38 protein-coding genes, 1 tRNA gene and 2 pseudogenes are annotated in these 54,683 nt (G+C 54.8%); 15 read left to right on the top strand and 26 right to left on the bottom strand.

All coding sequences use genetic code 11. From position 1 onward, the window contains the following. Positions 1-241 precede the first annotated feature (241 nt). A complete protein-coding gene (locus tag DKK75_RS07425) occupies positions 242-586 on the bottom strand; it encodes a helix-turn-helix domain-containing protein (protein ID WP_110452774.1) in 345 nt (114 codons plus the stop codon). Between DKK75_RS07425 and DKK75_RS08075 the strand changes: the two genes are divergently transcribed. Next, on the top strand, positions 585-1,163 hold the full coding sequence (locus tag DKK75_RS08075) for a hypothetical protein (RefSeq protein ID WP_146208637.1): 579 nt from the start codon (positions 585-587) through the stop codon (positions 1,161-1,163). The two genes, DKK75_RS07425 and DKK75_RS08075, sit on opposite strands and share 2 nt — an antisense overlap. 343 nt (positions 1,164-1,506) lie before the next feature. On the opposite strand, the gene DKK75_RS07440 is transcribed toward DKK75_RS08075, so the two are convergent. From DKK75_RS07440 to DKK75_RS07470, 7 genes are all read right to left on the bottom strand, one after another. Further along, entirely contained in the window at positions 1,507-2,238 is a 732-nt protein-coding gene (locus tag DKK75_RS07440) for an ABC transporter permease (RefSeq protein WP_110452777.1), read from the bottom strand. Continuing rightward, positions 2,235-3,143 (bottom strand): ABC transporter ATP-binding protein, encoded by a 909-nt coding sequence (locus tag DKK75_RS07445; RefSeq protein ID WP_110452778.1) that lies wholly within the window; start codon positions 3,141-3,143, stop codon positions 2,235-2,237. The genes DKK75_RS07440 and DKK75_RS07445 overlap by 4 nt, the downstream gene beginning before the upstream one ends. Before the next feature lie 980 nt (positions 3,144-4,123). Beyond that, positions 4,124-4,687: a GNAT family N-acetyltransferase gene (locus DKK75_RS07450; protein ID WP_110452779.1), complete on the bottom strand. Its 564-nt coding sequence runs from the start codon at positions 4,685-4,687 to the stop codon at positions 4,124-4,126. 297 nt (positions 4,688-4,984) lie between these two features. Continuing rightward, the gene (locus DKK75_RS07455; protein ID WP_110452780.1) at positions 4,985-5,659 is read right to left on the bottom strand and encodes a response regulator; all 675 of its coding nucleotides are present in this window, start codon (positions 5,657-5,659) and stop codon (positions 4,985-4,987) included. After that, positions 5,652-6,917 (bottom strand): sensor histidine kinase, encoded by a 1,266-nt coding sequence (locus tag DKK75_RS07460; protein WP_110452781.1) that lies wholly within the window; start codon positions 6,915-6,917, stop codon positions 5,652-5,654. The genes DKK75_RS07455 and DKK75_RS07460 overlap by 8 nt, the downstream gene beginning before the upstream one ends. 37 nt (positions 6,918-6,954) lie before the next feature. Next, complete coding sequence (locus DKK75_RS07465) at positions 6,955-8,376, bottom strand: FtsX-like permease family protein (RefSeq protein ID WP_110452782.1); 1,422 nt, start codon at positions 8,374-8,376, stop codon at positions 6,955-6,957. Beyond that, the gene (locus DKK75_RS07470; protein ID WP_110452783.1) at positions 8,376-9,113 is read right to left on the bottom strand and encodes an ABC transporter ATP-binding protein; all 738 of its coding nucleotides are present in this window, start codon (positions 9,111-9,113) and stop codon (positions 8,376-8,378) included. The genes DKK75_RS07465 and DKK75_RS07470 overlap by 1 nt, the downstream gene beginning before the upstream one ends. A 497-nt stretch (positions 9,114-9,610) precedes the next feature. Between DKK75_RS07470 and DKK75_RS07475 the strand changes: the two genes are divergently transcribed. The 4 genes from DKK75_RS07475 (at position 9,611) to DKK75_RS08085 (ending at position 17,176) form a co-directional block, all read left to right on the top strand. Further along, positions 9,611-9,683 (top strand) — tRNA-Lys (locus DKK75_RS07475). A gap of 1,413 nt (positions 9,684-11,096) precedes the next feature. Then, positions 11,097-12,065, top strand: a complete 969-nt coding sequence (locus tag DKK75_RS07480) for an SIR2 family protein (RefSeq protein WP_181414503.1) — start codon at positions 11,097-11,099, stop codon at positions 12,063-12,065. Between the two features lie 2 nt (positions 12,066-12,067). Further along, a complete protein-coding gene (locus tag DKK75_RS07485) occupies positions 12,068-14,035 on the top strand; it encodes an ATP-binding protein (protein WP_110452785.1) in 1,968 nt (655 codons plus the stop codon). 1,788 nt (positions 14,036-15,823) lie between these two features. Continuing rightward, positions 15,824-17,176, top strand: coding sequence for a hypothetical protein (locus DKK75_RS08085; RefSeq protein ID WP_181414504.1), 1,353 nt, complete (start codon positions 15,824-15,826; stop codon positions 17,174-17,176). Here DKK75_RS08085 and DKK75_RS07510 read toward each other — a convergent pair. From DKK75_RS07510 to DKK75_RS07545, 8 genes are all read right to left on the bottom strand, one after another. Continuing rightward, entirely contained in the window at positions 17,168-18,022 is an 855-nt protein-coding gene (locus DKK75_RS07510; RefSeq protein WP_110452790.1) for a hypothetical protein, read from the bottom strand. The two genes, DKK75_RS08085 and DKK75_RS07510, sit on opposite strands and share 9 nt — an antisense overlap. 76 nt (positions 18,023-18,098) lie before the next feature. Beyond that, complete coding sequence (locus DKK75_RS07515) at positions 18,099-21,935, bottom strand: DEAD/DEAH box helicase (protein ID WP_110452791.1); 3,837 nt, start codon at positions 21,933-21,935, stop codon at positions 18,099-18,101. A gap of 122 nt (positions 21,936-22,057) precedes the next feature. After that, positions 22,058-25,186, bottom strand: coding sequence for a cation-translocating P-type ATPase (locus DKK75_RS07520; RefSeq protein WP_110452792.1), 3,129 nt, complete (start codon positions 25,184-25,186; stop codon positions 22,058-22,060). 574 nt (positions 25,187-25,760) lie between these two features. Then, positions 25,761-27,248 carry a sensor histidine kinase gene (locus DKK75_RS07525; protein ID WP_181414505.1) on the bottom strand — a complete coding sequence of 496 codons (1,488 nt, stop codon included), beginning with the start codon at positions 27,246-27,248 and terminating at the stop codon, positions 25,761-25,763. Between the two features lie 8 nt (positions 27,249-27,256). Then, positions 27,257-27,979, bottom strand: a complete 723-nt coding sequence (locus DKK75_RS07530) for a response regulator transcription factor (RefSeq protein WP_258333205.1) — start codon at positions 27,977-27,979, stop codon at positions 27,257-27,259. Positions 27,980-28,119: 140 nt separating this feature from the next. Beyond that, a complete protein-coding gene (locus tag DKK75_RS07535) occupies positions 28,120-28,944 on the bottom strand; it encodes an ABC transporter permease (protein WP_110452795.1) in 825 nt (274 codons plus the stop codon). Between the two features lies 1 nt (position 28,945). Further along, positions 28,946-29,782, bottom strand: coding sequence for a hypothetical protein (locus tag DKK75_RS07540; RefSeq protein WP_110452796.1), 837 nt, complete (start codon positions 29,780-29,782; stop codon positions 28,946-28,948). Beyond that, the gene (locus tag DKK75_RS07545; protein ID WP_110452797.1) at positions 29,779-30,474 is read right to left on the bottom strand and encodes a lantibiotic protection ABC transporter ATP-binding protein; all 696 of its coding nucleotides are present in this window, start codon (positions 30,472-30,474) and stop codon (positions 29,779-29,781) included. The genes DKK75_RS07540 and DKK75_RS07545 overlap by 4 nt, the downstream gene beginning before the upstream one ends. Before the next feature lie 264 nt (positions 30,475-30,738). Between DKK75_RS07545 and DKK75_RS07550 the strand changes: the two genes are divergently transcribed. From DKK75_RS07550 to DKK75_RS07585, 9 genes are all read left to right on the top strand, one after another. Further along, a complete protein-coding gene (locus DKK75_RS07550; RefSeq protein WP_110452798.1) occupies positions 30,739-32,301 on the top strand; it encodes a type I restriction-modification system subunit M in 1,563 nt (520 codons plus the stop codon). Positions 32,302-32,365: 64 nt separating this feature from the next. Further along, positions 32,366-33,172, top strand: coding sequence for a hypothetical protein (locus tag DKK75_RS08090; protein ID WP_146208640.1), 807 nt, complete (start codon positions 32,366-32,368; stop codon positions 33,170-33,172). After that, positions 33,135-34,265: a restriction endonuclease subunit S gene (locus DKK75_RS07555; RefSeq protein WP_219997325.1), complete on the top strand. Its 1,131-nt coding sequence runs from the start codon at positions 33,135-33,137 to the stop codon at positions 34,263-34,265. The genes DKK75_RS08090 and DKK75_RS07555 overlap by 38 nt, the downstream gene beginning before the upstream one ends. Continuing rightward, positions 34,262-37,369 (top strand): type I restriction endonuclease subunit R, encoded by a 3,108-nt coding sequence (locus DKK75_RS07560; RefSeq protein ID WP_110452800.1) that lies wholly within the window; start codon positions 34,262-34,264, stop codon positions 37,367-37,369. Before DKK75_RS07555 ends, DKK75_RS07560 begins: the two co-directional genes overlap by 4 nt. A gap of 367 nt (positions 37,370-37,736) precedes the next feature. Then, positions 37,737-38,807: an iron-siderophore ABC transporter substrate-binding protein gene (locus DKK75_RS07565; RefSeq protein WP_181414506.1), complete on the top strand. Its 1,071-nt coding sequence runs from the start codon at positions 37,737-37,739 to the stop codon at positions 38,805-38,807. Between the two features lie 44 nt (positions 38,808-38,851). Further along, positions 38,852-39,901: a FecCD family ABC transporter permease gene (locus tag DKK75_RS07570; protein WP_110452802.1), complete on the top strand. Its 1,050-nt coding sequence runs from the start codon at positions 38,852-38,854 to the stop codon at positions 39,899-39,901. Positions 39,902-39,945: 44 nt separating this feature from the next. After that, the gene (locus DKK75_RS07575; RefSeq protein ID WP_181414507.1) at positions 39,946-40,962 is read left to right on the top strand and encodes a FecCD family ABC transporter permease; all 1,017 of its coding nucleotides are present in this window, start codon (positions 39,946-39,948) and stop codon (positions 40,960-40,962) included. 5 nt (positions 40,963-40,967) lie between these two features. After that, on the top strand, positions 40,968-41,867 hold the full coding sequence (locus DKK75_RS07580) for an ABC transporter ATP-binding protein (RefSeq protein WP_110452804.1): 900 nt from the start codon (positions 40,968-40,970) through the stop codon (positions 41,865-41,867). 178 nt (positions 41,868-42,045) lie between these two features. Continuing rightward, positions 42,046-43,017: a siderophore-interacting protein gene (locus DKK75_RS07585; RefSeq protein WP_110452805.1), complete on the top strand. Its 972-nt coding sequence runs from the start codon at positions 42,046-42,048 to the stop codon at positions 43,015-43,017. A gap of 209 nt (positions 43,018-43,226) precedes the next feature. On the opposite strand, the gene DKK75_RS07590 is transcribed toward DKK75_RS07585, so the two are convergent. The 8 genes and pseudogenes from DKK75_RS07590 to DKK75_RS07625 all read right to left on the bottom strand — a co-directional run. Continuing rightward, positions 43,227-43,817, bottom strand: a complete 591-nt coding sequence (locus DKK75_RS07590; protein ID WP_110452806.1) for an anthranilate synthase component II — start codon at positions 43,815-43,817, stop codon at positions 43,227-43,229. Next, positions 43,798-45,435: an anthranilate synthase component I family protein gene (locus DKK75_RS07595; protein ID WP_110452807.1), complete on the bottom strand. Its 1,638-nt coding sequence runs from the start codon at positions 45,433-45,435 to the stop codon at positions 43,798-43,800. The genes DKK75_RS07590 and DKK75_RS07595 overlap by 20 nt, the downstream gene beginning before the upstream one ends. Positions 45,436-45,885: 450 nt before the next feature. Then, a complete protein-coding gene (locus tag DKK75_RS07600) occupies positions 45,886-47,334 on the bottom strand; it encodes an MFS transporter (RefSeq protein WP_110452808.1) in 1,449 nt (482 codons plus the stop codon). 40 nt (positions 47,335-47,374) lie between these two features. Continuing rightward, positions 47,375-48,298, bottom strand: a complete 924-nt coding sequence (locus tag DKK75_RS07605) for a nucleoside hydrolase (protein ID WP_110452809.1) — start codon at positions 48,296-48,298, stop codon at positions 47,375-47,377. Further along, positions 48,295-49,152 carry an energy-coupling factor ABC transporter ATP-binding protein gene (locus DKK75_RS07610; protein WP_110452810.1) on the bottom strand — a complete coding sequence of 286 codons (858 nt, stop codon included), beginning with the start codon at positions 49,150-49,152 and terminating at the stop codon, positions 48,295-48,297. The genes DKK75_RS07605 and DKK75_RS07610 overlap by 4 nt, the downstream gene beginning before the upstream one ends. Then, positions 49,149-49,997, bottom strand: coding sequence for an energy-coupling factor ABC transporter ATP-binding protein (locus DKK75_RS07615; protein WP_110452811.1), 849 nt, complete (start codon positions 49,995-49,997; stop codon positions 49,149-49,151). Before DKK75_RS07615 ends, DKK75_RS07610 begins: the two co-directional genes overlap by 4 nt. After that, on the bottom strand, positions 49,994-50,812 hold the full coding sequence (locus tag DKK75_RS07620; protein WP_110452812.1) for an energy-coupling factor transporter transmembrane component T: 819 nt from the start codon (positions 50,810-50,812) through the stop codon (positions 49,994-49,996). The genes DKK75_RS07615 and DKK75_RS07620 overlap by 4 nt, the downstream gene beginning before the upstream one ends. A 146-nt stretch (positions 50,813-50,958) precedes the next feature. Then, a pseudogene (locus DKK75_RS07625) lies at positions 50,959-51,609 on the bottom strand (ECF transporter S component); the annotation flags it as partial. 250 nt (positions 51,610-51,859) lie between these two features. Between DKK75_RS07625 and DKK75_RS07630 the strand changes: the two are divergent. Beyond that, the gene (locus DKK75_RS07630; RefSeq protein ID WP_110452814.1) at positions 51,860-53,731 is read left to right on the top strand and encodes a PfkB family carbohydrate kinase; all 1,872 of its coding nucleotides are present in this window, start codon (positions 51,860-51,862) and stop codon (positions 53,729-53,731) included. A gap of 76 nt (positions 53,732-53,807) precedes the next feature. Here the strand turns inward: DKK75_RS07630 and DKK75_RS08175 are convergent, their stop codons facing one another. After that, the gene (locus DKK75_RS08175) at positions 53,808-54,152 is read right to left on the bottom strand and encodes a hypothetical protein (protein ID WP_181414508.1); all 345 of its coding nucleotides are present in this window, start codon (positions 54,150-54,152) and stop codon (positions 53,808-53,810) included. A 415-nt stretch (positions 54,153-54,567) separates the two neighbouring features. Continuing rightward, positions 54,568-54,683, bottom strand: a pseudogene (locus DKK75_RS07645) (carbohydrate ABC transporter permease); the annotation flags it as partial.

Genomic DNA, 54,683 nt, shown 5'->3' on the forward strand with positions numbered 1-54,683 from the left:
ACTTCACACCCGGTAACCGCCGCTTCATAACCTTGTCGGTCCTGCCCATGCGAAACCGTACAAATTGACACCCTTGATCCATGTCATATCCATCAAGGCCACCAATCAAACACAAATCTGCCGTCACCATATGGCGGCACAAGGCACTATAGGCAATCTGGACGCATCAGGCAAGTGGAGCGATACCACGAACGAAGGAAACCCGAGCCCAACCAGTGGCGGCTGCGCACATCCAGGTCGCTCATCTCCTGGTCTGCCTGGCGCATGACTCGGAACCGACCGTCTCGCTGATTTCCTCATTCGAAAAGTCGGTGCTGTTCATCATCTTCTGCGCCTCGATCAGCCTGCGCCCATCCAACGACTCCTGGAAACCCTCACCTGTGGCCTTCCTCAGTTTGTTGCTCAGGTAGTCGGGATTGCACCCGAACCGATCAGCCATCGAGACCAGACTCACCGAGGCATAGGGCTGGCTGATGCACGAGATGATAGGCGCCAACTGCTCGGCCTGGATATTGTCAAAATCGATGACGCTCTTAGAAATCAGCGCCTTCAGCTCGATGACCAGGGCTGAAAGCACCAGCTCCATGGCACGGTTGCGGCCTGACAGAACGGCGTTCGGCCAACCCCTGCTCGGTGATGAGCGCTTCGACCAGATTCGTAGGCACGGCATGGCCCTCGAGGCCGAAGACAATGAGGTTGTATCAGCGTGGGGCGTTGCCCACGTTGGCGATAAGCTGGAAGATGACATTGAGCGACTCGGGGACCATGGTGAGCATGGAGGCGATGTCCGCATTTTCCTGAACGAGGTTGTTCACCAGGATATCGTCCTCATCGGTATAGAAGATCCTGCGCGGCACCGCCTTGCCGAGCATGACCAGGCTGCCCTGATGCAGCTCGACCAGCTCGTTGTCGATGTATTGCGTGCACCGTCCGGACTACATGTACTTCATCTCGATGGAGCTGTAGGTGTACTCGGGCACGCAGGAAAAACGGTTGCTTTTGGTGACGGCGATGCCGCCGTCCTTGAAGAAGATCCGCTCAGGCATCCACGGCACGGCATCCACGGAAAAACCCAGGTTCATGTGATTGAAGTTGCTGACGGTGCTGAGCCGGCGGCGTTCAACATTGTTGTGCTCATGCAGAATGCGATCAAGCCGCTGTGAAAACATGCCCCCGGAATCCGCCATACGGAATCAGTCGATTGGCCCAATATCCGACCTTATGTCTGAGCAGATAATACCGGATAAACAAGAACCTGCAATTCTCAGATGCCATCTTTCTTCTGCTCGTACTCCTGTAGCACTGAGACGAGAGCTCTCCTTATCTCGTCAGCAAGAGGAATATGGTTTCGGTCTATTCGTCGAACGTTCTGCTGGAGTATTCTCACCAGAAAATCAGGCCGAGTCCGCAGCCATCGCTCACGTAAATCAATCTCTCTTACCGCCAACCCCGAAATCAGAAAACCTCCTGGGACGGCAGTGACACGAACACCCTCATCAGACATAATCATTTCCAGCGGAAACCATATATGGAAACAAGACCTAGGGTTATGCAGCCCACGGCCAGGTATAGGATCCCGAGCCAGGCATGAGGCCAGGTGCCCGATCCGATCAGCATCATCGATAAGGCCTCTCTCATGTGATATAGGGGCGTATACGGTGCAATGGCCTGCATCCAGGACGGCAACATATTGACAGGCATCATGGCTCCGCCGATGAAGCCCAAGGGCAGAATAATGATGTTCGCAAGGATGGATACCCCTGCGATGGAGTAAATTAGCATGGCGATAATGACACCCAGGAAAAAGAACAAGAGGTAGCCAAGGATCAGGGGAAGCAGTCCTGACAAAAACGTCGGTTTCAGCGACATCCCCATGATCATCCCCAGAATGACAAGCACTACAGCCTGTGCCAGGAGGACGACAATGCCTACTACAGTCTGGGAAAGGATAATCACATTCGAGGATAGAGGAAAATTGCGAACCGTCTGAAGCATGCCATTCTCACGCCAGAGAGCAAGGTGCGAAGCGCCTGCAAAAATACCCACGTAGGCCGCGCCGAATGCAATGACGTTGGCGCTGATTTGACTGGCAATATCAACTCCAGGAACCAAGCTCTTAAAAGACAGGACCAGGGCCAATAACAAGGCTATCGGGAAGAGAAAGGTGAAAACCAGAGTGGACCAGTCACGAATATCGTAATGGAGCATCAACTTGAATAGAGTTTTGAAGCTGTTCATTTGACGTTCCCCTTTTCGAGAAGGCGCAGGTAGACATCCTCAAGACGCCCATCCTTGACTTGCGCCTGGCTGGTATTGATCCCGGAATCAACCAATTTCGCAAAGGTAACTCCAGTATTTTGAGTGCGCACTGTCAGACCGTCGGACGTGGCTTTCACGTAGTCAGCTCCCACGAGATGGGCTACTTGATCGGCCTGATCCAAGGCATTTGGAAGAAGAATGGTCGATTCCATCTCTGCTTGCGCAATAAGCTTGCTGGGACTGGCTGTTACGAGAATATGCTTATCCGCCAAGATCGAGACTACGCTGCACAACCGCTCCGCCTCATCCAGATGGTGGGTGGTATAAAGAACCGTGGCGGCCAATTGCTGACTCGACTTGAGCAGGCTCACAAGGTCATGGCGTGACTCAGGGTCGAGGGCGGCAGTGGGCTCATCCAGAAAGAGCAGGCGAGGATGATGGACGACAGCCGTGGCGATAGCCAGTCTCTGCTGTTCACCGCCGGACAATGATTCAACCTTGTTGGATGCCACATGTTCCAGTTTCAGCGCATCAATCAGATCGCCCACACGTGACCGGGGCACCTGGTAGATGTCCGCCACTGCAGTAAGGTGCTCAAGGAGCGTCGTTTTGGGGAAGAAGGACGACTGCTGGGGCTGGATGCCTATTTGGCGGAGCAAGGCCAGGTTTCGCGGATAGGGCGCCTTGCCCAGAACAGATACCGTTCCCTCAGTCGGTTTTTGCAGTCCCTGCAAAACGGTGAACAGCGTTGTCTTTCCTGCGCCATTTGGCCCGATGACCCCATGAAAGGCCCCTTCTTCAACCTCCAGTGAGAGATGGGAGAGAATCGTTTTATTCTTTATTCGAACAGTAAGATTCGATACGCTCGCTTCAATATTGCCCATTCCAGAGCCTTTCAGCGTCAATACTCATGGGGTAAAGCACAGACAGTGCCGTCTATTGTTGCCTGTCTCTTCATAACTATTTGCATTTGCTGGATCGGAGCAGATAGAAGACATGAATCCAAATGCCGACCCACTATATTCCAGGTAATTTTCGACTCCGACGGTCTTAGCCATGAGACCATCTGCTTCAACTGCATTAGACGATTAATTCATATTCTTTCCTCACACATGAGCCCAGAATTCAGGCATTTCTTTAATAAAGTACAAGCCGGATCGGACATAAAACTGCTACCGTCCTACAAATTATGGCATACAAGAACAGGAACTGACAAACACTGATTCCACTCAGAAGTTACCAACAGCCGGAACAGCTGTAGTCTCCATTTATCAAGCAAGGGGCAGCCAGGGGCATCTACTTGGTTTCAATTGGCACTTTGACAAGAGAAGCCATACCTGTATCAGCCAACAAAAGATATTGAGAAAGTGGGTGATTGCCCCCTAGCTCATGCTCACTAACCGAGAGATCGCTGGAACCTACTAATTCACCCCCTTTCGCATATTAGCTATCTCAAATCATGCCGGTCTTTTTCGTACGCAGTCAGTGTCTTATCACCATGAAGATAATCATTATCAGCCAAGCTGCTGGGTACGTGCATAAACCCCAGAACTGCGAACCGGTGACAAACGATATGACATGCGCACGAATTAACACCAATGCGAAAAACTGTCAGCAATGACTAGTGGCTTATCGAATGGTTTCCATGTCGAAGCTGTATATCTCATGGCGGTTCCTTTGCCGTCGTACATAATGCACGGAATGCGCACAAAAACAAAATATACACTAACCGGCATTCGCTCAAAATAAACTTAAAATAAGTTCGCATTCTGGATGCACATATACGTCTTAGCCAAAAAATCAATGCAGAGAGCCTAGCCAGGAAGCAATTACATGAAAGCTGCTTTTGCATCCAAGATTGCGTTTACCGATCTGTTCGTTCCGTAGGCAAATCAATCCAATACCGTTCTACTGGCTGACCAGATCTGCGAGGGAGCACATTCTCCAGTTGCCCGCCCCGCGAGAGGATGGTCTGGCGACTGGCCAGATTCGACGGGGAACAAGTAATCAGGACCCTGCTCATGCCCAGAGTGGCAGCCCGTCGAAGACATTCATCCAGCATCAGCCCGGCATAGCCCCGCCGGCGACAATCCGGACGAACTGAATAGCCGATGTTGCCGCCCATGCGCAGAAGCGCCTCCGTAAGTCGTAGCCTCAGCTGGATCATTCCCACCAGTTTGCCGCTGGGCGCAAGGGCGGCGAACTGCAGGGCGGGCACAAATCCCGACGGCAGATCATCGCCACGCGCCTGACGAGCCACCTCGGGCAGACCTGACCGACGAACTTCATCCAGGCTGTGGCAGTCCTCCAGGGGGCCGAGACCAGCCGCTTCATCCTGAGGCTGAGAACGGCAGGCCTGCAGATATTCCCAGATCATTTCGGCATCGACTGCCCCCGGCTGGTCCACCCTCACCAGACGGATTCCCATGATCCACCTCTTCTGTCGAGTGCTTGGCCACCCCTTTGTGCTTCAGCTTACAAGAGCAGCATTCAACGGAACTGGGGTTTCCAAAGTGAACAAGCGCCACAGGGACATCGCGCGCATGGGCGAATAGTCGGAACTCAATACAGCAAGAATCACAATGTTCAATAAGGTTCTTCCAAACTTAAGTTCTGGTCTTTAGTTCCCAGCTTCAGCTTCATCAGGTCAACGAAGGCGTCACTCCGAAATCTATCGTTCTTCTGCTTTTCTTCTCGCGATGCCCCGAATGGCTGGTCAGGACCGTCAGTCAGACATTCCGGCTTGGAACCATATGATGACAATTTGTGTACGGTCCCGCAGTCCAGTCTTGTCAAGTATGCGGCTTACGTAGCGCCGGACGGAGGTAGTTTCGAGAGTGAGGCGCTGGGCTATTTCCTGGTTAGAGAGCCCTTGAGCGATGAGCCCGGCTATCTCGTACTCCCTTGGGGTCAGCTTGTCCAGCTGCTGCTTGGCCTGCGGATCATTGACCTCATGCCGGGCATAGGCTCTGTCGCGGTTGATGAGCTCTGCTGTGACACGGGGGGTGAGCACCGCGTCCCCATCGGCCACTGCGTGAATGGCTCGGTGCAGGTCTCTCGTGGATACGTCCTTGAGAAGAAAACCATAAGCTCCTGCATGCAGTCCCGTGAAGGCATAATCGTCTTCGTCATAGGTGGTCAGGATCAGCGTGCGAATGTCGGGGAACTCCTTGGCGATGACCACGGTGGCGCTGATGCCGTCCATCACCGGCATGCGAACGTCCATCAGGATCACCCGAGGCAACTGCTGGGCGGCTGCTTGCATCTCTCGCAGCATGGTCACTGCCTCCTGACCGTTGGAGGCTTGTCTGACGACCTGTAGATCGTGGTCGGCCTCGATCATACGCACCAACCCCTTGCGGAGGAGCGCAAGGTCGTCGACCAGCATCAGGTCAATCATCGGCATTGCCCTCTTTCTCGCTGGTGCCAGGCAAGACGGCTTCTACAGCCCATCCCCCATTCTTGCCCGGTCCGCAACTCAGACTCCCTCCCATCAGTTGGCATTGCTTGCCAATCTGCTTGAGGCCCACTCCTTGATGATCATGAATAGCCGGTTGCTGATCGCCCAAGGCTGGCCCATGCCCATGCCCATGCCCATCGTCGTGGATGCTGATGCGGAGGGTTCCGTCCTGCTCATAATCACGAGAGATGACGATGGTGCTCGGGGCTGAGGCGTGCCGGAGCGTGTTGGTGATGGCCTCCCTGCTGATGATGAAGCAGAGGTTGTCCTGTCTGGGATCGTGCCGCTGATGCCCTGTTTCGGTAGACACGACAGCCAGACCAGCTGCGCGGGCATGGGCGATTACGGTGTCGAGTTCGTCGAGCGTGTGCAGCCTGGAACCAAACCTGCGCCCATCATCATCGGACTCTTGAGGGAGCGACTCATGTTCTTGGACAAGGGTATGGACGGCTTGTCGGGTGTCGGCCAATCCATCCCTGGCCACCTGATTGATGTCCTTAAGCACCTCTTGCAGCTCTTCGATCTCAACCGAGTCAGCAAATCCCTGGGTCAGGGCGATGATCGTGGTGAGGTCGTGGCCCACGCTGTCGTGCAACTCCCCTGCCACCTGGGCGCGCGATATAGCCTGATCCCTTTGCCTGGCAAGCATCTCAGAGCGGATGCGCTCCTGCTCCTCACGCTGCTGCGTCTCGCGCCGAATCCGGTAGGACCTCACAGCTATGGCAGCGGCCGCGACCGCCATGATGACAGCCATCCGGGCAGTCCATTCCAGAAAGAGCATGCGCCCGGCGTGCATGCTGACAGTGACCAGACTGACGGCCGCGACTGCCTCACCTACGCCTGCCGCAATCCTGGGTGCTGACGATAAACAGACGCAGAAATAGAGAGCGCCTACCAGGGGTATTAGGAAGCTATCGTCCGAGGTGGCAAATGACAGGCTGAGGTATAGCAGGGTCTCCATGGTCGTGATGAGCAGGGGAAATTGTCTGCTCCAGTACAGCAGGCAGGAACACAGGAGTCCGATCAGACCGATGGCCGTCTTCCAAACGCGCAAAGGAATGTTCTCGGCCCAGATTGGAGGGAACGTGGGGGCGCTGACATAGAGAAGCGTATAAATCAGGCTCAGCAGAGGCATGACGAATCTGGTCAAGCGTTGATTGCTCAGCAGCTCGAATAGGTTGGTTGCCATGCCCTTCATCGCGCCCCCTCACGCCGCATGCCCAGGATCCCCAGGTTCATTCGCCAGTGTACTGTGCTATCACACCGGCAGGGGAACGACCTGCTGATTTGCGCACCGTGACCCACGAAGCCAGTGATGCCGCCGAGGTCAGAAGCAGGTAGACCAGCGCCCAGTGAGCCCAAGGTATGCCGATGCTGGCAGCGCCAAAGACCTTGCGGAATCCGACAGCGTAGGCCATGACGGGCAGGATGCTGGAGGTGAAGGATATCAATACGGCGGTAGTCGCCATGATGAACCCCTCGAGAGCGGACATGATTTCAAGTTGGTTCGGATCCGCGCCAGCGATAGAGATGAGGGACAGATCCAGGCTTCGACCGTGGGCTGAGATCAGGTATCCGGCGCATACTCCAGCCAGCGTAACGACAAGTGCGGGGCCCAAGAGCGTAATGAACATGGAGAAATCAGAGCTGCTGACATCCAGGTTGGGAGGCAGCAGGCGACTGGAATCGGCGCTGGTCTGATAGAAGGAATCAGTCATCATCAGCAATGAAACCCCCACAATAAGAGGTATGACCGTGGAGCTGAGACTGCGCATGCGGGCACTGGCTTGCCGACAAGCAACCAGCCATGAAGGCTGGCGAAGAGCGATAAGCCTGGTCCAGCCGCTGGTGACCGTGCCCAGCAGAGAGGGACCCGCCAAGCAGATTGCGGCCAGCAGGAGCATGAAACCGAAAGTGCTGCCCATGGCGATAGGCAGGATGGGTGCCGCGGTGTGCAAACGGACCAGTTGCTCATCAGGAATGGTCCGCGCTTGCATAATCGGCATCAGCATGATTGCCAATGCTGCCAGCAGAAACAAGGCAGCGGCGATACGACGAGCCAAACCTGCTGTTTTTGGAGGAATGTTTGCAGCACGCAGAGATTCCACCGGACTGATTCTGCTGATGGTCCGGATGGTCAGCAGCGTGCCGATCAAGGCCACCACTACTCCGCATGAGGTTCCTGCTGTCCAGGAAGCCAGCTGGTGGCTGGCGATAAAAGGCTGCCTGCCGATCAGGAACTGTGAGGTCTCCCAGGCGTAGAGGGGACGGGCCAGCAGCAAAGAAGCCGCCAGCGAGACTACACTGGCCGCGAGCGCCAAGATGAACACCCGCAGACAGGTCAGTGAGGTCAACTGCCAGGGCGTGGCACCTTGCAGGGCTAGGAGGGCGAGGTTGTGTCTGCGCTGGTTGATCACCGACGAAACTACTTGCAGAACGATCAATACTGCGGCAACGAGAAGTGCTGCGAAGGGGATCATCAAGTTTTGGTAGGCAGTGCGACCTTGCTCGGTCATGCCGGGAAGATCGCCCAGGGCCTTGGCTGAAGAGAGCATCATGGCAAGCAGGCCGACCATGGTTTGCGAGGCGATCAGTACGAGCACTACGCCAGACCAGGCCAAGGGGGCATCCTTGAAATCTCGCAGAAGAAGTCGCATCAGATGCCCGCTTTCGGCACAGGAACCTTGTCGGCTGTGGCTATACGACCGTCGCACAGATGCACGAGAGTATTGCAGCGGGAGGCGACTTCAGGACTGTGGGTGACCATGATCACTGCGTGGCCCGGTCGATCGGCGAAGGCGGCGAACTCATTGACGACCGCATTGCCAGTCTCCTGGTCAAGGGCGCCAGTAGGCTCATCGGCGAAGATGATATCGGGATCTGAAAGCAGCACGCGGGCCAGAGCCACACGCTGCTGCTCGCCCCCTGACAGGAGGCTCACATTGGCCTTGAGCAGCCCCCTGATGCCCAATCTGTCCAGCAGCTTGGCCGCCCGATCCTCCGGCCAGCGGGTCTTGCGCAGAATAAAGGGCAGCTTGAGGTTGTCCTCCACACTCATCGAAGGCACCAGATTATAGGACTGGAAAACGAAGCCCAGGTGCACACGCCGGAATCGCGCTGACGCCGCAGGACCCATGGCAGAGATGCGCCGACCCAGGACTTCCACCTGGCCCGAGCTGACTGGTTCGAGACCTGCCAGACAGTAAAGCAGAGTTGACTTGCCGCTACCCGATGGCCCTACAATTCCGGTCATAGCTCTCCAAGATGCAGTGAATTCCACGTTGTCCAGGAGAGTGATGGTCTCCCCCTTCCTAGGCGAAACCTGCTTGCACAGGCCGGATGCATGGATGGGGAAGGGCTCGTCCAGGCCGGAAGGATTGGCCGTATGCTTCATAGCAGTATCCAGCGCTCACAAACGGGTGAATACCGGTATGAGCCTGTGACGCTCTGCACACGCGGCGATGCGTATTGAGCCGGATGTTTCATCGGAGCTCCCTCCCTCAGCGCACTTGCGAGGACAAAAGATCGCCTCGCAGAGATGATTCTTTCAATCCGAGTACGGGGAATCAACGTCGGCCGCCAGTTCGCCATCTGTAGATGACAAAACAACGACCAGCCAACGCCTAACGGGGAGGAATGCCTCTCAACAGCCTTGGCAGAAGCTCTGGCATACAGGTTCGTTTATTGTCCGGCAGGGATCCCGTCGCACAAGTTCAGTGCTTGACCACCACCCGCCCTCCACGCATCTCAACCTTCCTAAGCGGGCGGAAGGATAACATTTCATGCTGAGATTCTTCATCGATCTGTACAGGTTTTCAGTGAGGCTTCGCCTGAGAACCGGCTTGCCGCGAACTGGAAAAATCCAAAACAAACATGTAGTGTTGAGCTGTTGCCCCTCTGGCTCAATGGTTAGAGCAGCGTCCTTTTAAGTCGTGGGTTGTGGGTTCGAGTCCCACGGGGGGCACTTTTTCTGCTGGCTTGCATTTGGTGGCTCAGCGATAGGTAGGAACTATCAGCACAAGCATGGTTCAGAGCTGTTCTTGGGAGCAGACTCTATGAAATAAGAGAAGCTCTGTTCCGTGACCAGTAAGATAATCCCGAGCGTTATAAAGATCCTGGAATTTTGGCAACACAATGTTTGATAGATGCTGAGATTGTAGATAAAACATATACAGCGGCAAAATTCAATGAGCCAGCTCAAATTCTGCAGACTCATAATAACAATGCTCAGGGCACTCTTCAAGAAATTTTCGGCTTCCCTGTAGCAGGTAAGCAAGTATCACAGGCGCGGTATTCGTCTTTCTTTGGAGGCCAGTCCATTATCATAAGTGATGGGGCCGATAATCCATGAAAAATCTTTTATATTTCAAAAAATCACGTGGTAGGCTCATCTCTGCGCTCTTATTGTTATCTGCTGTCATTGTTCTAATAGTAAGGCGTTGACGGCGATCGCATTGTCGGGTCTAGTCGTGGACGTGTCAGTCGGCCCCGCCGGTGCAAGGAAGATTACGGCCATGAACGCGCTGCGCCGCGCATAGGAGACAGAGCACGGCAGAGGCTCAGTGGCCAGGCTCAACCCCTCAGCGGCCGCGACGCAGGTGCTCGCCAAACGGCAAACTCTCATTGAGCAACGCGCCGCCACGCTCCTGACAAGGCCATCGCAAATCGTGAGCCTTGAACTACCCAACTCGGTCCCAAACCCACCGAGACAAAACGGCAAGCAACATGGCTCAAAGCTGCACATACCATCGTCGCCTACCGCGATCGCTACCACATCATCGACAGCCAGCACCCCCTCGGACCAGAGTCAAAAGACTGGGCCATAAAGCAAAAGATCAATGCAGCGCGCATACGAACAGTGCTGGATACAACACGAAGCAATGTGCTGGTTACAAATTCCATTCCGCATGTTCGTAGGGATACCCAGACTATGACGCGCACAGGCAGAAACCTGTGATAGGAAGAAGGGTATTGACCAATATTCAAAACCCCAAAACACAGGTCAACGAGAACTGTTAGACCTGTTGCGAACACGCAGCTGTCTAAGTATGGTACCTAAGTTCCAGAATCGAGAAGATCAATGGCAACTTAGCAAGCAACTAAGAAAGAAGCAACGTGTTTCTCGACTTCGAACATTGGCTACTTTTATCCCACTTGCGGCTCTATCTTTAGCATCTGATATCGAAGTAAAATAACCGTATCATCGAGTTTTAAAATCTTGCATGCGAGAGAAGAGCAAATGTCTGGCAATAATACATCCAACGATGGTGAGTATCCCGCCCCGCACCTAGATATCCGACAGCTACGAAAGCTATGTTATAGCAAACGACTGAACTTCCTTCTTGGAGCAGGGGCGTCACAACCAGCCATACCAACCTTGACAGATGGGCAGGAGCCAAAAGAACTTATCGACCAAATACGCCAAGTCTCTTGTAATCTTGCCGCCGGGTCGGTCTCGGCTGGTGAGGAAATGGACACTCTAGGGGCATACGTCAGGTTCATATCAATGATCATTTCCATTCTCAGTATGTCCAATTCGAGGGCTGTGCCAAGATCCGCGAACATCTTTACTACGAACTACGACCTTTTCATTGAAGCTGCCATGGACCAAGTTATGCAGGAGAACTATGGTGTCATTTTCAACGATGGTGCGAACGGCTATTTTAGGCGGTATATCAACACTTTCAACTACGACCGATCCACGGCACTCAGGGGTCAGTTCGACAATTACAATCACGAAACCCCGACGATCAGACTCATCAAACCACATGGATCCATTAATTGGAGACAATCCAAAGCGGACAAAGATCAAGAGCTCATCGAGGTGCTCAGCCAGCCCGTAGAGAATCCTTTTCTTGTTCTGCCTGATGCAAATGAGTCGGAGCATACGATGGAGAGCCGCCACTTCTTCGAGATGCTTCGGTTGTTCAACATCGAATTGGATAAACCGCAGTCGATACTGTTCGTCATAGGCTTCTCCTTCCAAGACAAGCACATCAAGGGCATGGTACAGAGGGCTTTGCAAAATCCTGGACTTCAGGTGTGCATCTTCGCCTACTCTGATGAGACATCTAAACCGGACACTGGCAATGCGAGAAAAGACATCCTAAACAATCTCGGAACGATATCGAATTCGAACCTGTTGATTCTCTCACCTAAAGACGTGGCCAATTGTGTGATCAATCTTGGAAAGCATGACCCGCCTCACGCAGACTCCAAGGCTACAGAAAACAAGTCGGATGGCATACGACTAAACCTAAAGACCGTGACAAGACTGCTCATGCCCAACAATGCCGACAGCTTTCCCATACTGGCACAAGCAGACAGTGGGATAGGGAGCAAATAGATATGAGTGAGGCGAACTATGCCATTGGTGTTGTCATATCTGTTGACGGAGACCAGACACTGATAGGCACGTATGATCTCATCAATGACGATGAGATCATCCACAACGGTCAAATCCTCTACGGACCGCGACTCGGAGCGTACGTCACGGTCAGGCAGAACGACGTCAAACTCATTGCGAAGATCACCTCGGAAAAGGTCATTGATCAGCAGAACACCATCAGAAGCAACGAATTCGACAATAGATACAGCAAGAACTCCATCAATCGTCTCATCAGCGTCAAAATGCTTGGAGCGATCGAGGATAATCAATTCATCGTCACCAGCTCATACGCCCCGATGGTAGGCAACGAAGCCTACATCACCACCCAGGCGGAGCTGTCCGCGATCTATGCCATCGGACGAAATACAGACAGCATCGCCATCGGCACAGCCTTGCTCGAACGCTCCAAAGTGCTTATCCCCATCAATGCGTTCTTCGCCGGACACATCGGCATATTCGGCAACACCGGCAGCGGCAAATCAAATACTCTGCACGCGCTCTATTATAAGCTGCTGCACAGCAAATATCGCGAAGGCATTCTGAAAAAGAGCAGGTTCACCGTCATCGATTTCAACGGCGAATACCGGAGCGAAGGCATCTTCGGATTCCCTAAGAATCATATAGAACGCTACGACGTGGACACGCGATCACAAGAAGGAATGGCCAAGAAGGTCGAAGTCTCCGAGGATTACATCATCAACCCAGATGTACTTATCATGCTGTTCGAAGCGAAACCAGGAGTGCAAGCGCCTTTTATTAGACGATCTCTGAACGTGTTCGAAGAAGTGAAGGAACCAGAGCCCTTCATGAAACTTTGTATGGGACTGCTGCAAAAGATAATCTTAACGGGCAACGCCCCCAATGATGATGCACTAGGTGATTGGGTGGAAGTCACAGAAAACTATTGCGGTGCCGGCTGCCTTTCCCAGCTCAGAGAATTGAGACACTACACTAACGGCAGCTCAACAATACAAGATTCCTCTGGCCGCAGTATATGGTTCAACTCCCAAGATCAGACAATCAGCGACGAAGGCAAGAAGCTGCTGGGCTGGGAGGGGATAAGCTCTGCTATTCAAAACACATATAAAAGCTTGAGCATTCTTGATAAATTGCACATGTTCTTCCGCTACCAGAGAGTGTATTCCACTGCTTGGAATGGCACCGATCCACAATATTTGGGTCCCATGTTTTCACGGATCAAGACCAGACTTGAATCATTGAATAAAGTAGTTGACATTGTTCCAGCCGCTCAGATGGGGAATGCATACCAAAGTGGGAAGTCTTTGACGATCTATTCCTTTGTCCATGCAAATCAAGAGATCAAGCGCATCCTCCCCATGCTGATCGCGAACATGATTTATGACGAACAAAAAAAGGAACAGTCAGACACCGAGTCGATCACCAAAACATCGCATCTCATTATCGATGAGGCGCACAACATACTTAGTGACATCCAACGTGATGATGGCGACAACTGGCAGAACCACCGATTGGATTCCTTCGAGGAAATCATCAAAGAAGGCCGAAAATTCGGCTTCTACCTCACTATCGCATCACAACGTCCAGCTGACATATCATCAACCATTCTTTCCCAAATACATAACTACATCATCCATCGACTGGTCAATGACAGAGATTTAAGGTCGCTGGAAAACACTATGCCGACGCTCGATCACTCCTCCCTCATGACCATTCCCTCATTGGGCAAAGGCCAAGCCGTGCTGACCGGAACAGCATTCCCAGTACCGCGCTTCACCCAAGTTGACAGGATTATCAAAGTAGCCCCGGCAAGCGATGACGCCGAGCTCACACGGTTGTGGCGGTCACATGAGAACGATGCCAAACCGGATTCAGTTGCTTCGACGATCACGGTTTCAGGCAGTGATGGTGCTGATCACGTACCGGATGACTCTGACACCAGATTTTAAGAACATGATAAGTCAAAACAAAACGATGAATGGGTACGGTAAGGACAGAGCATTAGCTCTCTTTCAGTCAGAACTCGGCATCATTTTCTCTAAGCGGTCGTCGTCCACTAGTGAGAGAGACAAGGAAAAGTACTGATGAATGAATGCAAGACTGTCTCAACTTGCCTAATCGATTCCCAAAGTCAATATGCCGTAACTGAGTATTAAATTTCTTCCTCAGTCGATCGTCCGGCGAAAACGTTGATTGGGACAAAAATACCGTTATCCCAATCGACGTGATTCCATAGTTTCTTCGTGTTACTCAATCAATAACCGCTATTTTCAAACTGTCCTGGCCGACTGTATCGCGTAAAGTCCTATGAAGCATTGAATTCTATACACATAAGTTAAGACCCTTTGATGCCTAACATATTTTCAAGTGCGTGTGACTGAACATAGAATGTTAGTGATCCGTCCGTTAAAAAGAGTCTTGAACACAAACATTTTCAACAGGCACTGGATGACCCCCGCGGTGCAAGTGAATACGGACGCATAACGGCGGGTCAGGTATTCGACGAGATTGTCGAGGCCGAGGAGAGCCCGGATTTCATCATGAAGATGTCTACCCTTATCGGTGTCAAGCATCCTCACACGGACCCGAGTGGGCATGGGTACAGCAACCAGAGCAGACGCAGCAAACCACCGACCCACTAGTTCGAGCTTAAAAGAGTCAGGAGAGTGCAGGATACGCTCCAGGAGGATGGCAGGCAGATCGACTGGGATGAATCACGAGCAGATTTCCTGAATCGTGGAAAGGCGCAACAAAATCATCTCGGACGATGTGTAAATCCTGTCTGAATCCGATGCACCCCGTCAAATAGGGATCTCAACTTTTTCTCTTCAACACTATCTGAAGAACACGGAATCATATCGAAACAATGTTCTGAATTGCGGTAGCCGCATGTCGCCACGGCATGAGTATGGGGGTCTCGTCTTTTACATCGATATGCAATGCGACTATTCCTTTTTCACCATCAACCAGCCAGGCCGGGTGCCCCGCAAATGCTGTCAGGGCGAACTACCCTATTACTCGAAATCATTCGCTTGATACGTGAAGCGGCCAAGAACGATGTGAGATGGATACTCATCAGTACCTCGATGATGATCACCCACGACATGACCGATCTTCTATTCGACACCACGGATATAGAAACGAGTATGGGCCAGTAGGGATTGAACCAGTGCCTGTGGTTCATCTGCCAGATGCAAAGGGGGAAGTGAACAACGACAATGAAATCGACTTCATCCTCAACAGGAAACAGTATGCCGGCACAAGACGCCGACTACAACGACTCGGCAAAGTGGAGGCATGCAAGGCCATCGACGCAATGGAACACAACCAGACCTTCATCACTTCGCCAGCTGCGCAACTCATGATTAATAGGCATGGAGCCAATCTACTGAAATGCAAATAACCAAGAGTGACTCTCAAACCTAGTGTGATCGACAGGCCAATAGGGCTCATAAGGCACTGAGTGCAGTAAAAGTACCCAGAGATCGATGAAGCCTCTTTCCAAAGCAGAAAATCTTAGAAAGTCCGGGAAGAGCACGGATAAAATCAACCTGAGCCGCCTAGAACGACACCACGGCCGATAGAATATATTGAAAAACATGAGCTCTGAACATGAGGATGGGCAGGATTCCATCCTTCCTCGGTAGAAGGGGCATAAAACAGATTCAGCTCACATAACTGTTTGTGCTAGCAATAGCGCGAATGAGAACAATAGCCCTATCCGATTGGAGATCATTGTGGCCGAACAAAACCTGCTGAATGAGAAGCAGCTGGCTGTTTTGCGGTGGGTCGGTGAAGGGCGACCGAAAGGAGTGTATGAGCATGGGTTCGATCATCGGGTGACGGCGCGCGCATTGGATCGACGTGGGTTGCTATCCGTACAGGGGCATGGTAGATCCTGGCGTGCAAGCCTTACTGATGAAGGACGTTACTACTTGGAACATGGCTCATATCCAACATCCGAAGATTCCGACACTACTGAAACGAAACTGGCTACATCCCTCCCTGCCTACGAGCCACCATACAAGCCTGTTGATGATCTTCTTGATCGTCTTGAGTCTGCGGGCGGCGTACTTCGTTTCGACGCACCAAGTGATGCGGAGCGAATCGGTTATGTTCGTACCGTCAGACAGCTGCGTTTTTCAGGATGTTTGAGCCCTCAACACCTATTCAAAGTGACCGGGACTAAGCGGGGACCGTTGACCATTAAACTCATACGATCTTCAACGCAGGCAGAGATACCGCCCCAGATTCCCGTGCCGGTTGAAGCTGATCGCAATCGACCCGAAATACAAGCGCTCATTGAGCACGCTTCACATCTCATGGTTAATGAGACAACCCGTCCGCGAGCATTGGCACTCGTACAAGGCATTAGTGAAGAATGCGTTCGGCGTGGATGGACGCTGAGTGTGGACAAGAAACCGAGCTTTCTTATCACGGTTGGCCAAGATCACTATCGCTGCAAACTCAGTGAAGAGAGGGTAAAACGCGATGTCTACACGGACGAGGATATGGCTGAATGCAGGTATGAATGGCAACGAGTCAGCCCGACGCGGAAGGAAGTCTGGTCAGGCCGCCTCAAATTGGAGCTCAATCCTGGCTATGATTCCCGATCGTGGGCAGATCGCCAGCGATGGACTCTCGTCTCCAAACTTCCCGAGTTCTTCGACATCATCGAAGAATGGAGCCACGCCGCACAAGATAGACGAAAGAAACTTGAAGCCTATCATGCCAAGCAGGTCAAGGAATGGGAGGAAGCCATTCCCAAGGCCCGCGAGGCCTATTTACTCAAGCTCAATGCTGATCGTGCGAGGCAGCAAGCTGAACAATGGGAGAACGCGGCACGGCTGCGCTCCTATAGTCAAGCGATTCGGCGTCATGCGGAGGAATTCGACGAGCAAGCACAAGAACACGCGCTAGAGTGGGCGACCTGGATCAATGAACATGCAGATCATATCGATCCCCTCAATGACAAATCCCAACTGACCATGAGTGGGTGCATCAAGTTAGGAGCAAAAGAACTGGATGCGTACATGCCTCATGGATGGAGTGTTGAGAACCCTCCCGAACCAAGCACCTGGCTACCGTGATTTGCGAGCTTGCATAATCGGAACGCCGAACCGACGCTGAATATCATCAGCCTGTGTCGTGAGTTTCGCGGTACGTAGAACACGGATCGCGTGAGTCACTAGCTCATCCAGTCGCACTACCTCTTGTCGTAACGCTTTGAGCTCGTCCTGACGCGCGACAGCCTCGGCGCCACACCATTGACGCAACAAGTCACGGCACCGTTTACCATCCGGCTCTTCGAAGTCGCTGGATGCAACTTCTTCCGGTGTAACAAAAATATTTTCGTCTTTATTAAAGTAACTCTTATACCATCGCCCATGCGTTGATTCCAATTGAACTTCTGATTCCTGCTTTTCGACCTCATGCAGCATCTTGTCAGAGAAGAGAGTGCAGGCAGTTCTCACGATAAGCTCAGTGGTCGCCCAGGGCACAATCCACCCATCTTCGTCATCAAACGATTCGGGAGCATCTCTCAGCAAAGACTCATCAAGTTGCAAATATCCAGCGAGACCAGCAACATCCTTTACAGCAGTCACTCCGGTATAGCGATACGCGGGAATAGCCAACTCTTCGTTAATTAGCGTTCTAAAGACTTCATCGATCGCAAACTCTATTGGCCCGCCTTCCAAACCAGGATGAGTATCGACTCTATCCCAGCGAGCCTCTCGAGCCTCGAACTCCACAGCATCTTTCCAGATCACCTTCAAACGAGTAGGTGGAATCCACTCCTGTCTACCCTCAAATTGTTCATCGATAAACCGGACAAGCGTCCGCGGTGGTTTCTGCGTCCCAATCTTGAGAACTTCGACCTCAACCAAGGAGTCAATGTTATGCGCCCGATAACCCCAACGCTCACCAATCTTCATAGACAGCATTATCCCAGACGAGGGATGATGACGTGCTGTATCTAAAGGAATTCTGGCCGCACCTTCCCAGCTCCACTCAGTTTTCTGCGCTCGCCTCCACCGGCAGGTCCTTAGCGATCCTGGACGTATAGGTTCCATTCTTCCAATCAGCGAGGTTGCCGACCACGTAGACACGGCGCTTGGCTCGAGACACAGCGACGTTGAGCAGGTTGGGTGAACCATTAACCCATAAACGAGAGCCTTCTCCACGCCTGCCGGCTCTACTGCCAAGGACGATGAAGACCACATCGGCTTCCCGCCCCTGGGAGGTGTGTACGGTTCCAGCCTGGCTTGATGCCAGCCGATCTGCCTCGCGTCTGTTGCAACCAGTGCATTGCTGCAATGCATCCGCAAAGGTGTCACGCACCCCGTTAGCCACAGCCCTGAACGGAGCGATGACCAGAATATTGGTGGGGTCGATCCCACCCTGGAAGAGCCCGCACAGACGCTTTTGAAGTTCGCGGCCTTCCTGCGGCCTCCATTGCGTTCTCCCGGTTTCGCCGGAATTCGGCGGCACATCGTACCAGCAGGAGGCCGGCAGCTCATCGCCCGCATGAGGCCCGGAAGGATAGGCACATGGCTGATGCTCCGGCCCTACGCGAACCATCCTGCCGGAGTAGGCCATATCGTTGCATATGGAGAACATAGGCTCATCACAGCGCCGGTGTACCACCAGAGGCATCCCCAGCCAGTGGTCATTCGTCTCGTCCAACAGGCCGCAAGGAGTCTGATAATCGACCAAGGCCTGCATGTTTTCGGATTCCAGTCCCAGACGCTGGAGGTGATGGGTGCTCGCCAGAAGTTCACGCATCGGCTTGGGCATGGTATCCACGGGCTGAAGCTGCATAGGATCTCCAACTGCAACCGCATGTTTCACGCGCTGCAGCAGACCGGCAGCAGCCTGGGGCAGGGCCTGTCCGGCCTCATCCACAATCGCCCAGCCGAGCGCCTCCTTGCCTATCCCCGAAAACATTCTGGATATTGATGCAAAGGACGAGGAAACGACCGGGATCACCAGGAAGAAAGTCTGCCAAGCCACCAGCCTCTCGTCATCCGTAAAACCATTCGACTGCATCACAGCGCAAGCCAAGGAAAGATTGCACATGAACTGGTGGGCAGCACCCGTGACGGCCTGCTGATGAAGAGCCAGCGCCTTGATGTAGACCTCCGTCCGCGCCTTGCTCCATTCCGGGTCCATCCACGCAACATGGTCATCGCCAATGTCGGGCCTAGGCCACTGAATCTGCTTGGCCTCAGCAATTTGCCTTTCTACCGTAGTTAGCTGATCGAACAGGTCTGTAGCTTGTTTTTCGCAATTCTCTAAATCTTGTCTCGCATCATCAAGGCTATCCTGCAAAAAAGATAACTCCTGACTGGCAGCATCAACTTCGGCGTCGCAATAACCCCTTTTCTTCCACGCCTTTTCCAGAGTAGTGCGTTTCTTGCGCTCATCCTGTTGTTGTTCTTTCGTTTTTTGGAAAAAATGTTTCAAAGGATGTTCCCGACAAGATGATAGATGATCCTCATAGGCAGTTTCGGCTTGCTCCTGGGCAGCGCATGCAACATCGGCAGCTTGCTTGGCTTTTGACAGCCGCTCTTTTACGGCTGTGATCTGTCTCTCGTACTGCATCTGCTCGACTTTCAAGTCGTGCCACATTATCTTTAATTCATCAAGCTTGGCCGAAAGAGCGGATCGTTGATCACACAGGTCTGAATAAGAACGAACGAGGTTATACTCATACACTTTTTGAGCACGAATGCGCTCTTCTTTCTTCAGAGCATCATTGAATCCTCTTTTGGCTTCTTCCCATCCGTCAATTACACTTGTTCTAGTAGATAAATTCTTCAAAAAATTATATACAAACTCATCCTTGAAAGAGCCCAAGAACCGCTTTTTATTGCGCCTATTACCCAAAACTGCAGATATCAGAGCCCAGGATGAATGGGTATTGGAGGGTTTACTCCCATTATGCTTATCCTGACTGTTGAAGATTAATGTAGCAATGTCCCGGAAGTCGAACCCACGAGGTGCCTGTTTCCACATGCTCTCGATATAGGATTCCCACTCACTGTCTATAGCATCGGCTCTAGGCAGATCTTGGCTGACGTTCTCAACAGCCTTGTTGTTGCTCGAAGCCACAACAATCTCAAAACCAGTCACCGACGGATCAAGCGTCCAATATTCATAACTCTTGCGCCGATCGAAAATATTCGTGGCATAACGTTGCTGTTTGAAAATATCGTCAGGCTGCTGTAATTTCGCCAATCGTTTAGCTCGTGCCACGATAATTTCGGCTACTACATCCTTCAAAAGGGTAGTCTTACCAGTACCGGGGGGCCCATTGACACCCAATAGCGGTGAGCCACAGATTCCTTCTGCAACTGCACGTATTTGATTAATGGCAAACTGCTGCCCAACGGACTGGAACTGATTGGAAGCACTAGGCCATCTTCCAATCGGCATGTTGGAAGGTTTCACAGCACCATCAACGAGAAGACCCTTTGAATCCTCAGCCAAATTGAATCGTCGAGGATGGCTCATCGACAGATAACTCCTGACCGGACGAGAAAAATTGTTTGGTCCGTCGTTGTGGAGCTTTTCCAAATCGTCTAAGAAGAAGGAGTCGATTAACCCGCCATTGAGATATTCCGAATTAGCTTCTAAATGACAATTGACATAATTGTGCATCAGAGGCGATCCGTCTTGCGGGGAGAAAAGAGGAGAACAACTTATACTATGGTCGTCAAGCCTCATCAAGTTTGTCGTCCTACGAATAAGCTCTCTTATGTCATCTTTGGTAACTGGGCGTTTCTCGTGCTTTATCCGCCCCTGTACATCTTTGAGTTCCTTGCACACCGAAGTGTTGAAATACGATTCGATTTCGTTCTCTGCCCCATTGAGTTCGGTAATATCAGGCCACCCAGTCGGACAATCGGGCCAACCTCGATGATTGAACAAGCAAGAAACCGCTTTAGCATATTGAGAGATAGCCAGCGATCCTAAGACCAATCTGCCGTCATCCCCTATGCAAAACTCCATAAGAGAAGCCATGACACCAAGACCGCCTCCGCGCTTGTACTGGCGATGAGCAAGTTCCAGCATTGTCTCGTTTTGAGCTATCTCTTCTACAGATGACAGATTTCGGACAAGCGTAGCTGCAGTCATCAACGCATTCGTGACCACATCCTGGCGGAGTCCGACAGCTATCCGGAAACGTTCATGATGAAGCCACGGGCAATCTATATACGTCTCTAATGTTTTCCGGTTTCGTTTCAGCTTCACCGCCCGCAGGACAGGGGAAGAGACAAACCGGGGGTCATAGTCCTTACAGTAAACAGCGCAGACTACGCCGCGCCGCCGGACTTTTATTGCCAGCTCTCTCACTACCCTCAGAAGACACAAAACCATGGAATCCGTCAGCTTGGTACCTACCGGCAGAGGTTCGTGCTGATCCACTATTCCACGCCATAGCTGATTTGTTTCTTCAAGAAGACCAGTTATGGCCTGTTCGTCGAGTCCCGATTTGAACGCCTGGGACCGTAACCAGCTCTCAGTATCTCCTGCGAATGAGAAGGGTTTGGTCAGCCGGGCGTTCATGTCTGTCTGCAGCCGGTATATTTTCCTGCTCTGCAGGTCGTTATAGAGGTTTGTATATGAACGATGCTCATTGTTAACCGGCCCGATGAGAAGATCAGCATGAATGCCATCCCATGGAAGTCGCTCCTGCTCAGAAACGCTTACCCTTTGGCCGACGTTGCGGGAGGAGGATAAAGCAATGAGCTGGTTATCCCTCCAATTTTGTGGTGAGAACAGTTCAACCGCGCACCAATATGACAAAACATCTATTGCATGCTGTTGCTCATCGTTCCCCATATTTGCCAGTATGCGGATAAGCGGGGACAGGTGCAGGAACAGGTTCGAGCCTCAACTGAGACCATAGGAGGCAATCCCGATGCGGCATTGTCCAGTCCAATCGCCGCATCAGGAAGAAACGATCATGCCCGCAGCCGTCTGACTGCCCAGTTGAACAGCTTGCGCAGTTCTGAAGCGACTAGGACCAGGGAGGCCAGGGCGATGCACTCCAGCCAGGCCTGGGGTTGGAGGGGGACAGTGCCAAAAGCCTCGCCCAGGAAGGGCACGTAGATCACCAGGAGCTGGAGCAGGATGGAAATCCCTATGGCGCCCCAGAGCCAGGGATTGCTGAAGAGCCCCTGGAAGGCCGACTTGCGGGAGGAGCGAGAGGCTAGCGCATTGAAGAGCTGGGCGAAGACCAGGATGGTGAAGCCCATGGTCCGCGCCTCCCTGATCTGCGCCTCGTGACCGATCGCCTGGACGGACCTGTCGGTGAAGAGGCCGCCGCTCAGATGCATGTCCATGCCGATCAGGGTGACCAAGGCCATGACCAGGCCTATGTAGATGATGTCAACCCACATATCCCGGTCGATCACCCGGTCGTTGACGGATCGGGGCGGGCGGTCCATCAGATCGTCGGTCTGCGGGTCCACGCCCATGGCCAGCGCGGGGGCCGCATCGGTCAGGAGGTTGATCCATAGCAGCTGGGTGGCCAGCAGCGGCACGGTCACGCCCGCCATGCCGGGCTGCGATATGCCCAGAAGACCAGCGAAGACCACGCCGCCGAAGACCGTGAAGACCTCGCCCATGTTGGAGCTGAGCAGGTAGCGCAGAAACTTGCGGATGTTGTCGAAGATGCCCCGGCCCTCTCGCACAGCCTGGACGATGGTGGCGAAATTGTCGTCCGCCAGGATCATCTTGGCCGATTCCTTGGTGACCTCGGTCCCGGTGATGCCCATGGCCACGCCGATGTCCGCGGTCTTGACAGCGGGAGCGTCATTGACGCCGTCGCCGGTCATGGCTACGACCTTGCCCTGATCCTGGAGCGATTCGACGATCTTCAGCTTGTGCTCGGGGGCCACGCGGGCGTAGACGGAGACCTTGGAGGTGGTCTCCCGAAGCTGATCCGAGTCCATGGCATCCAACTGCTCGCCGGTGCAGGCGGGCTGGCCGGGCTTGATGATGCCCAGGTCACCCGCGATTCTGGCCGCAGTGAGCGGATGGTCGCCGGTGATCATGATCGTTCTGATGCCGGCCTTGTGAGCCTGATCCACCGCATGACGGACCTCGGTGCGGGGCGGATCAATGATGCCGACCATACCCGTCCAGATCAGATTGCTCTCCAGATGGGCGCTTTCCTGGATCACCTTGTCGGCAGACAGGCGGACAGCCGGAGCATGCTGAGACATTCGAGGCAACTGGTCCGTCTGGTCTGTCCCAACCGTCCTTGACAGCTCCTCCCCCTCACCAGCTTCGGTCAGCGATGACAGCTCCTGGTCGGATACAGGCCGGAAGGCCTGCCCCAGAGTTCTGTAAGCGTCCGCTGAGAGACTGCTGACCTGGGCAAGTATCCTCTCCCGATCTGCGCTGGCCATAGGCCTGACCTGGCCGCTCTCGAGAATCCGGTCGCATCGGCCAAGCAGCACGTCGGGAGCGCCCTTGCAGAAGAGTCGCGACCGCACTTCGTCGCCATCATTCGGGGCAGCCAGAACCGACATGAGCTTGCGCTCCGATGTGAAGGGAATCTCGGCCAGACGACGATAGCCATCAGCCTTGGCATCGGCTCCGACTTTGCGAGCGGCGACAATCAACGAGACCTCCGTGGGATCGCCGACAATCTGCCAGTGACCCTGCCCCGATCCAGACTGGGTCTGGGAATCCGGTTTGGCCTGGTCCGCCTGCCAGTGAAGGTCTCCGTCGTTGGCGATGGTCCCGACCATCAGGGTCTCTTCAACCGCCTCAGCCAGAGATGAATCGATGGTGTCCGTCAGCTGGTCGTCAGACTCTCCGGCCTTGACCGGCTGCATGGCTCCCTCTGGGGCGTACCCGGTGCCAGTGAGTCGGACCTGTCCCGAGGGGACAACCACCCGCTCAACGGTCATCTCATTGCGGGTCAGCGTCCCCGTCTTATCAGAGCAGATGACCGATGCCGAACCCAGCGTCTCAACCGAGCTGAGCTTCTTGACGATGGCATGGTGCTTGGCCATGCGCTGCACGCCCAAGGCGAGAACCACGGTCAGGATGGCCGTCAACCCCTCTGGCACTGCAGCTACGGCCAGGGATACGGCCATGAGTAGAGAGTCAATCAGATCCTGAGTTGTCTGGAAGCCTTCCATCAGAGCCAGCGCCGCCAGAACCAGGACCGCAATCAGACAGACGGCCAGGCCGAGAAGCTTGGAGACCCTGGCCATCTCCTTCTGTAGAGGCGTAGGCTCCTCCTGGGTATCAGCCAGCATGCCGGCGATTTTCCCGACCTGGGTATCCATGCCGATGGAGGTGACGATCATGCGTCCGGTGCCCTGGGTGACTGCGGTACCGTTGAAGACCATGTTGGTCCTGTCGCCCAGAGCCTTGGGCTGGTCAAGCCGACCGGGCCGCTTGCCTACCGGCAGAGACTCACCGGTCAGCGACGCCTCGGCCACTCGCAGGCCCGCAGCCTGGAACAGTCTTCCGTCAGCACCGACCGAATCACCCTCAGCCAGGACCACTACATCGCCGGGGACGATCCTGCTGGTCTCCAGGCTGACCACCTGGCCATCGCGCAGAACCGAGGCACGAGGTGCAGTCATGCTCGCCAATGCGTCGACCGCTCGCTCAGCCTTGGCCTCCTGGGCATATCCCAGAGCAGCGTTAAGGATGAGGATGATCATGATGACGATGGCATCGAAGGGCAGGGGTTCGCCGCCTCCGGCTGCCGGGTGCGAGCGCTCCACCACCCAGGCCACCAGCGAAATGGCCGTGGCTGCCAGGAGCAGATAGACCAAAGGATCCTTGAACTGTTGGAGGAACTTCCTCCACGCGGGAACGGGAGGCGCCCCAGCAAGCTCGTTGGGGCCGAATAGTCCCAGTCGACGAGCTGCTTCGGCCTCGGCCAGACCCCGGTCAGGATCCACGTTCAAGGCAAGGGCAACCTGATCGACATCTACTGTAGAAGGGTCCTTGAGAACGGAATCATTCACTCCGCGCTTCTGCCCAGAGTCCTGCCCTGCAGCCGGAATCACGCCGGTATCTATTGATTGTTCATGCTTGGAGTCGCTGGTCAACCCAGTCATGCCACTCTCCTGCTTATGCCACGGAGTAGTCAACGCTTCGGGGGCCTATTGAAAGAAATCAGAGGCGGCCAGGCCAAAACGCTGCGTGGATGTTTACCAAGTTGGATTCATAATATACATAAACATGGCCGAAGTCGTCAAGGCCTTTGTTCCAGGGCGAACCAGCAAGATTTTTTCATAGCGATGGGCATGAGCTGCTGTAGCGACTCCCGATATTTGTCGACACTATTTACTGTTGGCAGCTCAATTCGAGGAATCTCCCCTCCCACAGTCGATAGACGCGGCGTTCCATCCTCAGGTTGGGCTACTCTTCCTTGAACCTACCAACCTACGCGCATTCAGCCTCTCAACCTGATCCTTGACCAAATCTTCGGCAAGCAAAGCCTGACAAGCAAGGTCACGGAGCAATACTAAAGAATGACAAACTTTAGTAATCCATTACTAGAATGATTACTAAAAAATTGATGTTTTTATAATTATCAGCCCACGATTGACACTATTTCCTGATCTTTAGCACTATGTAATTCTTGACCAGACACCAAGCTTGCCGTGAACGGCATCAACTCTGCTGAATTCACTGCACTGGCAAAGATACAGTGACTACTGCGCCATCGCCATCGGTAGCATTTCCAAGGGTCAGATGACCTCCTGCACTCTCCACAGTTGACCGGGCCGCAGCCAGGCCGATGCCATGGTGACCGCCGGAGCCGTGCCGACTGCTATCGGCCTGATAGAGCCATTCCGTGGCATGAACCAGAGCTCGGCTGCTGAATCCTGGACCCTGGTCACGCACGGTCACAACCAAGGCACGGCCGCCCTCATGGCTATCCTCCAGCTTCCATGTCAGCGTCACCAAGCCTTGGTCCGGAGAATAGTCAGCTGCGTTGGCAACGATGTTCATAATCGCCCTGGCAAGGTCAGCGGCATTACCGGAAATCTGACCAGCATGGGACCCCAGGCGGTCATCCCTCTCGAGCCGCAGACCCCGGGCATTCAGGTAGCCTTGGGCCTGGTTGTCGACCATATTCCTCAAGGCAACCGTTGTGACCTCGGATCGTCCAGAAGCGGTGCCCACAGAACCTTGACTGATTGCCTGGGCGTAGTCGGCCATTTCAGCGATGGCATCCTCGATGGAGTCCAAGTAGGACTGCTGCTCCTGGCTGAGTTCGGTCTCACCCAGCAGATCTGCATTGCCTCGCATGATGGTCAGCGGCGTCTTCAGGTCGTGGGCCAGGGCCGCCACCTGCCGACGCTGGGACTCCTGGGCCGTCCAAGTCTTCTCCAGAGATTCCTTCAACGTAGCACGCATCCTGTCGAAGGACCCTAGCACTCGGTTGATCTCCATCACGTTGCTGCGGGGCAGGGAGGCATCCAGGTCCTGCCGCCCTATATCCTCAGCCACCTGGTTGAAGACCTTGAGCTTGGACGATATGACACGGGCCGCCCGCAGCCCGACCAACAAGAGGGTGAGCAGCAAAGCCATCCCGTAAGACGCGAGCAGAAGGTTCTGGGGATTGGGATAGCGGTCCCGGTCCTGCCTGGATGCCCACTGCGGCTGAACCCGATAGGCCAGGACACATGGCCGCCCATCAGCTGTGACATAGACGGCGTAGGTCGCATCCGGCTTCGCGCGAGTGGCCAGGGGCCGCCCCGTCTTCTTTCCTCGCTCTTCCGATGGCTTAGCTGCCCTATGTTCCCAGTGGTCGGCAGCCAGCTGGTCGGCCTCGCCAGCCATGCCGCCTTTCATATCTCCCCCCGTAGGATGCCCCTGGTGGTCATAGGTTCGATACCAGTAGGCTGCGGGAATCAAGGATTCGTCAATAGCGGCCGAACGGCCGATGGATTGCCCCACCTTCTCCAGATGCTGCTCGCCATAGTTGGCCCAGAAGATGTCACCCCTGGCCCCCAGGTTTATCCAGACCATATAAATGCCGGCGAACAACAGAGCCAGAATCAGCAGAACATAGAGAAAATATCTGATGATCAGCAGAACGATGGGCATTCCCTTGCGGCTTGGCCGGCCCTTGCCGTTGACGCTCGGTTCCATCGGTGATTCGGGCACGCCGTCGGTCAGGCCACCCATTGGTAACCCACCGACCAGATGGTCCTGATGGGGTCCACCCCCAGGGCCTTAAGCTTGCGCCGAGCATTGCTCAGATGCACTCTGACAGCAGCCGTGGCATCGCTGTCCGTATCATCGGCGGCCGGATCATCCTCTGCAGCCAGGCAGGCCTCCCATATCTGCATGGGCGCGTAGGCCCTCCCTGGATGCTCTGCCAGCAGGGCGCATATGCGGTATTCTGCATCCGTCAGATTGGCGTTGCGCCCGTCCACTCTGATCTGCCGCGCCTGAAGGTCCATGTCCAAAGGGCCGAAATGCAGGAGGGGACGCCCGCGACGACTGCCCTGAGACAGCCGCGCCCTGACCTTGGCTCGAAGTTCGGCAATGCCGAAAGGCTTGCGTATGTAGTCGTCGGCGCCCAAGCCATAGGCCAGGACTGCGCTGTCCTCGTCAGTCTTGGCCGTCAGGAAGATGATCGGGCAGGATACCCGTTCCCTGATGGAAGTCAAAAGGGCAAAGCCGTCCAAGTGTGGCATCATGACATCGCAGAGGATCAGGTCGACCGAGGACAGGTCCATGCTTACGACCTTCCGCGACTCGTTGACCACGGTCACGGCATAGCCGTCCTTGGACAGGGCAGCCATCAGCAGGGTGGTGATCCTTGGATCGTCGTCCACCACCAGGATGGAAGCCCGATGCCGATTGTCCCCGGGGGAACCTTCGGCGTGCATGTCAGCCACGATTGGCTCCTTTTCTGCGCTTGCCGACCCGACTCAGCCGCGTTTGAGAATGAAGGCCTTGTGGGCCAGGTGTCTTGCAAGCCTGATTCCTAAGACAGGTTTCTCACGGACCTGATGCCCTGCGGCCCAGTCTAATCGCTGACCTTGCGCCGATCCTCGAACCTGCCGATCCAGAGCAGGAGGGCCAAGCCCAAGGTCAGGGTGAGGACCAGACAGGGGACCAGATTGTCCAGAGCCGTCACACCGATTGAAGCACGCAGACCTTCCCCTCCCGGCATGGTCAAGGCCAGGGCCTGTTCGATTCCCAAGGAACCGAACCTGGTAGGCCAGGTGAAGGGTATCCACTGGCTGATCCCAGGAGCGCTCTCGACACCGGATAAAGTACGGCCGTACAGGCCATTGAAAAGGCCGCCAAGGGAACTGATGGATATCCCAGTGCCGAGGACCCCAATGGCAATGGTCGTGTTTCTGCCGAAGCGCAGGGCCAGGGCGATGGAGAAAAGGTAGAGGCAGAGGGAACCGCCGGCCATCCCCACGGTGGCAAGCGCGACGGCCGTGATTGGTGCGCCCGATCCGCCGGTCAGAGCCATGGGTAGGCAGTATGCCAAAGCCGCTAAGGCTAGAGCCAGCAGACCCAGAAGCCAGAGCACCAAGATCTTGGCTGCCAGACCCAGACGGCGGCTGGGAATCCCCAGAAGGTTGGCCATGTCGCCAGCCTCTCGCTCGGTTTCGATGTTTATGGCAACGACGATGGCGGCCATCAGGGGCATGAAGGCGCCCAGGACCTGAAAGAAGGCATCGGTCTCCAGCCCAGGATCATAGGGAGCTGCAGCGAAGTAGGCGCCACAGACGAGGCCGGCCGCCAGTCCGCAGACGACATGGATGGCGATAAGCACAGATCCATGCAATCGCACGATTTCCGAGGCCACAACCCGGCCGACTGTCATTCCAGTCATATCAGTTGGTCTCCTTCCGCGAGAACCAGATTCCCGTCAGGACGGACAGGAGCAGGAACCAGACCAGACAGACCACCAAGGCCGCCAGGCTCTGCCCGCCAAAGACAGACAGCGCAGCCTTGATCGGACTGTTGTCTTCAGTTTCCAAGGGCACGCCATCAGGCATGACCTTCATGAATGGCACCGGCAGGTTGATCATGGCGGCGGGCGGCAGGAAGGGCCAGAGCCGTTGGCTTCCCCAGAAGGTGATCGAGACCAGCAGGTCCGCCATGTAAGGCAGGCCGAACCCGATCAGAACGCCAAACCGGGCGGTAAGGGCCAGTCCCGTCGGTACCATCCAGGAGCAGGCCAGAACCAGCATCAGGGCACTGACTACGAAGTCGACTACAGACGGTCCCCCGACCCCGGAAACGGCGACTATCAGTGCCGAAAGACCCAGAGCCAGCAGGGTTGCGATGCCGACCAGAAGCAGACAGTAGACAATCTTGGCCCACCAGATCAGAGCGGGCGCAGCAGGCAGAGCCAGAGTGGTCCTCCACCGCTGTTTGCCGTCGATGTTGGCCACGGCAACGCTTATCAGGGCAGTCATGGCAGGAAGGAGCAGAACATACCAGTAGTTGACCCAGGAGGGCATCCAGACATGCAGCCCGAACGCGAAGCAAGCCACGATGACAATGAGCACTAGAGGGAAAGCCAAGACCATCCGCCTGGGTGCAGCCGATCGGCCCTTCATGATCTCCGCTGTCAGAATCCTGCCGAAGGAGATGCCGTTGCCCCTGGTTCCGACTCCTTCGGCCGTATCCTGCTGGATGAGTTCGTTGGCATTCCCGCTGCTCATCGTGACCTCCTGAGCACGTCCATGAATAGTCCCTCCAAGTCCTCCCCGGCGTGCAATTCATTCTCATAAGCCAGGCGACCGTCCGCGATGATGCCGATATGGTCCGCCAGAATTGACACCTCGGAGAGGATATGGCTGGAGACGATCACGCTCATCCCCTGCTGCGGGAAGCTGCGGATCATTCCCCTCAGCTCCTCGATGCCCAGCGGATCCAGCCCGTTGGTGGGCTCGTCCAGGATCAGCAGACGAGGTTTGGTCAGAATGGCGTTCGCTATCCCTAGGCGCTGCTTCATGCCCATGGAAAACTGTCCAGCCTTCTTGGAACCCGTATCGCTCAGCCCGGCAATGGAAAGCGCCTGGTCAATCCGCTCATCGGGGAGGCCAAACAGGGTTGTGCGCACCTTGAGGTTCTGGCGAGCCGTCAGATTGGGGTAGACGGGCGGCTGCTCGATCAGGGCGCCGATGTCGTAGAGGTCCCGACGCGACCAAGGGTGTCCATCCAGAATCATGGATCCGCCAGTGGGGTGCAGCATGCCTGTGACCATCTTCAGGGTAGTGGATTTGCCAGCCCCATTTGGGCCCAAGAGCCCGTAGACTCCACCCTCGGGGACATGCAGGGACACCTGGTCGACGGCCCGCTGTCCGTGGCCGAAGACCTTGGTCAGCCCCTCGGTCCGCAATATGTAACGCATGGTCGGCTCCTATTCATTTCCGTGTGTGAGGAGCCAGACTAAAGACCGAAAATAAAGAAAGATAAAGGAAATAGAGAGGACTTCACATCACTATCCGGTTAAAAGTTCACTACCATTCTTGTCGGCACTATCCAGTTGCTAAGCTCGGCTGTTCTCAGTCCAGTTCGATCAACATATACTGGGACTATTAATAGAAGCGGGTGGGCCAGCAGCATGGTTTGCCTGCTTGATATCGCTTACCCAGGAGCACCAGGAGCGTAAGAAATGCCGGATACCAAGGAGACCCAACGAGCAGAACTGCACAAGACCATCTGGAAAATGGCCAATGAGTTACGAGGCTCCGTAGACGGCTGGGATTTCAAGTCCTATGTCCTTGGACTACTCTTTTATCGATTCATATCCGAAAATCTGACGGATTATCTTAATGTTGCGGAGCGCGCAGCGGGCAATAACGATTTTAACTATGCACAGCTGTCCGATGAGCAGGCAGAACTTGGCCGAAACGATACGGTGGCTGAAAAGGGGTTCTACATTCTCCCCTCGGATCTGTTCGTCAACATACAAGCCAATGCCGCTCGAGATAAAAATCTGAATGAAACTCTCGAAAGAGCGTTCAAACGCATCGAGGGCTCTGCCTTGGGAACGCCCAGTGAAGATAATTTCAAAGGCCTATTTGACGACCTGGATGTTAATAGCAGTAAACTGGGGCCAACTGTGGGTGATCGCAATAAAAAACTCGCCAAATTACTGAATGCCATCGGCAATATGCAATTGGGGATAGACGACAACACCCAGATAGATACCTTCGGTGATGCTTATGAGTTCCTGATGACCATGTATGCCTCGCAAGCTGGCAAATCTGGTGGGGAGTTCTTTACGCCCCAAGAGGTCTCAGAACTGTTGGCCAGGATTACGGTAGTAGGCAAAACTCGGGTCAACAAAGTATATGACCCCGCTTGTGGTTCCGGATCACTCTTGCTGCAGTTCAATAAAGTACTAGGAAAAGACAATGTGCTGCAGGGATTCTTCGGCCAAGAGATCAACCTCACTACATATAATCTAGCTAGGATTAATATGTTCCTACACAACGTGAACTACATGAAGTTCAACATAGCTCACGGTGATACTCTCACGGCCCCGGCGCATTGGGACTACGAACCATTCGAAGCTATAGTGTCTAACCCGCCTTATTCCATTCACTGGGAAGGCAAAAACGACCCGCTCCTTATTAACGATTCACGCTTCTCACCAGCAGGTGTGCTTGCGCCTGCTTCCAGGGCAGATTTAGCTTTCACGATGCATATCCTTTCCTGGTTGGCCGAAAACGGCACGGCAGCTATCGTCGAATTTCCAGGCGTACTATATCGTGGTGGATCTGAACGAAAGATCAGAAAATACTTAATTGACAACAATTATGTTGATGCGGTAATCCAATTACCCCCCGATCTCTTTTTTGGAACAACTATTGCCACATGCATTATTGTGCTCAAGAAATCAAAAAAGTCTAATGATGTTCTATTTATTGACGCATCCGACCAATTTGTTCATTCAGGAAATAAAAATAGGCTTAGTTCCAACAACCGTCAACATATTTTAAAATGGTATACCCAACGTAAGGGCATTAAACATCGAGCCAAATTAGTTCCAAACTCTCAGATCGGAGAAGATGGCTACAATATTTCGATTTCCACATATATCCAACAGGAAAGGACAGACGAAGACATCGATATCCGAGCGTTAAATCAGCAAATTACCGACATAGTCGAGCAAGAACAAGATCTTCGACGACAAATCGGCAACCTAATTACACAATTGGCGGATCTCTGATAAAGCAATATTGTAACCGAGAATACAGGACGAAATAAAAATGCGACTATCAGATATTCTTAACATGGACCACGATACCAAGGACCACGAGGTAGAAGGATTTTTGGGTAACACGCATATTAAATCCGGCAAATCCCGTAAAATCCATGTTGGGCATATTGCTCGCAATTATTATTGCCCAAATTGCAAAGCCAATAGAACATTCATGTCTGTGGATGAGTTGACATGCGTTGTTGAAAGTGACCATTTGATCAGCATAGACGCCATTTTAAGCTGTCCGACCTGTTCTGAAAATCATCCTACTAACGTCGAAGCATGGTTCTTAATTGGTTGCCGTGATACCTTTTTTTCGCAATCACCTGTCGTTTATACTATTCAGTGCAATGAGAAGTTATCCAGGGGAATCAGTTATCCCAAGAATCGCGAAACTAGTTTTGACGAATTGTTAGAAAAAGCTGATAGAGCGTACAGTAATCAACTAGGCGCAGGCGCTGTCATATATTTAAGGAAGATATTTGAACAGGTAACCTTGCAGACCGCCTGCGCAATTAATGTTCCAACAAGGACCAAGAATGACAAGCGTAGGACCTTCCGCGAAATTTTAAAAGACGTTAATGACAAACACCAAATAATTCCGCCAGAATTCTCCAGTAATGGCTATAGATTATTTGGCGATATTAGTAACGTTATCCACGGCGACTTTAATGAAGCAGAAGCGCTCGACAAGTACAAGAGCTTCAAACGCCTTATCTGCGGAATTCTAGACAATATTAATAATAATAAGGAGCTGCTCCAGGCGGTGAGCGCGCTAGGCTGGGACGATAATGAGGACATTGATTCAACAAAAAATAGTTGTCAAAAAAGTGATTAATAAACAAGCGAGGCATATAGCGGACATGCGGAACTCAAGAGCGGTCAAATTCTTGCCGTTAAGTAAAATTGCTAAACTATACAATGGCAAATCTGCAAAAGACCTTCCAGAAGGTAACATTCCTGTCTATGGGAGTGGAGGGATTATCCGTTATGTCAACCAGGCAGCACATGACGGACCTTCCATACTCATTCCACGTAAAGGGTCATTATCAAATATTTTTTACGTTAATGGGCCTTTCTGGAACGTCGATACAATTTTTTATGCCGTCACTAAAGACTGCATGAATCCAAAGTACCTGTACCATGTCTTGCTCGCAAAGCATCTTGATAAGTTGAATCAATCAGGTGGGGTTCCGAGTTTAACTCAGGCTGTTTTAAACGAAATTAATATACCTGTTCCAAGTCTATCTGAGCAAAACAAAATCGCACGGACACTTGACTCACTCGAAAGATTAGAAAGCAATCTAACTACTAAACTAAGAGCAGAATTAAATGCAAGGCAGCGCCAATACACCTACTACCGCAATCATCTCATCACCGCAAACGAGAACGGCAAGCAAATCCATTTGGGTGATATAGCGGCTATTAGTACAGGTTTTCATGACACGAAAGACGCAATAACCGAGGGCAAATACCCCTTTTACGCTCGAGGTCGTGAACCTTTACGCTTAAACACGTATGATTTTGATGAAACTGCTATAATTACTGCTGGCGATGGAGTTGGCGTCGGTAAGGTTTTCCATTTTGCCACTGGACGATATGCCCTTCACCAAAGAGCGTACAGGATAGTCCCGGATAAAAACATAGATCCGCGCTATGTTTACTATAGTTTACTAACCTCTTTCCCGGCATACCTTAATCGTGTATCCGTACATTCATCAGTAACCTCGCTTCGCCGGTCTATGCTTTTGAACTTTCCTATATGCATCCCGCCAATCCAAGTTCAACATCGAATATCATCTATATTGGATGATTATACAGCTCTTCAAAATAAAGCGCTCTCCGGTCTTCAAGTCGAGATTAAGGCCCGACGCAAACAATACGAGTTCTATCGTGAACAACTTTTGACTTTCAAGGAGTTACACGCATGAACAGTAAAGCAACATTCACATTTAAGCCAGCCGCATTACCCCCAGAAAGTACGGTCATCGCCCAATATGATGCGCCCACTTCGCTTCAGACTGAGTATCAGTCTGAAGCTGATCTTGAATGCGAATTTATCAAACTTTTAGAATCACAAGCATACGAATATGTAGCCATACATACCGAGCAAGATCTCATCGAAAACCTCAGATCCAAACTCGAAGAACTAAACAACATAGCCTTCACTGACCGGGAGTGGGATAGATTTTTCTCTACCAGTATAGCTAGCAACAACGACGGTATCGCCGAGAAGACCTTCCGTATTCAAAAGGACCATATTCAGATACTTCGCAGAGACGACGGAAGCACCAAAAACATTAAACTGATAGATAAGGAAAACATCCATAACAATGCACTTCAGGTCATCAACCAGTATTATATGCCCCGTAGCCAAGTCTCAGAACACACCACACACCGTTTCAACCGGTATGATGTAACTATTCTAGTAAATGGTCTGCCATTGGTCCATGTGGAGCTCAAGCGTAGAGGCGTGAATCTCCGTAAAGCTTTTAACCAAATCGACAGATATCAACAGGAAACATTCTGGGCTAGTTCTGGTCTTTTTGAGTACGTACAGCTATTCGTGATCAGCAATGGCACTTTTACAAAGTACTACTCTAACTCTACTCGCCAACTGCATATCGCCCAAATTCAGAATCAGAGAGAGAAGCTTCGACGCCAGAGCTTGCACGGCTACGAATTCACCAATTGGTGGGCAGATGCTACCAATAAACGGATTTTAGACCTTCACTCATTTACCCGGACCTTCTTTGCCAAACACACTATCTTGAATATTCTGACACGATATTGCGTTCTTACAGTAGATGGGACATTGATGGTGATGCGTCCCTATCAAATTGTAGCTACAGAACGAATCTTGCAACGCATAGTAGTCTCGACTAACGCTCATAAATTGGGAACGATCAAAGCAGGCGGATACATATGGCACGCTACAGGCTCAGGCAAAACTCTGACAAGTTTCAAAACCGCACAGTTAGCCACACAAATAGAAGGCGTCGAAAAGGTACTATTTGTGGTTGACCGCAAGGACCTTGACTATCAGACCATGCGGGAATACGACAGTTTCGAGAAGGGCGCAGCGAATTCAAACACTTCTACCAAAATCTTAAAGCGCCAGCTGAAGGATCCCTCAGTTCAAATCATTATCACAACTATTCAAAAACTATCTAACTTTATTGAGAATAATTCTCATCAGCAGGTTTATCAACGACATGTAGTTATTATTTTCGACGAATGCCACCGATCGCAGTTCGGCTACATGCATAAACGCATTACCAGCTCCTTCAAGAAGTACAATATCTTCGGCTTCACTGGCACTCCAATATTCGCAGCGAATTCACGATCCGGAAACAACTCACAGTTGAAAACTACCGAACAAGTCTTCGGCGATAGATTGCATACTTATACAATCGTTGACGCTATCCGAGATAAGAATGTCCTGCCCTTCCGGATCGATTATCTAAACAGTGTAGAGGTCGGTCATGTAACCGACGATAAGGTCTCAGGAATCGATACCGAACGAGCCTTGCTGGATAATCGCCGTATCTATCAGATAGTCAAGTACACGCTTGAACACTTCGCGCAAAAAACACGCCGACAAGACAGCTATCAACATACGACGGTAACCAATGTTACCGAAGTAGTGAAATCCCCTCGCGGAACTGATGAAATCAAGAGGCCACGGCGAGTGAAAGGATTCAATGCTCTCTTTGCCACAGCGTCCATAGAAGCCGCCAAGCGTTACTACATCGAATTCCAGCACCAACAAGCTGATCTGGCGCCTGACCAGCGACTCAAGATCGGAATGATTTATTCATATTCCCCCAATATTGCTCAATCCGACGGGTTATTAGATGATGAAGATTTCACCACGGATTACTTGGACAACGAAGATAGAGACTTTTTGGAAGATGTGATCGCTGATTACAACGACATGTTCCATACGAGCTACGACACCAGTGCCGATAAGTTCCAAAACTACTATAAAGACCTATCCATGCGGCTGAAAAACCGCGAGATTGACATGGTCATTGTAGTGAACATGTTTTTGACAGGCTTCGATGCCACTACGCTTAACACTCTCTTTGTCGACAAAGATCTGAGAATGCACGGGCTAATTCAAGCCTTCTCGCGCACAAACAGAATACTGAACTCCATAAAAACCTACGGCAACATCGTTTCTTTCAGAAATCTGGAACAGCAGACCAACGAAGCTCTGGAATTATATGGCAATAAAGATGTTCAGGGCACCGTAGTCCTAAAACCATATCGTTACTACTATGACCAGTATCAGGCCAAAGTCAAGCAACTGCGCGAATCGTATCCAATCGGCAGACAAATAACTGGCGAAAAAGCACAGCGACACTTCATTATGCTGTTTGGCAATATTCTGCGTCTAAAGAATATACTAGACAGCTTCGATGAATTCAGTGGACATGAAATCCTATCGGCAATACAATACCAGGACTACCAGAGCATGTATTTGGACATGTATGCCGATTATCGAAACAGCAAGAGGGCTGATAAAGAAAGCATCAACGATGATTTGAACTTTGAAATCGAACTGGTCAAGCAAGTTGAAATCAATGTCGATTACATCCTCATGCTGGTCGACAAGTACCACAAGGCGCACGGCAACGGCGCAGATGAAGAACTACGCACCACTATAACCAAAGCGGTGAACGCCAGCCCCACCTTGCGCGACAAGCGTGATCTGATCGAGCGGTTTGTGGACACCGTCTCCATAACCGGAACTGTGGAGGAGCAATGGCAGCGGTTTATTTCTAAGCAGCAGCAAAAGGAGCTCACCAGCATTATCAACGAAGAGCATCTGAAACCCGAATCCACAGAGCGGTTCATGCGTCAAGCCTTCGAAAACGGGGACCTACAGACAGGCGGAACCGCCATCACTCAGATTATGCCGCCCATCTCCAGGTTCACACCAACCGGGGGATACCAGGAGCAGAAACAGCGAGTGATAGATAAGCTCGTATCCTTCTTTGATCGCTTTGTGGACCTAGGACAAAATTAAGGTTCAGTCTTTCTGAGAAACCTTGATATATGACGGTGCTCGGCAGGCGGTGTATCTTCCCGCAGAGCACCGTTTCTATTGATTTTCCACTCGAAATCTCCGTAGGATCCGTCGGCATTTCTCTGAGTCGCACTGAAGCGATTGGAGATCATCCACGGAGCAACGAAGAGCTCTGAGTTCATTAGCATACCAATGCTCTCGATCACAAATATATTCAGCCCGGTATTCGTCTATCGTCTTTGCAGATGTTTCATTTAACACATGCAACCAAGGAAATCAACTCTTTTCTTCCCGTCGTGCCGATGCTACATCTGGTACCTGGCTCTGGTACACCATGCCAATTCGACAGCACGATCAAAGGAACCACATGCACATTCGACCACTCCTTTCCCTCGCTCGATTCAAGCGCACTATCGCAGTAATCCTGGTACTGGCAAGCGCCCTGTTCTTCCTAGGCGGCTGCGGATCGGGCTCGCAGGCAGACCAGTCCAACCAGTCGAAGGCCTCGGAAGGGCAAGGCACCTTCCCCGTCAAGATCGATCATGTTTACGGCACCACCTCGATCCCTTCCAAGCCCAAGCGCATCGCCACCGTCGGATGGGCCACTCCCGACAACCTCATCGCCTTGGGGGTCGTGCCGGTCAGCATCCAGAAGAACTCCTTCGGCAAGACCGTGAATGGAGGGTATCTGCCCTGGACCAAGGATGCCCTGGATGCCATGCATGTGGACAAGGCGGACATGCCCAAGCTGCATGACGAATCAGACGGCATCGATGTCGAGGCCATCGCTGCATCCAAGCCCGATCTGATCATCGGCCTGCTCTCCGGCATGACCAAGAAGCAGTACGACACCTTGAGCAGGATCGCGCCCACCGTCGCCTATCAGAAGGTTGCCTGGGGCGACCCCTGGCGCAAGGTCATCACCGCCACGGCTCAGGCCATCGGAGAACCCGAAAAGGGCAAGCATCTGATAGCCGACCTGGAGGAGCGCATCGCAACGGCCGCAGAGGCCCACTCAGCCATCAAGGGGAAGACCGGGGCGGTCATGTACTTCGATGCTTCCAAGCTCTCCAAGTTCAGCGTTTACACCACCTCGGACGCCCGTCCGCAATTCCTGAACGACCTGGGCCTGGAGACTCCGGAGTCGATCAAGGAGGACTCCAAGAGCACCAAGGACTTCTACAAGGAGATCTCCTCCGAGCACGCCGACAGGTACAAGGATGTCGACATCATCGTCACCTATGGCACCCCGGACCTGCTTGAAGCGATGCGCAAGGACCCCCTCCTCTCCAAGATTCCCGCAGTCGAGCGCGGATCCGTCGTGGTCATCGACAATGACAGCGAGATGGCCAATGCCCTTGACCCCTCGGCCCTGTCCATCCAGAAGACGACCGACACCTACGCCGGGCTTCTGGGCGAGGCCGCCGCCAAGGTCTGATCAGGCCGCAGACGAGGTGATGAAAGAGGGAGAGGCGGCGATATATGCGATCGGGAGTGACTCTGCGCTCAGGCACCCGGCGGGCAGCCATGCATCGCAAGGGAAACGGACCCATGGTCTTGTCCATACTGATTCTGGCGGCCTGTCTGGTCATGGCCTGCGCCCTGTCCCTGGTTTTCGGCTCCCGTTCCGTCAGCCCTTCCGACATCCTCCACGCCCTGTCCGCCTCCTCGGATGACATCGCGGTCTCGGCCATCCGCCTGAGAATCCCCCGCACCGTTCTTGGCCTCCTGGTCGGTGCCGGGCTCGGGGTAGCCGGGACCCTGATGCAGGGCATATCACGCAATCCACTGGCAGATCCGTCGATTCTGGGCTTCAATACGGGGGCGGCCCTGGCGATCGTCTGCTCCATAGCCTTCTTCTCCCTATCGACGCCGGCCCAGTACGTCTGGGTCGGACTGCTGGGCAGTGCGACGACCGCACTGGTCGTCTGGACCATAGGCTCCCTGGGGCCATCCGGTCCATCTCCGCTACGGCTGACCCTGGCCGGTGTCGTGATCAGTTCGGTACTGGGGTCTCTTACCTCCGCCATCCTTCTGCCCCGCGTCAATGTCATCAGCTCTTATCGCTTCTGGCAGGTGGGCGGAATCTCCGGCGCCCGGTTCGACCTCATGATGCCGGTCCTGCCTCTTCTTGCTCTTGGACTGATACTCGCCTTCTGCCTGACGCCCGGAATCAACGCCTTGACCCTGGGTGATCAGATGGCCGAAGGACTGGGTATGCACGTCGGACGTGTCCGCAGCCTGGCCTGGCTTGCGGCGATACTCCTCTGCGCCTCCTGTACGGCACTGGCAGGTCCGATTGGCTTCGTCGGATTGGTGGTCCCCCATGTGGCACGACTGCTCATAGGACCCGACTACAGGCGAATCATGGCCCTGAGCATCCTCATCGGCCCCCTCCTGGTGGTTGGTGCCGACGTGGTGGGCAGGATAATCACCCGTCCATCCGATGTGGAGGTCGGCATCGTCACGGCACTGATTGGGGCTCCCGTATTCGTGATTCTGGCCGGGCGCAGAAGAACCGCGGAGGTATAGGCATGGATGCTTGCCTCCTTCAGAAATCGCATAGACCCGATGCGATGACCGACCTGCAACGGATACGACAGACCCATACCGTTCGTTCACTGGCAGTCACCATCCTGCTTGTGGTACTCCTGGTTGCTCTCGCGCTGTCCGACCTGGTTCTGGGACACCGCACATACTCCATGAGCGACCTGATTGGAGCACTTCTGGGGCAGGGAGACGAAGGGACCAGATTCGTGATTCTCCAACTCCGCATGCCCAGGGCACTGATCGGCTGCGCCGCCGGCATCGCATTCGGCATGGCCGGAATTGGTTTCCAACACCTCCTGCGCAACATGATGGCCAGCCCGGATATCATCGGCATCACGGCAGGAGCCAACACGGCCGCCATCTTCGGCATTGTCGTATTGGGCCTGTCGGGCATGCCCTTGGCCTGCCTGGCGGTCATGGGCGGTCTCCTGACAGCCCTCCTGGTCATGGCCCTGGCCTGGCGCGGATCGTTCGACCCGACCCGGCTGATACTGATCGGCATCGGAGTGGCCGCAGGGTTCAATGCTCTGGGTTCCTGGCTGATGGTTCGCAGCAACCAATGGGACATCCAGGCAGCAACCCGGTGGCTGACGGGCAGCCTGGCCGATGCCCAGTGGTCCGATCTACCCATACTGGCAACAACAACCCTGGTCGGCGCCATGCTCCTGCTGGCACTCGACAGGAATGTCAGCACACTGCAGCTGGGACCGGAGATGGCCGCCGGACTGGGAGTCATGGTAAGCCGTGTCCAGTTCGAGGTGATTATCGTGAGTGTGCTGCTCCTGGCTGTCGCAACGGCAACCACCGGTCCCATCTCCTTTGTTTCGTTCCTCTCCGGCCCCATCGCCGCAGTCCTGGTTGGTCGGGGAACATCGGCCCTTATCCAGTCGGGCCTGGTGGGAGGTTGCCTGGTTCTGGGGTCGGACATCGTCGCCCAACATCTGCCCACAACCCAGGTGCCGGTCGGCATCATCACCAGCATTGTGGGCGGACCCGTCCTCATCCTGATCATGGTCCTCATAACCCGCAGACAGGAGCTCTGACCATCATGACATCATCTCCGGCATACGACGCTTGGAGCAGCGCGCATAAGCTGGCTGCCTCGCACCTTCGCCTCACCTATGGCGGGCGTACAGTCATCGAGGACCTGAGTCTGGATATACCCCCACACACGATGGGGTCCATCATTGGACCCAACGGATGCGGAAAATCAACCTTCCTCAAGGCCATGGCCAGGATACTGAAACCAGCCTCGGGGACCGTCACGCTGGACGGAGAGCCCATCACCAGCATGCCCACCCGCAAGGTTGCAACGATTCTGGGGTTACTGCCGCAGAACCCGTCAGCACCCGCAGGCATCACCATCGCCGACCTGGTCGCTCGTGGCCGATACCCCCACCACCACTTCGTCGAGCGGTGGACGACCAAGGACGAAAAGGCAGTGGAACGGGCCCTCGCCCTGACCGGACTGACCGATATGGCGGGGTGCCCGATCGACCGCCTATCCGGAGGCCAACGCCAGCGCGCCTGGATTGCCTTGACCCTCGCCCAGCAGACCGACATACTCCTTCTTGACGAACCGACCACGTATCTCGACATCGCCTACCAGCTTGAGGTACTTGACCTGCTGAGCACCCTGAACAGGCAGGAGGGCGTCACGGTGGTCATGGTTCTCCACGACCTGAACATGGCCGCCAGATATTCGGATTGGATCCTGGCCATCAAGGATGGCAGGAGGATCGCTTTGGGCGCTCCCGATAAGGTCATAAATGAGAGCCTGGTCAGCGAGGTATTCGGCATCGCATCCACCGTGGTGACCGATGGGTCCACCGGCACCCCATTGATGACCCCGGCACCCAGCCATAGTCTTGAAGCCCACTCTGGCGGGGCTGGCAATGTACACGTACACTGGGATGACCCGACAGCGCGACAGCAACCAATCCAATGATGTAAAACCCTCGATGTAAACCCCTCGTCCTCTTCTCCGCATCGCTAACACCAACGTCTCCGACCAGAAAGCCTCAAAACCACCGATTCACGAACCATGACAACCTGAGTGGAGCCCCATCCTCAGGCAACTTGACGTTCCGATCAACCCATAAACCTCAACCGAAAGATAGCCAGCCATGGAACACCAAGCCAACAACCAGCCTGTCCCTTTGATTCCCTTCCGCGTCTCCGTAGCCAGAGCGGAAACGCTCTCGCCCCACTTCAAGCGGATCGTCTTCCAGGGACCGGATCTGAAGATTTTTGCAGACGCTGGGTACGATGAGCGAATCAAAATCCTCTTGCCGCTCCCCGACGGATCCGTGCCGCCCCCTTCATTCTTCGAGGCGACCCCTGAAGATCCGCTTGCCTGGTACCAACAGTGGAAGACCATGCCCGCAGGGAGCCGCAACCCGCTGCGCACCTATACGGTTCGCAAGGTCAGGCCCGAGAGCGAGCAAATAGATGTGGACTTCGTCATCCACGACCATGCCGGACCGGCTGGAGCCTTTGCAGAGGCAGCAAGACCAGGCGATCAGGCCATCATCATCGGCCCCAATGCACAGGCCGGAGGACCCGTCGCGGGGATGGACTTTCACCCAGGCCAATCCAGACATCTTCTCCTGGTGGGCGATGAGACTGCGGTACCAGCCATCGGCGCCATAATGGACAGCCTGATCCGCGACCACTGGCAGGGAGAGGGGGTGGCATTGATCGAAGTCCCGACCGAAGAGGACCGTCTTCCGCTGCCCGAGCATGAAGGAATCCGCATAATTTGGACGACCTGCGACGAATCCGGGCATGGGCACGCCCTCACTGAAGCCATGCGCAACCTACTGGACGACCTGCCAATCCATCCGCCTACGGCCGCAACCGCTGAATCTTCCAAGGAATTCACAGAGGTCGATATCGACAAAGAGCTGCTCTGGGAGACTGCCGATGCCGCCCAAGCCGATGCCTCCATTTATGCCGACGACCTGTACGCCTGGATCGCCGGAGAGGCAGCCACCGTCCGCGAACTAAGGCGCATGCTGGTCAGAGACCAGGGAATGGATCGGCGCAGCGTCTCATTCATGGGATATTGGCGCCAGGGCCGCAGCGAGATGTCCTGACCGCCCGACCCCGTGAGCGGGCGACCACCCTCGTCTTTTCCTGACCTGCAAGTAAAGGGCGATCACAGAAGCCCTTCTGACTGCGTGAGTAACAGGTCATGGGCTGCCGAATCGAATCCGCCACGGCATCTTGCAGGATTGATGGATAGGAACCACAGCCTTGCTTGCTGTGCGGCAGATTGGATGGAACCCCGTCCGGTTCTGATGAGTCAGTTCCCGTCAGATGAACCGCAGTACTCCCGGAAGAAATTGCCGATCACCTGGTGACCATACTGGCTGCCGATGCTCTCAGGGTGGAACTGAACGCCCTCCATAAGCAACCGGCCCCGCCTAAGGCCCATCACATAGCCATCCAGAAGCGAGCGCGCGCTGATCTCCAGATCGGCGATCTGGCTGACCGAGGCCTCGTCGGCAACCAGGGAATGGTACCTGGTCACATCGAAGGTATCGGGCAAGCACCTGAAGCAGCCCTTCCCGTCGTTGCTTATCCCGCTCACCTTGCCGTGCTGACGACTGGAGGCCCTGACCACCCGTGCTCCGGCGTGTACCGCGATGGCCTGCATGCCCAAACAGATGCCGAAGACCGGCTTCCGTCCTGCCACCTGGTCAAGAAGCTCCAGGTAGCCGCAGTCCTCCGGGCGCCCCGGCCCGGGGCCCAGAATGACCGCATCGAAGGCAAGCGGATTTACTTCTGCAAGGTGGTTCACCCGGACGATGGTCGTATTGGCGCCCAACAGGTCCACGTAGTTCTTGACCACGTAGACGAAACTGTCGAAGGCATCAACCAGCAAGACTTTCATGGGCCAGCTCCTTTCCGGTGATGGCCAGGTAGGCCGAACTCATCTTCTTCATGGTCTCCTGCCACTCGCTCTCAGGCTGGGAATCCTCGACGATCCCCGCCGAGGCACGCAGGTGATAGCTGCCGGAATGGTAGGAGGCTGTGCGTATGCACAGTGCGGTCAGGACCAGACCGTCGAATCCGAGGAAGCCCACCGCCCCGGCATACACCCCGCGCGGGCTGACCTCGGTCTCCTCAATGATCTCCACGGCACGTACCTTGGGTGTTCCTGTCATGGTGCCGGCAGGGAAAGCGGCCGAGAAGACGTCATACTTGTCCAGACCAGGCCGGATCCGGCCGACCACATCCGAGACCATGTGAATGACGTGGGAGTAGACCTCGGTAGTCATCAATCGGTCCACCTTCAAGGATTCAGGCGTGCAGCACCTGGCTACGTCGTTGCGGCCCAGGTCCACAAGCATCAGGTGCTCGGCCCGCTCCTTGGAATCGCTGGTCAGCTGCCTGATGGCCGCCTGGCGAGCCTCTTCTTCTCCGGGGTTGCCGACCGTTCCGGCGATGGGCCGCAGGGTTATGTCACCAGCAGGGGTCAGCCCGATGAAGAGCTCGGGACTTGCTCCGATGACGTGCACGCCCTGAGGGGTCACGAAGTAGTACATATAGGGAGACGGGTCCTGCAGACGCAGCCGCTGGTAGACTTGGAAGGGCGGAATGCGGGAATCCACCTGGATCTCATGCCCGAGCTGGAGCTGATAGACATCGCCCAGGGCTATGTGCTCCTTGCCCTCGGCAAACCACTGATAGAAACGGTCCCGATCGATCGTGTCATGGGCCTCGTATGGATAGTCCGGCCCGATGCCACCCTGTATGCCGGTCTGGACCGCATCAGTGTTTGGAGATTGCCCCGGCGATGCGTCGAATTGAAGCAGCCCCAGCACATCTTCTAACGGCGCGGATTCATGCCCGGTCTCGCCGCTCTCGATTGGCACATTCGGAACCTGCGCACCAGACGGTGCAGAAGATCCGCGCTCTCGCAGATTTTCCTCACCCTCGGGACTGTCACATCCTGCAGGATCCTTATCGACATGGATCAGGGTGGCGCTGCAACCACCGGTTTTCAGATCCAGAGTGATGATTCCCCGATACAGCGTCAACGAGATGACAGGCAAGGCTGCATCCCTTGGTATGCGCTCCTCCAGATCCTCGATCATGAAGATGGTGTCATACCCGAAGTAGCCGAACCAGCCCATCCCGAAGGGGCCTTCGTGGTCGCCGCTGATGGCGAAGGAGGATTCCAGCCTCCTCAGCGCTGCAAAGACTTCCTGGATGCCGGGGACCGGAAGATGAACCACCCCCTGCTCAATCCGTCCGAAAGTCTCCAGCAGGCCCGTCAGCTGAGCATCGCCCAAAGGGTCGATGGTCATGACGTGGTCCGTCACGCTCACGGCCAGCATCGGTTCGAATCCGATTGCCGAGCGGTTACGATCCGGATCTGGGCCGCTCAGGGACTCCAGGATGAAGAGCTGATCCTCCCGATATCGGGTGCGCAGCCGCCTGTAGATGGCCAGTGCGTCAAGGTCGCTGGAGAACCGGCGGGATTCCAAAATTACGTTGATAGTCATTAGGGCACTTCCTAGGTCAAATACTGCGGTTGGGAAGCGGCAGCGATACCTCGCCTGATGCCGTTTCAGCGCGTCATGGATATGGATTTCCCATGGCAGGATGTCCGCAGATAGTAAAAGAGCAACCTCATGCACTGAGGCGAATACAGAAATCAGAAGAAAAACCGGCTACAACATCAACGCCATCGGGCATCGACATAGAAGAAGACACCCTTGGGCAACCAAGGCTGCAATGGTGTCGTTTTCTCCATGGCCACGATGCTAGAGCACCCGAATACATACGACCAGCCACCATCCAGAATTCGGACATTTTTAGACCAAAGACTGTTTATCCACCACCAGCGTTGTGAAAAATATGTCCAGCAGAATTCCGTCCACACCCTTATGGACAAGAACCGGGCCTAGGGGCAAATTCCCAGACCCGGTTCTCTCAATTAGCAGCTCGGAAGATCAGTCCTCGTCCTCAGCCACGCGGGAGTGGCTGTAGATCATCTTCATGGAGCAGATGAAGAGCACCAAGCCCAGCAGGATGATCACGCCGCCGATCATGAAGACATTGGCGTAGGTCGAAGCCAGGCCCTGCGCCGTGCCGGCCAGGCTGCCCGAACCCATGGATCCGTTGGCCATGAGCTGGCCGAAGAGGGCGACGCCGATGGAGCCGGTGATGGCCTGGAGCAGATCGTTGAAGCCGAGCACACGGCCGGACTCCTCAGGTGCCACGGTCAGGGTCGCAGTGTCAACGATGGGCTGGTAGAAGAAGGAGGTGCCGAAGTAGTAGATGCAGGGCGCCACAGCCAGGGCCCAGATCTTGCCGGCGGGGATCAGGAAGGCGATGGCGATCAGGCCGCCGCCCATGCAGGCCAGAGCCAGGATGACCGAAGCCTTGCGCCCGATCTTCTGAATGATCGGCCCGGCAGCGAATCCCATGATGCCGGCCAGGATGATGGACCAGACCAGCAGGTTGGAGACCTTGGAGGAGTCGATGCCGTACACGTTCAGACCAATGGCGTTGACGCCCGCGTTCAGGGTGTAGCTGAAGAAGTAGCCAACGAAGATGACGGTCATGGTCATGGCGAAGGCCGGGTTGGTCAGCATCTTCGGAGTGATGAAGGGATTGCTGGCCTTGTTGACATAGACCAGGAAGGCCACCAGGGTCACAATGCAGGCAATGCCCCAGCCCCAGTTGATGTCAGTGAAGAACATGGTCACCGAAGCAGCGAACAGTCCGATCAGCGTGAAGCCGATTCCGTCGATCTTGGCGCCAGCTGCATGCTGGTCGGGCAGGTTCTTGGCCAGAACGGGGATGAAGAGGACAGCCACAATGCCTACGCCGAAGAGCCAGCGCCAGTCAAGCAGGGTCATGTAGCCAGCCAGGAAGACTCCCAGGGCAGCGGCGAAGCGGAAAACCGCGACGAAGACGCCGTACCAGAGCACGCGCTTCTTCTTCTCCACATACTTGGAGACCAGAACCAGGAAGATGGATCCGGAAACCTGCCAGCCGGCCGATTGCACCACGCGGGCGGCGATGACGATCCAGATGCTGAAAGTACCGAAGCACCCCAGAATCGACCCCAGCACGAAGACGATCGTGCCCAGGATCATCATTTTCTTCAGGGAGACGAAATCACCCAGGGAGCCGTAGATGACGCAGACGATTCCCAGGATGATGCCGGGCAGCGAGGTGATCAGCGGAGCCAGATTGGCCTGGTTCAGCTGCTTGCCGATATTCACGTAGATCATGCCGAAGGCCTGCTGCTGAAGCACGCCCAGGGTGAAGATAATCAGAACCACCGGGATGGCTACGCGGGCCATCTTGTTCATTTTCGCGAACTCCGCAGTCCCCTCCTCGGGAACGGGTATGCCGTTCCTCTGCTCCTCGGAGACAGTTGACTCACTCATTTTTTCTTTAATTTCCTTTCGGTTCTTCGCAATGGGGAAGCTACTGACGGCGGACCTTGCCGACCTTGTCAACGAAGCAGGAACGGAACCTGTCCACGTCCACGTCCACGCAGACGCTGGCATTGGCCTTGCCGCCAAGGATGCCGTCGTAATCGACCACCGTGGCGCCCAGGGTGAGCGGGCTGGAGATCTCGACATCCACAAAGGCCTCGCGCATGGTGAACAGGTCTGGCTGAATCAGCACCATGGCGGCGGAGGGGTCGTACATCTTGATCCCCTCCTCAATGTGCCCACCGTCATAGGACCGGAAGAGGGAGGCGACCATGCCGCCCACTTCACCGGCTGCGTCCAGATCGTCCAGGTCTCCGGCGACCAGATGGGCCTTGCGACCGATGTCCAGGCCGACCATGGTCACAGGCAGCCCGCTGCGGAAGACCACCCTGGCGGCCTCTGGGTCGACGGAGATGTTGAACTCCCCATAGACCCCGATGTTGCCGCGTCCGGTGGAGCCTCCCATCATGACGATCCGGTCGATGTGGTCCTTGACCTCCGGGAAGGTGGCCAGCAACAGGGCGATGTTGGTCAGAGGGCCCAGGGTCAGGATGGTGACTGGCTCATCGCTCTCCAGCAGCACCCGCCGCTCCTCCAGGACCGCGTTGTTCTCGGTCAGCAGGCTGGTGTCCGGCTCAGGAAAGACGAATGACCCCATCCCCGACTTGCCGTGGGCTTCGGTGGCGAACCTGTTGTCGCGCATGAGCGGGGCCGCCGCGCCACGGGCCACGGGAATGCGCCTGCCCAGGAAAGTCAGCAGCTTCAGCGCATTGTTGGTGGTGTGGCCGATGCCCACATTGCCGGACACCGACGCTATCAGCCTGATGTCAAAGCCGGGTTCGTCGACCAGCATCGTAATGGCCGCAGCATCATCGATGCCGGGGTCCGTGTCGATGATCAGTGGTCTGGTCATTGCTTCACTCCTTTTGCTCTTGTCGTATCCAAACTCAAATTCCTGCCCCCGCTTTGAGCCCGGCGGGCTGCATCGACAAAGGCGGCGACGGTGAAGACCGGGCCATCCAAGCCCACCTGCCGGGCCACCCGGGTGATGGGCGGAGGCGTCACATAGGCCTGCTTGAGCACATCCTCCTGGGCGAAGACCTCCTCGCGGCTGCCATCCAGCTGGACCCGGCCATGCTGCATGAGCACAACCCTGGGGAAGTTGCGGGTGACAAACTTCATATCGTGGGAAATGGTGATGCAGAGTCTGCCTTGGTCTTGCAGACGGGCGATGATGGCAGCCAGCCGATCATTGCCGGCCCGGTCCTGTCCGCACGTGGGTTCGTCGAAGACCACAGCACCCGTGTCCATCATGAGGACGGAGCCGATGGCGCAGAACTTCTTTTCGGTGGGGCTCAGATCGAACGGATGATCATCCAGCCGGCCCGCCAGGCCCACTAACTGCGCCACCTGCTCCATGCGGCGCTCTATCAGATCCTGATCGACCCCAAGCTGCCGGGGACCGAACTCGAATTCCTTGCGGATGCTGTCCAGAAAGAGCTGATCGTCGGGATTCTGAAAGACGTACCCCACCTTGCGGGCCCACTGGGCCGTGTTCGCCGTAGCCAGATCGACGCCGTCAATCAAGATGCGACCACTGGTTGGTCTAAGGATGCCGTTCAGATGCTTGGCCAGGGTGGTCTTGCCAGCGCCGTTCTGACCGATCAGCGCCACAGGCTGATCACCTTCGAAGGTCAGATTCACTCCGTCCAGGGCACGATGGCCATGCGGGTAGACGTATTCCAGATGCTCCAGGTCGATCTTCATCGCAGCGCCTTCCGAATCATGCGTACCGCCTGGTCCTCGCGTACGGGCAGATCCGGCAGGTCGAATCCAGCGTCCTGCAAACCCCTGCCGAGTTTGACGTAATCCGGTATGTCAATCCCCCGCTTCACCGTCTCGGGATCGGTGAAGACCTCCTCGGGGGTGCCCATGGCACGAACCCGGCCTGCCCCCAGGACCATGACCTGGTCGGCGCATCGAGCGACCCGCTCCATATCGTGATCGACCATGACTACGGTGATCCCCTCATGGTTGAGCCGCTTGACAATGTCGAAGATCTCCTCGCTGCCTAGTGGATCCAGCTGGGCTGTGCATTCGTCCAGAACCAGAATGTCCGGTTCCATGATCAAGGTCGAGCCCAGGGCCACTCGCTGCACCTGTCCGCCGGAAAGCTCCAGAGGGTTCTTGCCGAGCAGATCCTCGATATGCATAAGGGCGGCCACCCGAGCCACCTTGGCATGCATGGTTTCACGTGGAACTCCATAGTTGCCCAGCCCAAAGGCCAGTTCCTCGGCTACGGTCCCGGCCGTATAGGAGAGCTGATTGAAGGGGTTCTGAAAGACCAGTCCCACATGTCTGGACAGATCGGCAATGTTCGAAGCGGCTACGTCGATGTCCTCGATCCGGATGCTTCCCTTGGATTTGCCTACGAAATAGTGCGGAATCAGACCGACCAAGGCGTTGCACAGGGTCGACTTGCCCGATCCGTTGGCTCCGACGATGCAGAAGAAGCTGCCCTGCTCCACGCTGAAGCTCACCCGCTTCAACGTGCTTCGATCGGCATCACGGTATCTGAAGGAGAAGTCATCCACTCGTATGACCTCAGTCATGCCCGACCTCCCCATTGAATGGCCAAGGTGATCAGGCCGGCACGCGCGAGGCAGCCGAGCACCAGAGCCAGCACCAGGAAAACGATGAACAGGATGGTCATCACCGTGTCGCTGCGCCGCCAGACCACCTCCAGGTAGCTGGTCTGCCGCACCCCTCGGATGCCGAATCCCCGGGTCTCCAGGGTCATCCCGCGCTCCTGCGAATCCGTCAGGGAGGAAAGAACCACCGGCCCAAGCAGGGGCAGGAAGGCCCGTGCCCGGGGAATCAAGCCGCCGCCGGTCTCCAGACCACGTGCATGCTGAGACTGCTCGATGACCGCAATCCTGCGCTGCATCTGGGGGACCACATTCAGACTGGCCAGGATCAGGTAGCCGATCTTCGATGGCACGCCTATCTGCGTCAAAGCCGCAACCAGGCGACCCATGTAGGTAGTTTTATTGGTCAGGTAGAAAGACCCCAGGAAGACCAAAAGGGTTACTACGATTTTGGCCGCATAGAGGCTGCCTTCAAGGCCCAGCTCGGCAAATCCCAAGTCAAGAATGGCCTTGGTGTTCCTCGGGCTATAGCACCCCTGAATAAACAGCAGCATGAGCGTGACGGGAATGCCGAACCCGAGCATGACGCCAGAGAAAGGCCGGAGCACCCGGGCCAGGGCCGCTGCTACGAAGAGGATGACGATGATTCCCAGACCCAGGGTAAAGTCCGGCCAAGCCAAAGTCGCAAGGCCTAAGGAACACACCCCAGCAATCTTGGCCATGGGATGCATGCGAGCCAGCGGAGAATCAGGAATCCCGTTCGATGCACGACCAGGCATCAGCGTTCAGACCTTTGGGTACGTTCACGGTCCGAGTCCGCTGGATCGCCTGTCGATGAGCCACAATCAGATTCTGCCGCACCGTCGACCTTCCTCGGCCGGGCTGGACGCTCCTGACTGGACGCTCCAGCCGCTTCGCGCTCGTTGTCGTCTTCGTCCTCATCCAGGTCATCCAAATCGTCCAGATCCGCCTGGTCATCGCTGCCATCCAGGGCGTACTGGCTCAGGAAGCGCTTGGGGATTCGACGCACGATCACATAAGCGATCAGAACGGTAATGCCCTTGTCGATCAAATTCTCCAGCATGGAGGAGGAGAGCACCGAGATGACGATGTTCTTCACCGCCACCACCAGTGCAGCTGTGAGAACCGAAGTGCCGTTGACTCCAGTGGCGCCCCCGTAGACGAGCACGGTGATCAGGGAGGCGGTGACCGTGTTGACCAGTGCGCAGGCCAGCCAGACCAGGACGACTCCCCATATCCGTTTGAACAGCCCCGCCTTGACCATGTATCCGATGACCAGGCCGCACAAAACGCTGGAGAGCGCATAGGGCAGATAGACCGGATTGGCCACCAAAGCGAGGAAGATATTGGTCAGCAGCCCGCACAGGGCAGCCACCCAAGGGCCGGACAGACAGGCGATGACCGTGGTGCCAATCATATCCAGGAAGAGCGGCAGTTTGAGGGTGGAGCTCAGGGTTCCGCCGATGAGGTTGATGCCCACCGCGATGGGTATCAGCACCAAGGATTTTGTCGAGAACTGAGCTGTGATTCCTCTCCACAACGATCGCGCGCTCATAATCCGTACCGCCTTTGGTCCTTGAATGTCGATTTCTGCAGATGGCCGTCGCTCACAGCCAGATCCGCATCACCGCTTTGAGAAACCACTTTCGTAAACAACTTTCATTGACAGAGACTATCAACAGCTGTCTGGGGTGTCAAATGCGAAACCTCTGACGACGATCTCTCAGGTAAGCTTGATTCGCCAGATCCAACAGGCCAACGAAGCCATTCGCCGGAGCGTCAGAGATGAGGAGGACAGGAACCCTATGAACATCAAGGACATTGCCCAGCTTGCCGGCGTATCCACCTCGACGGTCTCCAAGATCGTGAATCACAGGGACGCAGGCATCACAGCCGCCACGCGCGACCGGGTCCTTGAATTGGTCAGGAAGTACCACTACACGCCTTACGGATCCTCCAAGCCCAACACCACCACCTGGAGAATCGGGGTCCTGCTGAGCTCATCCATCTCCATGGACTCCACCTTGGACGGAATCATCCAGCAGGCACAGAAATCCGGTTACGGGACCCTGGTCTTCAACAGCTACGGCGATCACGACCAGGAGGAGCGCAACATTCTTGCCGCCCTGGAGCATAGGGTGGATGGCTTGGTCTGGGAGCCGATCGACCGCGCAAGCCTGTCCTTGAAAAGCCGGATCGAGGCAGGAGGGATTCCCGAGCTCACCATTGGCCCCCTAGGAGACGACAAGACCGCGCTCATGCCCTACGAAGAGGCTGCATACAGTCTTACGGAAGAGCTGATCAAGCGCCGCCACACCAGCATCGCTTGCCTGCTCTCGCCGGGCAGACGGACCCAGAGCTTCCTGCACGGCTATCGACGCTGCTTGTTCGACCACAACCTCCAACACCACGCTGACATGGTCCTGGGAACCATCGACGAGGATCTGACCCGGGTATTGGAGAACCGGCATGTCACCGGAGTCGTGGCATCCCACTACCACCACGCCCTGGAATTCCTCCAGTTTGCCGAATCCATGCACTACCGCCTCCCCCAGGATCTCTCCCTGGTCTCGCTGATGAACGACACCAACGTGCACCTGCGCTACCCGGGCAGTCCGGAGATATCGTCCTACATCATGCGCAACGCCGACTTCGGCGCCTACCTGTGCCGACGGATCATCCACGCCATCGAACATGACTCCCATCAAAGCGAGGCATTCGACCATGTCTTCGCGCTGGAAGGCGAGCAGACCGTCGGCCGGCCCCCGGACCAGCAATGCAAGAAGATCGTAGTGGTCGGCAGCATCAACGTAGACACCTACCTGACCGCCTCCAGCCTGCCCAAGGCGGGCATGACCACCACGACCAGAAACTTCGCCTCCACGCCGGGGGGCAAGGCCACCAACCAGGCGGTGGGCGTGGCCAGGCTGCAGCATCAGGTCTCCCTGATCGGCAATGTCGGCAGCGATCCGGCTGCGGACTACATATACAAAACCATGAGGCAGGCCCGTGTGGATGCCACCGGCGTGCGCAGAGTCACCGGGGCGGACACCGGCAAAGCCTACATTTTCGTCGACAGCAAGGGCGAGTCGATGATCTCCCTGGTCGCCGGCGCCAACGAATCCCTGACGCCGGACGACATCACCGCGCGCGATCAGATTTTCCGAAACACCGGCTACTGCCTGATCCAGACGGAGATTCCCATGGACACTGTCGCCGAAGCCTGCCGGACAGCCAAACGTCACCATGCCGCCACTATCCTCAAGCCGTCATCCTGCAACCATCTGCCTGAGGACCTTCTGAATTCGATCGACATTCTGATTCCAAATTTCAACGAGCTGAACACTCTGATACCCGGACCGGAATCGGTAGTGGATAAGGCACAACGGTTCATTGACGGCGGGGTCGGCAAGGTCATCATCACCCTGGGAGAGCGCGGCTGCACCCTGGTCACTGCCAGCGGGCACAAGGACTTCCCCGCCCATGAGGCACGAGCGGTCGACGACACCGGCGCCAGCGATGCCTTCATCAGCGCTCTGGCTTCCTATCTGTGCAACGGATGCTCCCTGGACAAAGCCGCTCGGATCGCCAATCTGGCCGCCGGTTTCAGCGTCGCCCATGAAGGCGTCATCCCCTCCCTGATCAGCCGTCGCCAACTGGAGGGCCTGATCGACTGAGCACTCCGGGTGCGAGCAGGGTCATGTCTATCCGTCCTAATGGGCTTCGCTCTTCAACATAAAGCACATGTGCGCGTCAAGAGGGTACGGTCTGGTCGTAAGTGTATGCGGCGACGACTTTGAAGAAACCATCGCAGAAACATATCAGCTCAATGCTGATGGCTGGATTTTCTTCGCTGACGCCATTACCTTGCGATGTGTCTGCCACCTTAAACAGGATTACCCCGTCATATTGGCAGGTGACTATTTGGGCGATGGCGAATTGGACGCGGTCATGATGCCCAATGTTGATGCATCGTGTTACGCCGCGAATTGGCTTATCGAGCATTCCGATGGTCGCATAGGAATGACCGGCGCTTCTTTCGAAATCTACGAGAAGGATGCCATAGATCTTGATCCGACACCCCAGTGGCTTCGTCATATACAGGACAGAGACACAGACATGAGACTGCATGGGTATCCATTAGCCCTACAAGATCACGCCTTACAGCCTGATCGATTATTCGTCCCGTTCGTGAACTGATTGAAATAGAAGGCGAAAAAGCCGCAGAGATGCCGCTGCAAACAGTAAATATGCCTCAAGCATCATATGCGCCAACGATGCACTGGCTCTGGGCGCCTTGTCTACCTTGTCCAAGCATCACATTTCCGTACCGGAACAAATGCAAGCAATCGGCTTTGAGCGTCACACCACTATCCGATAACGGATAGACGAGCATTTCAACTCCTCCCATTGTCTCAGAGTCACACCCATCAGAGCTCTAGACAACACAAATAACCTAAATGCCTCATGCCCGAAGAGACGCCGTCATAAGGATATTCCAAGGTTTGTTTGGCTATTCTTTGACGGCTCCTGCGGCGAGGCCGGACTGCCAGTATTTCTGCAGGAGGAGGAAGGCGATGACCAGGGGGATGATGGTGATCAGGCTTCCGGTGATGACCAGGTTCTGGA

The organism is Bifidobacterium asteroides, from assembly GCF_003202695.1.
GTDB classification, from domain to species: domain Bacteria; phylum Actinomycetota; class Actinomycetes; order Actinomycetales; family Bifidobacteriaceae; genus Bombiscardovia; species Bombiscardovia asteroides_G.

Bases quoted from the DNA above. Each gene is read 5' to 3' on its own strand.
- DKK75_RS07590 (WP_110452806.1), bottom strand. From the start codon at position 43,817: ATGAAAGTCTTGCTGGTTGATGCCTTCGACAGTTTCGTCTACGTGGTC.
- DKK75_RS07545 (WP_110452797.1), bottom strand. From the start codon at position 30,474: ATGCGTTACATATTGCGGACCGAGGGGCTGACCAAGGTCTTCGGCCAC.
- DKK75_RS07560 (WP_110452800.1), top strand. From the start codon at position 34,262: ATGAACAGTAAAGCAACATTCACATTTAAGCCAGCCGCATTACCCCCA.
- DKK75_RS07455 (WP_110452780.1), bottom strand. From the start codon at position 5,659: ATGATTGACCTGATGCTGGTCGACGACCTTGCGCTCCTCCGCAAGGGG.
- DKK75_RS08175 (WP_181414508.1), bottom strand. From the start codon at position 54,152: ATGACGAAGCCACTGGGGTGTCGGATCAAGATCTATGGCATCCTTCTC.
- DKK75_RS07510 (WP_110452790.1), bottom strand. From the start codon at position 18,022: ATGAAGATTGGTGAGCGTTGGGGTTATCGGGCGCATAACATTGACTCC.
- DKK75_RS07620 (WP_110452812.1), bottom strand. From the start codon at position 50,812: ATGCCTGGTCGTGCATCGAACGGGATTCCTGATTCTCCGCTGGCTCGC.
- DKK75_RS07465 (WP_110452782.1), bottom strand. From the start codon at position 8,376: ATGCGACTTCTTCTGCGAGATTTCAAGGATGCCCCCTTGGCCTGGTCT.
- DKK75_RS07425 (WP_110452774.1), bottom strand. From the start codon at position 586: ATGGAGCTGGTGCTTTCAGCCCTGGTCATCGAGCTGAAGGCGCTGATT.
- DKK75_RS07520 (WP_110452792.1), bottom strand. From the start codon at position 25,186: ATGACTGGGTTGACCAGCGACTCCAAGCATGAACAATCAATAGATACC.
- DKK75_RS08075 (WP_146208637.1), top strand. From the start codon at position 585: ATGGCACGGTTGCGGCCTGACAGAACGGCGTTCGGCCAACCCCTGCTC.
- DKK75_RS08090 (WP_146208640.1), top strand. From the start codon at position 32,366: ATGGACCACGATACCAAGGACCACGAGGTAGAAGGATTTTTGGGTAAC.
- DKK75_RS07565 (WP_181414506.1), top strand. From the start codon at position 37,737: ATGCACATTCGACCACTCCTTTCCCTCGCTCGATTCAAGCGCACTATC.
- DKK75_RS07530 (WP_258333205.1), bottom strand. From the start codon at position 27,979: ATGCACGCCGAAGGTTCCCCCGGGGACAATCGGCATCGGGCTTCCATC.
- DKK75_RS07585 (WP_110452805.1), top strand. From the start codon at position 42,046: ATGGAACACCAAGCCAACAACCAGCCTGTCCCTTTGATTCCCTTCCGC.
- DKK75_RS07550 (WP_110452798.1), top strand. From the start codon at position 30,739: ATGCCGGATACCAAGGAGACCCAACGAGCAGAACTGCACAAGACCATC.
- DKK75_RS07575 (WP_181414507.1), top strand. From the start codon at position 39,946: ATGACCGACCTGCAACGGATACGACAGACCCATACCGTTCGTTCACTG.
- DKK75_RS07450 (WP_110452779.1), bottom strand. From the start codon at position 4,687: ATGGGAATCCGTCTGGTGAGGGTGGACCAGCCGGGGGCAGTCGATGCC.
- DKK75_RS07570 (WP_110452802.1), top strand. From the start codon at position 38,852: ATGCGATCGGGAGTGACTCTGCGCTCAGGCACCCGGCGGGCAGCCATG.
- DKK75_RS07630 (WP_110452814.1), top strand. From the start codon at position 51,860: ATGAACATCAAGGACATTGCCCAGCTTGCCGGCGTATCCACCTCGACG.
- DKK75_RS07515 (WP_110452791.1), bottom strand. From the start codon at position 21,935: ATGGGGAACGATGAGCAACAGCATGCAATAGATGTTTTGTCATATTGG.
- DKK75_RS07615 (WP_110452811.1), bottom strand. From the start codon at position 49,997: ATGACTGAGGTCATACGAGTGGATGACTTCTCCTTCAGATACCGTGAT.
- DKK75_RS07595 (WP_110452807.1), bottom strand. From the start codon at position 45,435: ATGACTATCAACGTAATTTTGGAATCCCGCCGGTTCTCCAGCGACCTT.
- DKK75_RS07445 (WP_110452778.1), bottom strand. From the start codon at position 3,143: ATGGGCAATATTGAAGCGAGCGTATCGAATCTTACTGTTCGAATAAAG.
- DKK75_RS07440 (WP_110452777.1), bottom strand. From the start codon at position 2,238: ATGAACAGCTTCAAAACTCTATTCAAGTTGATGCTCCATTACGATATT.
- DKK75_RS07485 (WP_110452785.1), top strand. From the start codon at position 12,068: ATGAGTGAGGCGAACTATGCCATTGGTGTTGTCATATCTGTTGACGGA.
- DKK75_RS07540 (WP_110452796.1), bottom strand. From the start codon at position 29,782: ATGAGCAGCGGGAATGCCAACGAACTCATCCAGCAGGATACGGCCGAA.
- DKK75_RS07535 (WP_110452795.1), bottom strand. From the start codon at position 28,944: ATGACTGGAATGACAGTCGGCCGGGTTGTGGCCTCGGAAATCGTGCGA.
- DKK75_RS07610 (WP_110452810.1), bottom strand. From the start codon at position 49,152: ATGAAGATCGACCTGGAGCATCTGGAATACGTCTACCCGCATGGCCAT.
- DKK75_RS07605 (WP_110452809.1), bottom strand. From the start codon at position 48,298: ATGACCAGACCACTGATCATCGACACGGACCCCGGCATCGATGATGCT.
- DKK75_RS07600 (WP_110452808.1), bottom strand. From the start codon at position 47,334: ATGAGTGAGTCAACTGTCTCCGAGGAGCAGAGGAACGGCATACCCGTT.
- DKK75_RS07580 (WP_110452804.1), top strand. From the start codon at position 40,968: ATGACATCATCTCCGGCATACGACGCTTGGAGCAGCGCGCATAAGCTG.
- DKK75_RS07460 (WP_110452781.1), bottom strand. From the start codon at position 6,917: ATGAAGGGCATGGCAACCAACCTATTCGAGCTGCTGAGCAATCAACGC.
- DKK75_RS07470 (WP_110452783.1), bottom strand. From the start codon at position 9,113: ATGAAGCATACGGCCAATCCTTCCGGCCTGGACGAGCCCTTCCCCATC.